Below are 56,329 nucleotides of genomic sequence, written 5' to 3'. Positions count from 1 at the left end.
TCGGCGCCCAGATAGGCCCAGTCGGAGTTCATCCAGAAGTAATAGTCGATCGTCTTCATGGCGTTCTCAGGTCCTTGCCGTCGAAGGCACGCGCAGCGCGGGATGCGCGGCGGCCTCGCCCTGCATGCGCCAGGCGCTGATAAAGGCGACCACGCCCAAGGCGCTCAGGTACCAGACCACGTACTTGGGATCGCCGCCGCCCTTGGCCAGCAGCCACGTCGCCACGATGGGCGCCAGGCCGCCCCCGATGGCGCCGGACACCTGCACCGCCAGCGAAATACCGGTGTACCGCACGTGCGCCGGGAACTGGCTGGAGAACAGCGTGCCTTCGGGCCCGTACAGGCAGGCGTACACCAGCCCCACCGCCAGGCAAACCGCCACGATGATCCCGCCTTTGTCACCCGATCCCAGCAAGTTGAAAAACAACGGCGCGCAGATCAGGATGCCCACCGTGCCCGCCATGAACACCCACTTGTGGCCGATCTTGTCGCCCAGCACGCCGAACAGCGGCATCGTGAACAACGCAAGCGCCGCTCCCCAGATCGTGGCGTCCAGCATGACCGAACGCGGGATGCCCAACGTGCCCGTGGCGTAGGCCAGCGAAAACGTCACGACGGTGTAGAACCACGTCACTTCGGCCAACCGCGCGCCCACCACCACCAGCAGCGCACGGCGATGGTGCTTCAGCACTTCGGCCACCGGCACCTCGACCTTGGCGCCCTTTTCACGCATCTGCTCGAAATCGGGCGACTCGGCCACTTTCACGCGGATGAACCATCCCACCAGCAGCAGCACCACACTGGCCAGGAATGGCAGGCGCCACCCCCAGGCCAGCATGTCCTCTTCCGGCAGCGCGGCCACCGCGCCCATCGCCAGCGACGACAAGATCAGGCCGGGCGCCACGCCGGCTTGCGGCAGGCTGCCGAAAAATCCCTTCTTGCCCTCGGGCGCATGCTCCACCGCCATCAGCACCGCACCGCCCCATTCGCCGCCCACCGCGATGCCTTGCAGGAAACGCATCAGCACCAGCAGCACGGCGGCCCAATAGCCGATCTGCTCATACGAAGGGATCAGCCCGATCAGGATGGTGGGCACGCCCATCAGCAGCAACGTGATCAGCAGCATGGACTTGCGGCCGATCTTGTCTCCGTAATGGCCAAAGATCACGCCGCCCAGCGGCCGCGCGAAAAAGCCCACCGAATACGTGGCAAAGGCCGCCAGCGTGCCCGTCAACGGGTCGAAAGCGGGAAAGAAGATCTTGTTGAAAATCAATGCGGCAGCCGTGCCGTACAGGAAGAAGTCATACCACTCGATCGTGGTGCCCATCATGCTGGCAAGGCCAGCCGTCACATAATCGCGGCGCGAGCGCGCAGCCGCAGGCTTGGTCGTCATCATCGTGACTCCCCTTGAAAAAGTCTTGATCGGATCGTCGGCGGAATCAGGCTTGGGGGTGCGGCAGCGGCGCGATGCCGTGCGTCTGCCTGGCCCAGTAGTTGAACGTGGCGCGCACGATCGACGGCTTGAGCAGGTAGTCGTGCGCCTCGCGGGCCAGGGCGTCATCCACTGGCGTCAACGGTCCGAAAGCCTGGGCGCGGATCTGCATGCGCGCCGCGCGCTCCAGGTACACCGACAGATACGTTGCTTCCTCGCAAGAACCGGCCGCCGTCAGATAACCATGGTGCGCCAGGATGATGGCGCGCTTGCGCCCCAGCGCCTCCGAGATGATCACGCCTTCCTGATCCGCGATCGGCACCCCGGGCCATTCACCCAGGAACGCGCAATCATCGTGCAGCGGCGTCATGTCCATCTGCGAGATCACCAGCGGCTGGCGCGCCGCGGCCAGCGCGGACGCCCAGGGCGAATGCGTGTGGATGATGGATTGCACGTCGGGCCGCGCTTCGTAGACCCACAGGTGGAAACGCGTGGCCGGGTTGGGCATGCCGTCGCCCGTCAGGGTGTGCAGGTCGCGGTCGACTTCGATGAAGTCGGCGGGCGTCGCCTCATCGAATCCCAGGCCGAAGCGCAGCGTCCAGTAGGCGCCCGGCCGATCCGAGCGCACGCTGATCTGCCCGGCCAGGCCCGCTTCCTGCTCGGTCATCGCCAGGATGCGGCAGGCGTAGGCCATGGTTTCCTGCGTGCTGCGGGGCACGGCCTGCAGATGGCGCGCCATTTCCTGCGTGGCACGGGTGTCGAAATACGATTTCTCTCGCAATGCGGTATTCATGGGTTCCCCTTGATGTCCTTTGCTTTCGGCGTCGATGGAGGCCGCGCAAGGTCAGGACAGTATGGAAACCACCGCGCCATATAGCCATGCAGCCAGGCTCATAGCTGCTATTCGGCCAGCGGCGCTGACGCCGGCCGCTAGGCTGCGGCGATGCGGTGCGCGCAGGCCAGCAGCTCGGCGACCAGCGGCAGCGGCTGGCGCTGGCCCGGGGTGATCGCCACCACCCGCCGGCGCAGGACCGGGCTGCGGATGCCCACCTTGCGCAAGCCGTAGTCGGTCAGCAGCTTATCGGGGATGCGCGACGGCAGAATACAGGCGCCCACGCCCGAGGACACCAGCTTGAGCATGGCGTCGATGGTTTCGGCCTCGGCCATGAATTCGGGCTGCAGGCCCGCGCTGTGGATCATCTTGCGCAGCGCGTAATGGGGCGGAAAGCCGACCAGCCGCAACGGCATGCCGCCCAGATCGACCGCGTCGGCCAGCGGCACGTCCTGGCGCACGATCAGGCACATCTCGTCGTCGAACAACGGCGTGGACGTCACCGTGTCCGAGGCCACCGCCGCGTCATAGACGAAGCCCACATCGGCCTTGCCGCTTTCCACCAGCGCCACCACATCCGGCGAGCTGCGGCCCATCACGGAAAGGTTCACGTGTTCGTGGCTGCTGACGAAGCGGGCGACGACCTCGGCCATGAAGTAGTAGCTGAGCGTGTGCACGGTGGCAAGGCGCACGGTGCCGTGGGTCACGCCTTCGCGCTGGCGCACCGTGTCGACGACGCGGTCGATGCTCTGGTAGGCGGGCTGGATGCCGTCCAGCAGGCGGCTGCCCGCCTCGGTCAGTTCCACGCCGCGGCCCGTCCGCGTGAACAGGGGCTTGCCGACATGCGCTTCCAGCGCAGCCAGTTGCCGGCTCAGGCCGGATTGCGTCTGGTCCAGGTCTTCGGCGGCGCGCGACAGGGATTTCAGTTCCGCGATCCGCACGAAATAACGTAACTGCCGGTCCGGCGTGTCCATGGCGCTGCCTCTATATTCTGATCCGACGCGCTCGTCTCAAGCGCGGCTACAGTGTGCCCAAGGAAGCCGTGCGGCACCACGGGGATTTGCGCTAAGTGACAGGAAGCGTACCCTTTCAAGCTATCCCCACGCCGGAACGCCGCATGCCCGCTCCCATTACCCCACCCATCGCCCGCCCCATTCCCGCCACCATCGCCGCCGTCGTTCGCGACGGCCACGTGCTGCTGGTGCGCCGCGCCAACCCGCCCGACGAGAATTGCTGGGCATTTCCCGGCGGCAAGATCGATGCCGGCGAAGCCATCGACGCCGCGACCGTGCGTGAATTGTTGGAAGAGACCGGCGTGGTCGCCGAACCGCTGCATGTGTTCGACGCGGTGGACGTCTTCGACCGCGACGAAACCGGCGCCTTGCGCCGCCACTTCATCCTGATCGCGGTCCTATGCCGCTGGCAGTCCGGCGAACCGGTCGCGGGCGACGACGCGCGCGACGCCCGCTGGGTACCGCTGGCGGAACTGGAAGGGCATGAGCTGGCCATGAGCTTCGGCGTGGCCAGACTGGCGCGCAAGGCGGCGGCGCTGATGGCCGCGATGTGACGCGGCGGCCCACGCCCCCGTGAACCCTCAACCGCCAACCGGCAGGGGCCTGGCCTTGATCCACAAGAACATCGGCAGCCGGGTCCATTGCCGCCACTGCGCCGTTGGCGCCTTGTCCGGCTGCGGTTCGCGCAGCGATACGATGGCCAGGCCCGCCGCTTCCAGCGCCGCCATGTAGTCCTGCAACGGCAGCGACCAGCCCGCGAAATGCATGCTCAGGCCGTCGCGCGTCTCCCTGCCATCGAAGTGTTCGCGCCCATAGTACGTGCCGTCCACCACGAACGGCGCGTCGGCCTCCGGCCCTGCGAAGCGGCCACGGTCGCGAAAGGGGTGGACGATGGATATGAACAGCGTGCCGCCCGGCTTGAGCACCCGGCGCGCTTCGCGCAAAGCGGCCGGCACGTCGTCCACGTCCATCAGCACGTTGTAGGCGATCACCAGGTCGAATTCGCCGTCCGCGTAGGGTAGCGCGTGCGCGGGCGCCACATCGTAATGGTCGGCGGAATCCGCGGCGCGCGCCGCGTCGACCATCGCGGCCACCGCATCGCTCGCGGTGACGTGATAGCCCAGCGCCCGGACCTCGCGGCTGATGCGGCCTTCGCCACAGCCGATTTCCAGGGCGCGGCCCTGGCCCGCACCCAGATAGGCCGCGAAGCCCTCGCGGTACGCCCAGAAGGCGTCATGCCCGGGGGTGCCTGCCCAAGCAATCCATTGATCGGCCACGGCGGTCCAATGCGCCTGGTCCGGTTGCGATTCGGTCATTCTTGATCCTCCATGATGTGGCCGCCGGACATGGCCCAGGCTTCGGACTCGAACCAGTGGCCCGGCGGCAGGCCCTACTATATACAGCCCGGCAACCTTCCCCCCACGGCCCCATGTTCGACGCCTACCTGACCCGTTGGAATCTCGTGCCCGACGGCGCGCCCATCGCGACCCCCGCCGCGCGCTTGCTGCCGGTCACGCAGGACGGCGCGCCGGCCATGCTGAAGGTGTCGATCGAAGAAGACGAACGGCAAGGCGGCGTGCTGATGACATGGTGGGACGGCCAGGGCGCGGCCCGCGTGCTGGCGCACGACGACCACGCCATTCTGCTGGAACGCGCCACCGGCACGCGCTCGCTGGCCGCTTACGCCCGCACCGGCCGCGACGACGAGGCCACGCGCATTCTGTGCGGCGTGCTGAAGGCCCTGCACGCCCCGCGCCCCAAACCGCTGCCCGCGTTGCGCAGCCTGGAAGAATGGTTCGTGGAACTGTGGCCCATGGCCCGATCGCAAGGCGGCATCCTGGCGCACAGCGCCCGCCACGCCCGCGCGCTGCTGGATGCCCCCCGCGACGTTGCGGTGCTGCATGGCGATGTCCACCACGACAACGTGCTGGACTTCGGCGAACGCGGCTGGCTGGTCATCGACCCCAAGCGGCTTTACGGCGAACGCGCGTTCGACTACGCCAACATCTTCTGCAACCCCGACCTTGCCGACCCCGTGCCGCCGGTGGCCATCGTGCCCGGCTGCTTCGAGCGCCGGCTGGAGCTGATCGTGGCCGAGTCGGGCCTGGAACGCCGCCGTCTGCTGCAATGGATCGTGGCGTGGTGCGGGCTGTCCGCCGCCTGGTACCTGGGCGACGGCGATGACGCCGCCATCGACCTGAACATCGCCCGCCAGGCCCAGGCATTGCTGGACGCCTGAGCCGACACGCGTCACGAAGGCGCCGGTTCGATGGGGTAAGGTGTAGCCCCTGCACCCCTTGTCTCTTCATTCCTGGAGTACCGAATGACCGGATTGTTCATCGTGGTGGCGGCACTGGCATTTCTGATGCTGGCGGCGTATCGGGGCTACAGCGTGATCCTGTGCGCACCCATCGCAGCCATGGGCGCGGTGCTGCTGACGGATCCTTCCGCGCTGGCCCCCGTGTTCTCAGGCATCTTCATGGAGCGCATGGCGGGTTTCGCCAAGCTCTACTTCCCCGTGTTCCTGCTGGGCGCCGTATTCGGCAAGCTGATCGAACTGTCGGGCTTTTCCCGCGCGATCGTGCAGGCGGTGCTGCGCATGATCGGCGCCGAACGCGCCATTGTCGCCATCGTGCTGGTGTGCGCGGTGCTTACCTACGGCGGCGTGTCGCTCTTTGTCGTGGTGTTTGCGGTGTATCCGTTCGCCGCCGAGATGTTCCGCCAGGGTGGCATCCCGAAGCGGCTGATGCCCGGCGCCATCGCGCTGGGCGCGTTCACGTTCACGATGACGGCGCTGCCCGGCACACCGCAGATCCAGAACATCATCCCCACCACCTTTTTCGAGACCACCACGTGGGCCGCGCCCTGGCTGGGCCTGATCGGCGCGGCGTTCACGCTGACGACGGGCGTCGCCTACCTGGAATGGCGGCGCAAGCGCGCGGCCGCCGCAGGCGAGACCTATGGCACCGAACTGCGCAACGAACCCACCACGCCGCCCACCGAACGCGACCATCATCCGCTGATCGCGCTGCTGCCGCTGGTGGTGGTGGGCGTGGTCAACTTCCTGCTTACACGCTGGATTCCCGGCTGGTATCCGGCCGGCGCCGAAGTGAACCTGCCCGGCCTGCCCAAGCCCATGCCCGTCAACGCCGCCGACCAGGTCGCGCTGTGGGCGGTGATGGGCGCGCTGATCGCCGGCATCTTCACCATCCTGCTGTTCTCGTTCCGCGGCATCAAGGCGCACTTTGCCGAAGGCAGCAAAAGCGCCGTATCGGGCGCGCTGCTGGCGTCGATGAACACGGCGGCCGAATACGGCTTTGGCGGCGTCATCGCCGCGCTGCCGGGCTTCCTGCTGGTGGCCGAGGCGCTGAAAACCATTCCCGACCCGCTGGTGGGCGAAGCCATCGCCGTGACCTCGTTGGCGGGCATCACCGGATCGGCCTCGGGCGGCATGAGCATCGCGCTGGCCGCGATGGCGCAAACCTTCATCGACGGCGCGGTCGCGGCGGGCATCCCCATGGACGTGCTGCATCGCGTCGCCGCCATGGCCAGCGGCGGCATGGACACGCTGCCGCACAACGGCGCGGTGATCACGCTGCTGGCGGTCACCGGCCTGACCCATCGGCAATCGTATGGAGACATCTTCGCCATTACGCTGATATCGACGATGTCGGTGTTCGTGGTGATCGCCGTGTACTACCTGACCGGCATCGTCTGATCGAAGGCGGTGGCGAACACGTCGGCCAGCCACTGCGTGAACACGCGCACCCGGGCCGACACCTGCCGGTTCTGCGGATACAGCACCGACACCGGCATGGGCGCGGGCGGGGTGTGGGGCAGCACGATGCGCAGATGCCCCGCCGCCAGTTCCCGCTCGACCCGATAGCGCGGCACCTGCGCCAGCCCCAGGCCGGCCAGCGCCGCGCCGGTGTAGAGTTCGGCGCCCGTCACGCTGATCACCGACGCGGGACGCACCAGCACGCGGCGTCCGTCCACCATGAAGTCCAGCGGCATGCTGCGCCCGGTTGCGCTGGACAGGTAATCCACCGCGCGGTGCCCCTGCAGTGCGTCCAGGCTGGCGGGAGTGCCGAAGCGCGCCAGATAGGCGGGGCTGGCCACCGTCACTTGCGGCATCAGCGCGATCTGCCGGCCCACCAGCGAGGAATCCTGCAAGGCGCCCGCGCGCAGCACGCAATCGACGCCCTCGCGCACCATATCCACCAGGCGGTCGTCTTCGCCCAAGTGCAGGACGATGTCGGGATAGCGCTCCAGAAAGCCCGGCAGGCCCGGCATCACGAAATATTTGGCCAGCGTGCCCTGGGCGTTGACCCGCAGCAGCCCCTTGGGCGCCGTGTTCAGGAACGCGCCGTCGGCCTCTTCCAGATCCGCCAGCAGACGCACGCAGCGCTGGTAATAGGCCTCGCCGTCGTGGGTCAGGCGCACCTGGCGGGTCGTGCGTTCCAACAGCCGGGCGCCCAGGCGCTTTTCCATGCGCTTGATCAGGTTGGTGACGGTCGCGCGGGGAATCTGCAGGTCTTCCGCCGCCAGGGAAAAGCTGCGCCGTTCGGCGATGCGCACAAACACCTGCATTTCCTGGAAACGATCCATGCCAACCCGCCGATTATTAATGCAAATGGAATTATGTTAGCGAATATAGGGTAATTATCTTCAGTTTGGAATAGTTCATGATGCGTCTCACCCCTTCCCCTCACGGAGATCCAACATGACATCCCAAGCCTCTCAATCGACCCCGCAACGCGTCGCCCTGGTTACCGGCGGATCGCGCGGCATCGGCGCCGCCATCGTGCGCCGCCTGGCCCGCGACGGCTACGCGGTGGGCATCAACTACGCATCCCGTGCGGATGAGGCCGACGCGCTGGCCAACGACATCCGCCAGGCGGGCGGCCGCGCCGTGGCGGTGCAAGCCGACGTGTCCAAAGCCGCCGACGTGCGCGCCCTGTTCGACAAGGTGGAATCCGAGTTGGGGCGCATCAACGCGCTGGTCAACAGCGCGGGCGTCCTGAAGGTGCAGCCGCTGGCCGACACCTCCGACGAGGACTATGCCCAGGCCTTCGACATCAATACGCGCGGCACCTTCAACACGCTGCGCGAAGCGGCCACGCGGCTGGCCGACGGCGGCAGCATCGTCAACGTGTCCAGCACCACCATTGCGCTGAACTTGCCCGGCTATGCGATCTACATCGCCAGCAAGGCCGCGGTCGAGAGCTTCACCCACGTGTTTTCCAAGGAACTGCGTGGCCGCCGGATCACCGTGAACGCGGTGGCGCCAGGCCCCGTCGCCACCGAGCTGTTCCTGAAAGGAAAAAGCCCCGAACTGATCGAACACTTCGCCAAGATGCCGCCGCTGGAACGCCTGGGTCAGCCCGACGACATCGCGGGCGTGGTGTCGTTCCTGACCGGGCCGGACAGCGGCTGGGTCAACGGCCAGATCCTGCGCGCCAACGGCGGGGTTGCCTGAAACCGGCGCAAAGCGGCGGCGCGCGCCGGCCTTGCCTGGCGCGCTCCCGTCATCCGAACGCATGAGTTCCGCCGTCCCAACGGCGTTTTGCGCACCGCCCGGATCCTCGCGAATTTGCGAGGATCCTCATCCGTTGCACCGATGCGAGCCTCGGCCGAGCGGCCGACCCAGCGCCTCAATTCGCAACAACTCTGCATGGTTCACTCGCGCTTTCGACTTACGGACAAGTCTGGCCAAGCGGACGAGGTTTGCATGAGACGGTAGCCGGAAGGTCTGTATTAGGCTGACCCGGCAGTACACCGACTCACCTTGACCGATTGGACGAAAGCAAATGAATCAACTCATTCATCCAGACTGCCACCCCTTTACCGCAGCGGGCAACATGAAGCAGATTTCAGCGTTTTATGAGGAGGGACGCCGTGTCATGTGGATGATGCTCCGTGCGCAGCCGCGGCCTTGCTTCAATCACGAACTCATCGATGAAATCATGACGCTGGCGCGCGCCGCCAAGGACTCGGGCCTGCCCATCGACTTCTGGGTCACGGGCTCGCTGGTGCCGCAGATCTACAACGTGGGCGGCGATCTGAACTTCTTCGCCGAGGCCATCCGGACGGGCAAGCGCGAGGCCCTGCGAGCCTATGCGCGAGCGTGCGTGGACTGCGTGCATGCCGCCTCGCGCGGGTTCGACACCGGCGCGATCTCGCTGGCCATGATCGAGGGCACGGCGCTGGGCGGCGGCTTCGAGGCCGCGCTGGCCCATCACTTCGTGCTGGCGCAGAACAATGCCCGCATGGGTTTCCCGGAAATGGCGTTCAACCTGTTCCCGGGCATGGGCGGCTACTCGCTTGTGGCGCGCCGGTCGGGCATGAAGCTGGCCGAAGAGCTGATCAGCACGGGGGAATCGCATACCGCCGAATGGTTCCACGGCAAAGGGCTGGTGGACACGCTGTTCGAACCGGGTGAAGCGTACCGCGCCACGCGCACCTTCATCGACGTGATGCGCCCCAAGCTCAACGGCATGCGCGCGATGCTGCGCGCGCGCCAGCGCGTGCTGAACCTGTCACGCTCTGAATTGATGGACATCACCGAGGACTGGGTCGAAGCCGCCTTCTCGATAGATCCGAAGGACCGCGCCTACATGGAACGCCTGGTGATGGCGCAGAACCGCCGCACCGCCGCCAGCCCCGACTCGGTGCAGGAAGCCACCATGCACTGATCCGCTGCACGAGGGCCCCGGCTGTATCAGGCGATCAGATGCAGCCGGCGGCGCTGGGCCAGCCACGTGACGAATTCGGCCGCGGGCATGGGCTTGGCGTACAGATAGCCTTGTTTGGCATCCACGCCCAGCGTGTCCAGGAACGAGGTTTCTTCCAGCGTCTCGACGCCTTCCGCGATCACCTTCAGTTCCAGCGTGCGCGCCACGGCGACGATGGCTCGCGCCAGCGCCTGCGACACCGGATTCTCGTTCACGCCGCGCACGAAGCTGGCGTCCAGCTTGATCGCGTCCAACGGAATGCGCGCCAATTGCGACAACGACGAATAGCCGGTGCCGAAGTCGTCCAGGTGGACGCGTGCCCCTAGTTGGCGGAACTGCTTGATCAGGTCGATCGCCGCGCCCTCGTCTTCGATCAGGCAGCTTTCCGTCAGTTCGATGTCCAGCAGGCACGGGTCCAGCTCGGCGTCGCCAAGGGCGCTCATGAAGTCGCTGACCACGCCCTTGTCGTCCAGTTGGCGCGCCGACATGTTGATCGCGATCCGGATGTTCAGGCCATCGCGCTTCCAGGCGGCCGCCTGGCGAGCGGCCTCGCGCATGACCCAGACACCCAGTGGCGAAATCAGGCCGGATTCCTCGGCGTACGGAATGAAGACGCTGGGGCAGACCATGCCACGCTCGGGCGAGCGCCAGCGCAACAGCGCTTCGACGCCGTCGACTTCGCCGGTGCGGCCGACAAGCTTGGGCTGGTAATACAGCATCAAGTGGTTTTCGGCCAACGCCTTGCGCAGGTTCGTGTCCAGCCAGACATAGTCCGCGTTGCGTCGGTCCATGTCGGGCTGGAAGACGCGGTAGGTATGGCGCCCCGCTTCCTTGGCCACGTACATGGCGATGTCGGCGCTGCGCACGACGCTGTCCAGGTCGGCGCCGTGGTCGGGGTACATCGCGATGCCGATCGAGCAACTGGTGTAGACCTCGATCAGTCCCTGGCGGAAAGGCTCGCGCAGCCGTTCGATGATGCGTTCCGCGGTGGCTTCCAGTTGCCACGCCTGCGCCTCTTCCTGCAGCACGATGAACTCGTCGCCGCCCAGCCGCGCCAGCGTCTGCCCGTCGGACAGGCAGGTCGAGATCGCCACCGACACCGCCTTGAGCAGGCGGTCGCCGAAGCCGTGTCCGTAGTGGTCGTTGATGCGCTTGAAGTTGTCCAGGTCCAGGAACAGCACGCCGCCCCGCCCTTCCTTGCCCGCCGCCAGCGCCGCCTTGAGCCGCGCGGTGATCGAATGGCGGTTGGGCAGATTGGTCAGGGTGTCGGTGTTGGCCAGCACGCGCAGGCGTTCTTGCGCCTGGCGCTCTTCGGTGATGTCGGTGCCCGAGCAGATCAGGTAGACGCGCTTTTCGCCGCTGCCGCTGGTGACGAACTTGTTCCGGAACAGGAACAGCCGGGGCCCCTTGACCGTGTTGATCAGCCGCTCGGCCTCGTAGGACTGACCGCGTTTGTAGAACTCGGCGATATTACGGCGCGAGGCCATGGCCTCTTCTCGCGTCATGAACATCTCGAACACGCTGCGCCCGACGATGTCCTGCTCGCGCTTGCCCGTGTATTCCTCGCTGAGCTTGTTGAAGCGCTGCACCCGACCGTTCTGGTCGACGATGACAATCACGGAGTTGGCTTCGGACACCACGGTCTCGGCAAAGGACAGGCCTTCGACCAGATCCTTTGCAACGGCCTCGGTGTCGGAATGCGCCGACGCCGTGCCGGCCCATTCGTTGGGGTTGATCTTGCGGCCCACCAGATGCAGCCGCAGCGCGTCGCCGTAGAGCGTGATGTCGATGCGCAGGCTGGAGGTGATGCCCGTCAGGGAACGGATGGCGTCGGCCTGATCCGGGCGCAGCGCCATCGCGATATTGGCCGCGCCCTTGACCGCGGCGAGCTCAAAGGCGTCGCTATCGGCCGACAAACGCCAATAGGGACTGTGCGTACCGAAATGCGTATGCAGGATCGACCTTTCGTCCTGATTCTCTGTCATCGTGGTATCCCCCCACTGTCCTACGGCTGGTTCACGCTAACAAGGCGTCCTTTAGGATGAACAGCCCTAGTCGGACCGAAAAGTACATTACGGCCTAGCCTGGACGGGGTCAATACCCCGTTGCGGCGCGATATTCCCAGTATTGCGGATTGTTGCAGCGCCTATCGCGGACAGGCCGGAAGTTCTCTCGTTCCCGGTCGTTTTAATGCGTCGCCACGCCCGCGCGCGATCACCTTGTTGCGTCCGCTCCGCACTGCAATGCAGAAACAAAATCGCCGAAGATTTCGTGAAGAAATCTTCGGCGTGTCGCGTCAATCGCGCAACCGGAGGATCAAGCCGACGGATCAAGCCGACGGATCAAACCGGCCGATCAGTCTCCTTTCACCCCGGCTTCGTCGATCACCTTGGTCCAACGCGCCACTTCCGCCGACACGCGGGCGCGGGCATCGGCCGGCGTCGTCCAGGTGGCGATGGCGCCTTGGTTCAGCAGCGACGCCTTCACTTCCGGCTTGGCCAGGATCTTCTTCAGTTCGCCGTTCAGGCGGTCGATCACCGGCGCCGGCGTATTGGCGGGCGCGACGATGCCGAACATCGAACTGACTTCAAAGTCCTTCAAACCCGCTTCCGCGGCGGTCGGCACATCCGGCAGCGTCTCGACGCGTGCCGGAGACGTCACCGCCAACGCACGCAGCTTGCCTGCCTTGATATTGCCCTGCGCCGCAGGCACGGTTTCGATCATGCTCAGCACCTGGCCGCCCATCAGGTCGGTCATGGCGGGGCCGCTGCCCTTATAGGGCACATGCAGGATGTCCACGCCGGCCGAACGCTTGAACATTTCGCCGGCCAGATGCTGGGGCGATCCGTTGCCGGCCGACGCCATGGTGATGTAGCCCGGCTTGGACTTGGCCAGCGCGATGAACTCGGACAGCGTCTTGGCCTGCACCGACGGGTTCACCACGAATACCAGCGGCACCGTGCCCACGATGGACACCGGGGAGAAGCTCTTTTCCACGTCATACGTGACGCGGCCGCGGTACAGGGCGGCGTTGATGGAATGGCTGGTCAGCGCGCCCATCAGCAGGGTGTAGCCGTCGGGCTGCGCCTTGGCGACCTGGTCCGCGCCAATGTTGCCGGCAGCGCCCGCGCGGTTTTCAACGATCACCGACTGGCCCAGCGCGCTCGTCAGCTCCTGCGCCAGCACGCGGCCGATCACGTCGGTCGCGCCTCCGGGCGGATACGGCACGATCATGCGGATGGGCTTGTCGGGGTAGGCGTCGGCCGACATCGCCGGGGCGGAAACGCCGGCACAGACGGCCAAAAGGGTAAGCAGGACGGCACGGCGCGGCCGCAGACGCAGGTCTGACATGGGGTCTCTCCAGCCGGGATGAGTATAGGAATGGACGGACGCCCGGCTCGTCAACGAGCGCCAGTGTAGGAGTCCGAACTTGATAGAAGAATCAGAATTTTTCTATCGACTGATCTAATAAACAGATCAATATATGGACGCGCACAAAGCGCTTGCCGGCGACTACAAAGGCTGGATATGATCTTGCCCCTGGATTATCAATAATATTATCGGGACTGAACATGACGGACGAGACCAAAGGCGGCAAGCCCGCAGCAGGACCTTTCGACAGCGACAGCGCAACCGCCCAGGGCGTGGCGCGCGGCCTGACCAACTATGGCGACAAGGGCTTCTCGCTGTTCCTGCGCAAGGCGTTCATCAAGGGCGCCGGTCTCTCCGACGACGCGCTGGCCCGGCCGATCATCGGCATCGTCAACACCGGCAGCAGCTACAACCCGTGTCATGGCAACGCGCCCCAGCTGATCGAAGCCGTCAAGCGCGGCGTGATGCTGGCGGGCGGCCTGCCGATGGACTTCCCGACCATCTCGGTGCACGAAAGCTTCTCGCAGCCGACCAGCATGTATCTGCGCAACCTCATGTCCATGGACACCGAGGAGATGATCCGCGCGCAGCCCATGGATGCCGTCGTGCTGATCGGCGGCTGCGACAAGACCGTGCCGGCCCAGTTGATGGGCGCCGCCTCGGCCGGCGTGCCCGCCATCCAGCTGGTCACCGGATCGATGCTGACCGGCTCGCACCGCGGTGAACGCGTGGGCGCGTGCACCGACTGCCGCCGCTACTGGGGCCGCTATCGCGCCGACGAGATCGACGCGCCGGAAATCGCCGACGTCAACAATCAACTGGTCGCCAGCGTGGGCACCTGTTCCGTCATGGGCACCGCCAGCACCATGGCGTGCATCACCGAAGCCCTGGGCATGATGGTGGCGGGCGGCGCATCCGCCCCGGCCGTCACCGCCGACCGCGTGCGCGTGGCCGAACGGACCGGCGCCACCGCCGTGGCCATGGCGGCGTCGCGGCTGACGCCCGACCAGATCATCAACGGCAAGTCCATTGAAAACGCCTTGCGCGTGCTGCTGTCCATTGGCGGGTCTACCAACGGCATCGTCCACCTGACCGCCATCGCGGGCCGCCTGGGCATCGACATCGACCTGGCGGGCCTGGACCGCATCAGCCGCGAAACCCCCGTCCTGGTCGACTTGAAACCGTCGGGCCAGCACTATATGGAAGACTTCCACGACGCGGGCGGCATGCTGGCGCTGCTGCGCGAACTGCGGCCTTACCTGCACCTGGACGTGATGACCGTATCGGGCCGCACCCTGGGCCAGGAACTGGATGACGCGCCCGCCGCCTTCGCGCAGGACGTGATCCGCACCGCCGAGGCTCCCATTTATCCGGTGGGCGGCCTGGCCGTGCTGCGCGGCAACCTGGCCCCGGGCGGCGCCATCATCAAGCAGTCGGCCGCCAACCCCAAGCTGATGGAGCACGAAGGCCGGGCGGTGGTATTCGAAGACGCCGAAGACATGGCGCGCCGCATCGACGACGACGCGCTGGACGTGACGGCGGACGACATCCTGGTGCTCAAGCGCATCGGCCCGACCGGCGCGCCCGGCATGCCGGAAGCCGGCTACATGCCGATCCCGAAAAAGCTGGCGCGCGCGGGCGTCAAGGACATGGTCCGCATTTCGGACGGCCGCATGAGCGGCACGGCGGCGGGCACCATCGTGCTGCATGTCACGCCCGAGGCCGCCATTGGCGGACCGCTGGCTTACGTGCAGAATGGCGACCGCATCCGCTTGTCGGTGGCGCAGCGTGAAATCGCGCTGCTGGTGGACGATGCCGAGCTGGCGCGCCGCGCCGCGGCACAGCCCATCACCCGGCCCACCGCCGACCGCGGCTATCGCAAGCTGTTCCTGCAAACCGTGACGCAGGCCGACCAGGGCGTCGATTTCGATTTCCTGCGCGCCGGCGTCACCCACGACACCGTGCCCAAGAAGTAAGCGCCTGCCATGAACGCCATCACGCCCGACGCCCTGCAAGCAGAGGCCCCCGACGCCACGCAGAGCGCGGTGGCCGCCCTGGAAGAAGACATCATCTTCGGCCGGCTGCACCCGCGCGAACGCCTGACCGAGGACGAGCTGATGGCGCGCTTCTCCATGAAGCGCCACGCCGTGCGGCAAGTGCTGGCCGAACTCGAGCTATTGGGCGTCGTGGAGAAAAAGCGCAACATCGGCGCCGTCGTGCGGGCGTTTTCCACCCGTGAGGTGATGGAACTGTATGCGCTGCGCGAAGTCCTGGAAGTGCATGCCGCCAGCCAGATGCCGCTGCCCGTGCCCGAAGCGCGGCTGGCGGCGCTGGTGTCGGTGCAGCGGGAACACGACGCGGCCGTCGCCGATGGCGACGCGCGGCGCGTGTTCCGCAGCAACCAGCGTTTCCACCACGAATTCTTCGGACTGCTGGACAACGCCGTGCTGGGCCAGGCCATCGAGGAATACGCCCGGCGCACCCACCCCATCCGCTTCGGCACGTTGGTGGCGGCCGGTTACCGCGAACGCGCCCGCCAGGAGCACTGGGCCATGATCCAGGCGCTGCGCGACGGCGACCGGGCCGCATTGATGACGGTGTGCCGCGACCACCTGCTGCCCTCGCGCGATGCCTACCTGGCGTCCGAGCTGGCGCGGCCGGGGCGCTAGCCCCGGGCTGCCGCCCGCCCCGCCCTGCCCCGGCTACTTGAACGGATCGGAATCGGCGCCATAGGCCCCGCCCCCATACGCCCCGCCCACTTCCAGCGACACCGAGCCGGGATCGACCACTGACGCGTCGCTCTTGTAGTGCATCACCATGCCCGGGAAGGCCATCACCGCTGCCACCATCAGCAGCTGGATCACGATGAACGGCACCGAACCCCAATAGATCTGCCCGGTGGTGACCGGCTCGATCATCTTCCCGGTGACCCGGTCCTTGTAGCGGTCCCGCGGGGCCACGGACCGCAGGTAGAACAGCGCGAAGCCAAAGGGCGGATGCATGAACGACGTCTGCATGTTGACGGCCAGGATCACGCCGAACCAGATCAGGTCGATGCCCAGCTTGTCGGCCACCGGCCCCAGCAACGGCACGATGATGAAGGCCAGTTCGAAGAAATCCAGGAAGAAGGCCAGCACGAAGGTCAGGACGCTGACGACGATCAGGAAACCCCATTGTCCGCCAGGCAGGCCGGTCAGCAGGTGTTCGACCCAGAGGTCGCCGTTGACGGCGCGGAACGTCAGGCCGAACACGGTCGACCCCACCAGAATGAACACCACGAAGCAGGACAGCTTGGTCGTCGTGTCCATCGCCTGCTTCATCAGGTCCAGCGTCAGACGGCGGCGGACCAGGGCCATCAGGATAGCGCCCACCGCCCCCATGGCGCCGCCTTCGGTCGGCGTCGCCACGCCAATGAAGATCGTGCCCAGCACCAGGAAGATCAGCGCCAGCGGCGGAATCATCACGAACGTGACCCGCTCGGCCAGCGCCGACAGCAGGCCCAGCCGCAATACCTTGTTGACCAGCGCGATGACGAAGGCCGTGGCGCCCCAGAACAGCAGCGCCACCACGATGCGCTCGTCGACCGGCGCGGTGTTGTTCTCGACCCAGCGCCCCAGGAAGTACGCCGACACCGCGGAAATGAGCATCAGCACCAGCAACGAACGCCCGCCGCGCGTGCCGTTCGGTTCCTGGAAGCGGCGCGCCTCTTCGGGCAGCGCGGGCGCCGAAGCCGGTTTCAGCAGGCTAATGGCGACCACATAGACGATGTACACGCCGGCCAGCACGAAGCCCGGCACCATCGCCGCCCGGTACATGTCGCCGATCGAACGGCCAAGCTGGTCGGCCAGGATGATCAGCACCAGCGACGGCGGGATGATCTGCGACAGCGTGCCCGACGCCGCGATCACGCCGCTGGCCAGTTTCCGGTCATAGCCGTTGCGCAGCATGATCGGCAGCGAAATCAGCCCCATCGAAATGACCGACGCCGACACCACGCCCGTGGTCGCGGCCAGCATCGCGCCCACGAACACCACCGCGATGGCCAGCCCGCCCCGGACCGAGCCGAACAGTTGCCCGATCGTCTCAAGCAGGTCCTCGGCCATGCCTGACCGCTCAAGCACCAGGCCCATCAGCGTGAAGAACGGCACCGCCAGCAGCGTGTCGTTGGAAATGATGCCGAACACCCGTTGCGGCAACGCCTGGAACAGCGAGGAATTGAGCAATCCCAGTTCCATCCCCACCAGGCCGAACAGGATGCCGTTGGCCGCCAGCGCGAACGCGACGGGAAAGCCCATCAGCAGGAAGATGATCAGCGTCGCGAACATGATCGGCGCCAGATTGGCAATGAAGAACTCCATGATCAGCCGCCCTTGTTGTTCAGTTCACGCAGTGCGGCCGCTTCGCGCGCTTGCGCTTCACGGGCGATTTCTTCGGCCAATTCCGCTTCCGCGCTCTTGGCGCCCTCGCGTTCACGCGGGTCGCGGCAACGCCCCATCAGGAAGCCGATGCACTTGATCAGGTGCGACAGGCCGGCCAGCACCAGCAACGCGAACCCCACGGGTATCAGCAGTTTGACGGGCCAGCGAATCAGGCCGCCCGAGTTGGAGGACTGCTCGTTGCTCAGGTAGGAATCCATGAACACCGGCCAGGACAGCATCATGATCAGCACGCACGCCGGCAGCAGGAAGCACAGCACGCCGAAGATCTCGATCCAGACCTGGGCGCGCCGCGACAGGCGCGAGGCGATGATGTCCACGCGCACATGGTCGTTCTTCAGCAGCGTGTAGCCCGCCGTCAGCAGGAACATGGCGCCGAACATGTACCACTGCAATTCCAGCCAGGCGTTGGAGCTGTAGTGAAAAACCTTGCGCACGATGGCGTTGCCGGCGCTGACCAGGACGACCAGCAGCGTCACCCAGGACACCACCCGGCCCATCCGCAGGTTGATCGCGTCTATGCCGCGCGACAAGGCGAGTAATGCTTGCATCTGTTTTCCCCAGAATTGTTTTTTGACCACACGTTTTTGATCACACGTTTGCCCGGACCCGGCGCGGCTTACCGCCCCGTGCCGGGAACCCGCCTCAGCCGTCTTCGCGGTGATGCGCCAGCCACGGCGTCGACCGGCGTTCCAGCCACGCCAACAGCGCGAACAGCAGCATGCCCATCAGCGCCAGCACGAAGATCGCGGCAAATACCCTTACGGTGTCGAAGGTGCCCTGCGCGCTCATGATCACGTAGCCCAGGCCGCGCTGCGACGACACGAACTCGCCGACGATGGCGCCCACCAGCGCCAGCGATATCGACACCTTCATACCCGCCAGGATCGAGGGCAGCGCGCTGGGCAGCCGCACCTTGAAGAAGAAATCGCGCCGCGAACCCTTCAGCACCCGTCCCAGGTCCAGCACGTCTTGCGGCACCGAACGCAGGCCATGGACGGTGTCCACGATGATCGCGAACACGGCGATCAGGAACGCGATGGCGATCTTCGGTTCGGCGCCCGTGCCCATCCAGATCACGAACAAGGGCGCGATGGCGACCTTCGGCACGCTGTTCAGCGCCACGATCAAGGGGTAGATGAAGCGTTCGAACCAGCGCGACCCGACCAGCATGATGGCGATCGCCACGCCGCCCGCCACCGCCAGCGCAAAGCCGGCAAGCGTCGTCATCAAGGTGTAGGCGGCGTGCCCGGCGTACCAGCGCCACTCGGACGCCAGTTCCAGCACCACCTGCCCGGGCAGCGGCAGCATGATGGGGCGCACCTGGAATACCCGCGCGGCGAACTCCCACAACAGCAGGAACACGGCCACCGACAGCAGGCCCGCCATCCGGCGAGCCGTTCCGCGCAATAGCCGGATCATCGGGCTGTCTCCACGCGCGCGTCGGCCCGGGCGCCCTCGTCGATCAGGCCCATTTGCTGGAACAGCCCCCGAATGTGCCGCACGTATTCGCCGAAAGCCGGCGTTTCGCGCAGCGCCAGCGGCCGGGGCCGCGGCAGGTCGATATCGATGGTCTCGAGGATGCGGCCGGGACGCGGCGAAAACACCATCACCACGTCACCCAGGAACACCGCCTCGGCGATGCCGTGGGTCACGAACAACACCGTGTTGCGCGTTTCCATCCAGATCCGCTGCAGCTCTACGTTCATCTGGTCGCGAGTCAGGGCGTCCAACGCGCCGAAAGGCTCGTCCATCAGAAGCAGTTGCGGGTCATCGACCAGGGCGCGGCAGATCGCGGCGCGCTGGCGCATGCCGCCGGACAGTTCGCGTGGATAGCTCTGGGCAAACGCTTCCAGGCCAGTCAGGGCCAGCAGCCCGCGCACCTTGTCCTCGTATGCCGCCACGGGCTTGTGCGCGAATTCAATCGGCAGCAGGATGTTGCGCCAGACATTGCGCCATTCCAGTAGCGCATCGCGCTGGAACACCATGCCCATGCCTTGTGGCGGCCCCTGCACCGGCACGCCCGCCACGCTCAGCTCGCCGCTGGAGATCGTTTCCAGGCCGGCCACGCAGCGCAGGAACGTGCTCTTGCCGCAACCGCTAGGCCCCAGGATGCTGACGAATCGGCCTGACGGCACCTCGACCGATACCGAGGCCAGCGCCTCCACGCCCGATGCCCCGGGATAACGTTTGCGCACATTCCGCGCGTCGACGGCCCACGGCATCATGGTTGCACCAGGTTGTCGTAGCGCTCCGGGTGCGCCAGGTCCGGCACGTAGAACGATGCGGGCGCGGCGCCCGCGCCGACCAGCCCCACGGAGGACAGCGTCTTGACGGCCTCCGTCCAATCCTGCGGCACGATGGCGCCCAGGCGCGCGCCGGGCGCGGGCTGCCCGAAGTACGGCTGCAAGGCGTCGATCTGGCCACGCAGCACCTTCTTGTCCAGCCGGGCCTGCGGCCGTTGCGCCAGAATGGCGGCCACCGCCTCGTCCTGATGCCCGGCGTAGATGTATTCCCAGGCGCGCGCCGTCACGCCGGCAAATCGCGCGATGGCCTCGCGCCGCTGCGCCAGCTTGGATTCGTTGGCAAACAGGCCGAAGCTGGGCATGTTCAGGCCGAAGTCGGCAAAACGCACCGCGCGGGACGGCCGGTTCTGCGAGACGACGGGCAGGAAGAACGGAATCGTGGAGAACGCCGCGTCGGCCCGCCCCACGGCATAGGTGGAGGCTTTGCCGGCGGCGTCCACGTTGATCAGTTCAAGGTCGCTCTTTTTGAGCTTGCCCGCGGCCAGGAAGGCATCGATGAACGGCGCTTCCAGCGAACCGGCGGTGTACGCCACCTTCTTGCCCTTCAGTTGGGCGGGCCCGGTAATGCCAGCGTCGGCGGGAACCAGCAACCCGATATCGCTCTGGCGCGCGAACACCGCCACCGCCTTGACGGGCATGCCCTTCTCGCGGGCGATCATCATCGAGGCCAACGCGGCGTGCCCCACGTCGAAACTGTCGCCCGCCCCGACGATCTGCACCGTCGTGACCGACCCATTGCCGTCTTCCAGCGATACGTCCAGCCCGGCCTGCTTGTACCAGCCCTTTTGCTGGGCCAGGTGAAACGCGCCGTGCACGCCCCACGGCGTCCAGTCCAACCGCACCTTCAGCGGCTCTGGCGCTTGCGCCCAGGCCGATGCGCTCAACCCGGCCGCCGCCAGGCCCAATACCGCTTTGCGCCACCCTCTTGCGAATACCGCGTGCATGGTTTTCCCCGTCATTCGTCGACACTGTGGGGCCGCCTTTGCGGCGGCCCTTCCCCGTCCGCGCTCAGCCGCCGCGGCCGAACCAACGCTTGATGCGCGCCCACAGCACGCCGAAGAACATGGCCGTGGGATTGAAACTGGCTTGAACCAGAGGTTCACCCTGGCCGGCGGGCTGACGCAGCCGGGCCGTCACGTTGTTGCCGAAGTCGGCGATCATGCGGCGCACGAAATCCTGCACCAGTCCCGACCGTGAAAACTGCGCCAGCGGCCCTTGCAGCGAATACAGCAGGTTCACGTTGACCCGCGTCTCGGTCGGCGACAGCGCTTCAAGCTGATAGGTGATATCGCCATTGGCGCGCGACTGGCTGAGCGAATCCTGCCCGGCGCCGCGGAACACCGCCCGCATGGCGGCGTCGTCCCGTTCCAGCCGGGCCGCGCCGTTGAAGGCCGCGGCCATCGGCCCGAACTTGATGGCGACGCGGCCTTTGACGCGGTCGCCCTCGTGCGATTCGATCGAGGCGCCCGGCAGGCAACTGGCCAGGGCGGGCAAGTCGACCATGAACGCCCAGACGTCCGCCGCCGGGAACGGCACCTGGAAGCCGCCGTCGATCTGGCTGCCACGGCCCTCTTTCTTGCCGGCCGGGGCGGCAGGCTTGGCGGAGTTGGCCGCGGGGTCGGTGGTGGGGTGGGTGGATTGGGTGGCGCTGTCCGCGGTCGGCGTGAAGCCGGCGAACGCCAAGGGTTTCTCTACCGCTGGCGCCGCGCCGCGCCCCTGCGCCTGGGCCGTGCGCAATGCCTCGACGGCGGCGTCGGGCTGCGCCCGCAAGTCCGCCAGCACCGACATCACGGCGGCGACGATGCCCATGTAGCCGGTGCAGCGGCAAAGGTTGCCGGACAGCTCCACCCGGACCCGGCTCTCATCGGCCTGCGGCAGCCGCAGCACGATATCGCGCGAGGTCGCCAGCATGCCCGGCGTGCAATAACCGCATTGCAATGCGTGGTGCTTCGTGAAGGCCGCGCGCAGCCGTTGCATCACCGGATCGGCGTCGTAGCCTTCGATGGTCGTCACCTGCCGGCCTTCGCAAGCCACCGCGAACGAAATACAGGACCGCACCGGCGCGCCGTCCACCAGCACCGTGCAAGCACCGCAGACGCCATGCTCGCAACCGAGGTGAGTGCCGGTCAGGCGCGCCTGATCCCGCAGGAAATCCCCCAGATGCATCCGCGCGGGCGCCTCGTGCGACACGCGCTTGCCATTCACTTCCAATGTCACCTGAACCATGGTTATTCCTGTCAACCCAATGCCTGAGCCAGGCAGCGCGCCACCGCCGTCCCGTGCAGCTTGCGGTGGTGTTCGTCCTTGTCCGGCATGACGCCGGCCAGTTCATCGGCCAGCAGCGTCTCGTCCAGGCCCGCCAGCCCCTGCTGCGCGATGCGCGCCGCCAACCGGGGCAGCAACTGGGGCGCGCCGTCCAGGGCGCCCACGACAATCCGCGCGGCGCCCGTCGCCGGATCAAACCAGGCGGCGCAACTGGCCTCGGCGAACTCGCCCGTCTTGCGGCAGAATTTGTAGTAGCCCCAGCGCGCCTGCGGGCTGGCGACCGGCACATGCACCGCGGCGATCAATTCGTCGTCGCGCAGTCCCGTCGTGTAAGCGCCTTGCATGTAGCCCTCTGCGGGCAGCATGCGCACACCGTCGGGGCCGGTGATTTCCAGCGTCGCCCCCAGCCCGACCACGGTCAGTACCCAGTCGGCCGCCGGATCGGCATGCGCCAGGCTGCCGCCCAGGGTCCCGCGGTTGCGGATGGCACGGTAGGCAATGCCCGGCGCCACCTGTTGCAACGGCGTCCCGCGCAAGAGTTCGTGCACGCCGTCTTCGATTTCAGCGTGCGTCACGGCCGCGCCCACGCGCAGCATGCCGCCTTGCCGGGTGACGGTCCGCAACTCGTCCAAGCCTGAAATGTCGATCACCACGGGCGGCCGTGCCAGACGCAGGTTCAGCATCGGTCCCAGCGATTGGCCACCGGCCATCAGCTTGGCGCGGCCATCGTGGCCGCGCAGCGCGCCCAGGGCTTCCTGCACCGTGCCGGGGCGCGCGTATTCGAATACGGCGGCCTTCATGCCATCACCTCGGCGGCGGCCTGAACGGGCTGCTTGCCCTGCGCAATGGCGGCCAGCACCCGCGTGGGCGACAAGGGCGTGCGCAACAGCTCCGCGGCGCCAAGCGGACGCAGCGCATCGTTGACCGCGTTGAACAGCACGGCAGGCGGCGCGATCGCGCCCCCCTCGCCCATGCCCTTGGCGCCGAATTCGGTATGCGGCGACGGGGTCTCGAAATGATGCAGGCGCATGTTGGGCACTTCCGTGGCGCCCGGCAGCATGTAGTCCGCCAGGGTCGACGCCAGGGGCTGGCCGTTCTCGTCGTAAGGCGTCTCTTCATAGAAGGCGGTGCCGATGCCCTGGGCCACGCCGCCGATGGTCTGGCCTTCGACCACCATGGGATTGATCATGGTCCCGCAATCCTCCACCACCACGTAGTCCAGAATCTCGACGCCGCCCGTGCCGGGATCGACCGCGACCACCGCCGCGTGGGTCGCATACGTGAAGCAACCCGTATCGACCTTGGGCTTGTAGCCCACCGTGACCTCCAGGCCGCTGGGGTCGACATCGGGCGGCAACAGTTGCGGCCGCAGATACCAGGCGTCGGCTACGTCCTTCACCGACACCGACTTGCCGTCCGCCTCCAGCCGGTCCTGGTTCCAGGACACGCTCGCGGGATCGGCCTGCAGCAAGTGCGCGCCGATGTGCGTCAACCGGGGCAGCAAGCGCTTACAGGCCTGCGACACCGCGCCCCCCGACATCACGAGCGAACGCGACGCGTAGGTGCCCGTGGAAAATGGCGTCTGCCCTGTGTCGCCGTGCAGCAGCTTGATGCTGCCCACATCCACGCCCAGGATTTCGTTGGCGATCTGGGCGAAAGTGGTCTCCATGCCCTGCCCGTGGGAATGCACGCCCACCCGCAGTTCCAGACCGCCGTCGGGAGTCACCCGCGCCGTCGCCTGGTCGAAGCCCGGGATCACGGGGGTGCCCCAGGCGGCGAACACGGACGTGCCATGCGCGGCCTGCTCGGTATAGGTCGCCAGGCCCACGCCGATCAAGCGGCCGTCGGCTTCGCCGCGCCGCTGGCGTTCGCGCACCGCGTCCACGCCAATCATGTCCATGGCCTGTTGCAGGCTGGCGGGATAGTCGCCGCTGTCCAGGTGCTTGCCGGTGACGTTGACGAACGGCATCTGGTCGCCCTGCACCAGGTTTTCCTCGCGAACTTCCCAAGGCTCGCGCCCGACTTCACGCGCAATCGCGTCCATCGTCAATTCCATGGCGAAGCACACGCCGGTGCGCGCCACACCGCGATAAGGCACGAATCCGGGCTTGTTGGTGGCCACCGCCCGCGTGACGCAGCGGTATCCCTTGAAGGCGTAAGGCCCGGGCAGGTTTCCGATGGCTTGGCCCGGTTCCAGGCCGATGGTGAACGGCCAGACCGAATAGGCGCCGCCGTCGATGGTGATCCTGGCGTCCAGCGCCAGCAGTTTGCCGCGGCGGTCGGCGTAGGCCACCATCTCGTAATGGTGCTCGCGCGAATTGGCGCCTGCGGTCAGGTGTTCACGACGGTCCTCGATGAAGCGGAACGGCCGCTTGAACGTCTTGGCCAGCCAGGCCACGCACAGTTCTTCCTGCTGCAAGACGCACTTGTACCCAAAGGCGCCGCCCACATCGGGCGACACCACCCGCACGCGGCCCTGCTCCAGGTCCAGGCATTGCGCCAGCACGCTGCGGATCATATGCGGCACTTGCGTGGCGCTGACCACCACCAGTTGGTCGGCCTGGTGGTCCCAGTACGCCAGCACCGCCTTGCCTTCCATGGGCACCATGCATTGGCGCGCCAGGTCGATCTTGCGCCGGACCACCACGTCGGCCTGCGCCGCGTAGTCGTCAAACTCCTTGTCGGCGTTGAGCGTGACGAAGACGTTGTCGCGCCACTGCTCGTGCAGCAGATCGCCGGTAGCGGCCTGCGCGCTGTCGACGTCGGCATACACCGGCAGGTCGTCGTAGTCGACCTCGATCAGTTCCGCATAGTCCTCGGCTTCGGCGCGGGTCGGCGCAAACACCATGGCGACGGGCTCTCCCACGAAACGCACCTTGCCCGACGCTAGTGGCGGCTGAGCCGACGCCTGATAGGTGGGCAGCGTGGAATCGGCCACGATATCGCGCGCATCGGGCATCGACTGGCGCAGGAACACATTGCCGGCGACCGCGTCGGCCACGCGCACCGCCGAAATGCGCGCATGCGCGAGCGGGCTGCGCAGGAACGCGACTTCGCTCAAACCCGGCATGGCCATGTCGGCCACGAAATTCCCCTTGCCGTGCAGGTGCCGCGCGTCTTCCTTGCGCGGCACGCGCGCGCCCACTCCCTGCGGCTTGCCCGGCCGGCCGTGCGCATTGGCGTGTTCTGTCGTCATGACTGCCTGTCGCCTCCCCGGGTCACTTGGCCTGCGCCTTCGCCACCGCGGCGAAGGTGTAGTTGTCCAGCGGGCTTTCGGCCACCCGGAACCAGCCGGCCTGATCCACCTGGAATTTTTTCCAATCCGGATAGATCGCGGCAAAGTCCGGGTTCTTGGCCGACAGTTCCACCCACAGTTCCTGCGACGCGTTATAGGCGGCGTCCATCACTTCCTTGGGGAAGAAACTGACTTTGGCGCCACCAGCGATCAGCTTGCGCAGCGCATTGGGGTTGCGCGCGTCGTAGTTGGCCAGCATGCGCATGGTCTGCTCGCCTGCGGCGGCTTCGAACGCGGCCTGGTAGGCCGGGGGCAGTGCATCCCAGGCCTTGTCGTGCACCATGCTGGTGATCGAGGCGCTGCCTTCGAACCACCCCGGTGAATAGTAGTAAGGCGCCACCTTGTTGAAGCCCAGCTTCTCGTCGTCGTACGGCCCGATCCACTCGGCCGCGTCGATGGTGCCCTTTTCCAGCGCCGGGTAGATATCGCCAGGCGGGATCTGCTGCGGCACCGCGCCCAGCTTGGACAGCACCATGCCGCCGATGCCGCCGATCCGCATGTTCAGGCCTTTCAGGTCGGCGACCGACTTGATTTCCTTGCGATACCAGCCGCCCATCTGCACGCCGACGTTGCCACAGACGTGGTTCACGATGTTGTACTTCTTATAGAGCGCCCGCAGCATCTTCAGGCCGCCGCCGGAATGGACCCACGCGTTGTGCTGGCGCGCGCTCAACCCGAACGACAGGCCGGTATCGAAAGTCAGCGCCGTGTTCTTGCCGATATAGGCCGTGCTAAGCACGTGGTTGCATTCGACCGTCCCGTTGCTGACGGCGTCCATGTTCTGCGCGGCCGGCACCAGTTCGCCACCCGGAAACGCGCGGATCTCGAACTTGCCTTCGGTCAACTGCGCCACGCGCTTGCAAAGCTCTTCGGCCGAACCATAGATGGTGTCCAGGCTCTTGGGCCAACTGGTCGACATGCGCCAGCGCACCGCCGGCGCGGACTGCGCGATGGCGGGCATGCCGACAGTGGCAAGTCCTGCGCCGGCGGCGCCAGCGGCTTGTGCGAGGAAACGGCGTCGTTGCATGTAGTGCTCCCGATCTGATTCGATTGAGTCCCCTTGGACCCGCCTCAACCCATGCCAACGCCGCATTTTCAAGACCCAAAAAAACGTTAGCACACTGAATTGTTAGTCAGCATACTGACAGTAATTTTGAGTGTCAACAAGGTTAATCCCCACTTCGAAACGCGCGAAAACCCTGCGTTTCCAGCCGCTTACGAGCGCGCCGCAAGCCGCTCGCTTTCATCGCGTCGGGGAAATCCCTAGCTCCTGAGTTGATTTTTTGGGCAGTACACTGACCACATTACTCAGCATACTGATTAGAGAGCCCATATGAACTGGATCCGCATTGCCTCCACCGACCAGCTCACCGATGACGACGAAGTCATTCCCGTCGCGGCCGGCGAGAAGCAGCTTGCGCTATATCGTAGCGAAGGGGAATTCTTCGCATCGGACAACGTCTGTACGCACGCGTACGCGCTGCTGTCCGACGGCTACCTGGAAGATGGCTGCATCGAATGCCCGTTGCACCAGGCCAGATTCGATATCCGTACCGGCGAAGCCAAGTGCGCCCCGGCCACCAGCGGCATCCGTGTTTACCCGGTCAAAGTGGAAGGCCAGGACATCTACGCGGATGTGCAGGGCTGACCATGGCTGACGCCGACTCGATCCTCATCATCGGCGCCGGGCAGTCCGGCGCGGTTGCGGCGGCGGCCCTGCGCGACCTGGGCCATGAAGGCCCCATCACGCTGGTCGGCCGCGAGACGCATGCTCCCTATGAACGCCCGCCTTTGTCCAAGGCCGTGCTGCAAGCGGCCGACGCGCATGCGCAGACGGCCGTTCACCCCGGCGGCTTTTATGAACAGCGGCGCATCGCGTTGCTGACCGGCGCCGAAGCCGTCCGGCTGGATCCCGCGGGCCATCTGGTTCACCTGGCCGACGGGCGTCGGCTGCACTATCGTCATTGCCTGCTTGCCACCGGCGGCCGGGCGCGCGAACTGCCCAACCTGCCCCGCGGCACACCCGGCGTGCATTACATCAGGACATTGGACGACGCGGCGGCGCTGCGCGCCAGCCTGACGCCGGACGCGCGCGTCGCCGTCATCGGCGGCGGCTTTCTTGGCCTGGAAGTGGCGTCCACCGCGCGCGGCCTGGGCGCGCGCGTGACCGTGCTGGAAAGCGCGGCGCGCCTGCTGGAACGCGTGCTGCCGCCGGCCTTGTCCGATTGGCTGGCCGAACGCGCCCGTCACGCCGGCGTGACGCTGCGCCTGGACGCGCGCATTGCACGCTGCGCCTGGCAGCCCCTTCCCGATGACACCGTCCCGCATCAGGCCCGCTTCACGATCGAACTGCACGACGCCACCGTGATCGACGCCGACGTGGTGGTCGTTGCCATCGGCTTGTCGCCCGAGGTATCGCTGGCCGCCGACGCCGGCCTGGCGCTGGACCCCGCCAACGGCGGCATTGCGATCGACGCCGACTGCCGCAGCAGTGACCCCGACGTCTACGCCGCGGGCGACTGCGCCAGCCAGCACCGGCGTCATCTGAACATGGCGCTGCGGCTGGAGTCGTGGCAGAACGCCAATGAACAGGCGCGCGCCGCTGCCGCCGCCATGCTGGGGCAACCGGCCCCCGGGGAACCCTATCCGTGGTTCTGGACGGACCAGTTCGGCTGCAACGTGCAGATGCTGGGCCTGCCGCAACCCGGGCTGGCCTATACCTGCCGCGGCACGCCCCAAAGCGAATCCGACGCGCCGAAGTTCATCTGGCTGGGCCACCGCGACGGCGTGCCGGTCCACGCCATCGCCATCAATGCGGGCGGCGACCTGCGCCAGTTGCGCGTGCTGTTCGAACAAGGCTTGCGTATCGATCCGCAGCGCTACGCCGACGAGACCGTGGCGCTCAAGCCGCTGGTGAAAGCCTGCCAGCAACTTGCCACCGCCACCCCCTGAATTCCATTGTTGCCCCGCCTCGACAGGAGCTTTTCATGTATCAATCACAAACCGTCATCGGCCGCACGGTAGCCTCGAAAGACGCCGCCCTGGCCGACTGTGTCTGGCCGGAGGACGCGCTGCACTACATCCCCGACTGGGTCTATACCAGCAGCGCCGTGTACGACCAGGAGGTCGAGAAGATCTTCCATGGCAAGACATGGAACTACGTGGCGCTTGAGGCCGAACTGCCGAACCCGGGCGACTACAAGCGCTCTTACGTCGGACCGACGCCAGTGGTGGTCTCGCGCGCCGAGGACGGTTCGGTCAACGTATTCGAGAACCGCTGCGCCCACCGTGGCGCGGAGTTCTGCCGCCATAGCCAGGGCAACGCGAAGGAATTCGTCTGCCCGTACCATCAGTGGTCATACGACCTGAAAGGCAACCTGCAAGGCATTCCCTTCAAGCGCGGCGTGAACCGCGAAGGCGGCATGCCCAAGGACTTCAAGAACGACGAGCACGGCCTGCGCAAGCTCCACGTGACCACGCGCCACGGCGTCGTGTTCGCGTCGTACAGTGCGGACGTCGAACCCATCGACGAGTATCTGACGCCCGAGATCCTGACCGATTTCGACACCGTCTTTCCCGGCAAGAAGCTGAAGATCCACGGCTACTACCGCAACGAACTGCCGTGCAACTGGAAGATGTACCACGAGAACCTGAAGGATCCCTACCACGCGACCCTGCTGCATTCGTTCCTGGTCGTGTTCGGGCTGCTGGTGGCCGGCAACAAATCGGCCATGCTCGTGGATTCCGTGCACGGCCGCCATGGCACCATGGCGTCGGCCAAGAGCGAAGACAAGTACGCCACCGTCAGCGAAGAGAACAAGAAGGAAATGCGCTCTTTCCATGACGGCTTGCACCTGCAGGACGACCGCTTCCTGGAATTCGTGAAAGAGTTCGACTCGCCCTGGTCGGTCACGATGCAGACCGTGTGGCCCAACCTGATTGTCCAGCGCGAGATGAACACGCTGGGCGTGCGCCAGATCGTGCCCAACGGACCCGACAGCATGATCATGCAATGGACCATGTTCGGGTACGAAGACGATACGCCCGACATGGAACGCCACCGCCTGCGCCAGGGCAACCTGATGGGCCCGGCCGGGTTCCTGGGGCTGGAAGACAATGAAGCCATGAAGTTCGTGCAGGAAGGCGTGCGGCGCGCCAGCACGGACGTCAACGTGCTGAAGCTGGAATCCGGCAAGCAAGGCACGTCGAACACGCTGATTTCGGAGGCCGCGATCCGCTCGATGTACAGCTACTACCGCGGCGTGATGGGCTTCTGAGGCAGGAACCAAGACACATGAGAACCCGATTCGAATTTTCCCCCCGCAAGATCGATCCGGCGCGCGCCATCGCGCTGCGCCAGGAAATCGATGAATTCCACGCCGACTACTGCGCGACGCTGGACGCCGGCCTGGTCGAAGCCTGGCCCGGCTTCTTCACCGAAGACGGCCTGTACCGCGTGACGGCGCGCGAGAACGCCGAGCTGGGCCTGCCGGTCGGGCTGGTCTACTCGGAAGGCCGCGCCATGATGCACGACCGCGCGGTTGCCATCTCCCGCACCCAGATGTTCGCCCCGCGATACATGCTGCACCTGGTCAGCAACACCCGCGTAACCTGCGAATCGCCTGAAGGCGAGATCGAAGCCCAGGCCGCCTTCATGCTGATGCAGACCCTGGTGGAAGGCCCCACGACCCTGCATCTGGCGGGCACCTACTATGACCGCTTTACCCGGGAAGACGGCGTGCTCAAGCTGAAAGAGCGCCAAGTGGTGTACGACACCACCATCCTGGCCAATGACCTGGTCTACCCGGTGTAGGCAAGCGCCCGTCTACATGAAAAAAGGGGTTGCGCCAGCAAGGCGCAACCCCTTTTCCGTTGGCGGGCCCTTTTTCGTTGGCGGGCCGTCCGCGTCTTCAGGCCAGCGTCGCGCGCATGGTTTCTTCGCACGTCAGAACGGTGGCGTACTTCTGGCGCATGTCGAACAGATTCGCCTCGTGCGGGCCGATGGCGCGGTCACCCACGCAGTCGGACACCACCAGCGGCCGAAAGCCGTACTGCATCGCGTCCACGACGCTTGCCCGCACGCAGCCGCTGGTGACCGCGCCCGCCACCAGCAGCGTCTGCACCCCGCGCTGCGTCAACCATGCCGCCAGGCCGGTGCCGAAGAACGCCGACGGCACCGTCTTGCGCACCACCAGTTCCCCCGCGGCGGGCGTCAACTGAGGGACGATCGCGCTGTGGGGGTGCGCTTCCTTCAGCGTCAGCATGCCCGGAACTTTCAGCGTGAAGATGTTGTGGTCGGCGTCGTCGTCGGCGAACACGATGCGGCTGTGCGCCACCGGCCAGCCCTGGCTGCGCGCATGCGCCAGCAGATGCGTCGTCTGGGCGATGGCCGGGGCGATGTTGCCCCCGCCGAACACGGCCGGGTCGGCAAAGCCGTTGACCAGGTCCACGATCAGCAGGCCATAGGGCGGCTTGGGGGTCATCGTGGCGCCAAAGCCTTGGCGCTCGTAGGCAGAGATGTCGTCATGCATGAAGCGGGTTCCTTGATCGATGGTTGTTGGGCGCCGTGGCCTATTGCTGCGGGGCGACGCCATCCAGCACCCTGCCCTGGCGCACCACGTCCTCGCCGTCCAGCCGCACGGTGCAGCCGCGCAACGGGATATCGATATGGCACGTGGTGGTGCGGCTGCCGCCCGCCTCGTTGTTCGGACCCAGCGAGAACAGGAAGTTGCCCTCGTACGCCCGCGCATCCATGCCGATGGTGGCCTCGCGGTCATACAGGCCCAGCGTGGTCCAGTGCGCGCGCGGCTGCAAGCCCCAGCCAATATGCGAAATCGCGTACGCCTCGGGGTCCTGGAACGACGCCACGTATTCGCGCAACAGCTCCGCGTCGATCCCGCCTTCGATGCGAGTGGCAAAACCGTCCTCGACCGTAAGCGTGATCGGCGAACGCACGTACAGCTTTTGCGGCAGCAGGATGTCGCCCGCATCGATCACGATCCTGCCGTTGGCGCCGCGTTCGTTCGGCCAGGTCAGCACAAAGCCGCTGGGCCAATGGTCCCATCGCCCGGGCTCGTCCACGAAGCCGTATTCGCTGATCGCCGGAAACTCGCCCAGCGGGCAGCGCAAGTCCGTGCCGGCCGCCGACACCACGCTCATCTCGCGTGCCGCACCGATGCGCGCGGCCGCGGCCTTCACGCGGGTCCGGTCCGCCTCGGAAGGCACCAGCCGCGCCAGCACCTCGGGCGGTTCGACCGCCAGCAGGATCTTGGTGCCGGTGGCCAGGATCTCGTGCTGTTCCGGCGAAAACAGCAGCGTCATCAGGTCCAGCACCAGGTCGCTTTCCTTCAGCGCGGCAATCGCGGGCTTGTTTCCGGTCAGCGGCGTGGTGCCCAGGTAGGCCAGCGAATCGCGGCTTAACGCCTTTTCGCCGTTGACGGGCGGCAAGTCCAGCCGGTTGACCACCGCCCCCATCGATTGCGCCGCGATCAGCGCCGTCGACAGCGTTTGGGGGTGAGTCGCGGCGCTGGTCAGCACCGTGACCGACTGACCGGCTTGCAGCTTCGACAAGGTCAGCACCTGCTGCCAGGCCTTCACCAGTTCATAGTCGCTTACAGGCATGATTTTCTCCTTGCTTGACGGCCCGGCGGTTCAGGCCCGCGCCAGCGGCGCGCCCAGGAAATCACCGAAGGCCGCGTAGAAGCCTTCCTCGTTGTCCCACGGAATCATGTGGCCGGCCGCCGGCACCCGGTGATGCCGCGTGCCCGGCGCCAAGCGCGCGATTTCCGCCGCGTCGTCGTCCAGCACCACGTCGCCCTTTTCGGCCGTCACCAGCAGAACCGGCACATTCAAAAGCGGCAGGTCGGCGTGGATATCGTCGGTCTGGAAGGCGTCGAAGCTTTGGACAATGGCGCGCTCGTCGCAGGTGTGCAGCCATTGCGCGCGCAGTTGGCGCTGCGCGTCCGTCCAGGTCGGGCAGAAGGCGCGCATGGCCTCGGCGTCCATCCCGTGGCGCGCCTGCGCCATGGAATCGACATACCAGGGCAGCTTGGCCGGATAAGGGCGGCGGCCGGGGCCGGACACCGGCGGATCGACCAGCACCAGGCGGCGCAACCCGGCAGGCCGGGTCCGGCCCGCGCGCACGCCGATTCGCCCGCCCATGGAATGACCGACCAGGCTGTAGCGCGCGAGTCCCAGCGCTTCTGCGAAAGCCAGCACGTCGGCGGCTTGCGCGTCCAGGCTGTAGTCCAGCGCCGCGCCGGCTTCCGACAGGCCGCGGCCGCGCACGTCAAGCAGGTAGGTGTCGAACGTCTTGCCGAACCGCTCGCCAACGAAGCCCCAGGTTGCCGCAGGGCTGGTGATGCCCGGCACGATCACGACCGCATCGCGGCCCGCCGTGTGCGCGCCACCGTAGCGCAGGTAGTGCTGGCGGATGCCGTTGGCATGGACGTTGCCGCCATAGAGATAGGTGCTCATGGCTGCGTTCCTCAGTAGGCGCCCGACAGCAGCGCGCCAGCGCCGGGGACCACCGGTTCCAGGTCCAGCGACTTCAGGATGGCGTAGGTCGTGGCCACGGCGGCGGTGATCACCGGCCTGCCCGTCTGCGCCTCGACCTTGGCGATGGCCGGCAGCGACGGCATCTGCACGCAGGCCGACAGCACAATGGCGTCGACATCACGGGTGTCCATCTGCGCAACGATCTCCGGCAAGCGTGCCGGGTCGTGCCGGCCCACGTCCAGATTGTCCGGAATCTCCAGCGCGCGGTAATCCACCACCTCGAAGCCTTCGTTGCGGATATAGTCCACCACCAGCTCGGTCAACGGTTTCATGTACGGGGCCACCACCACGATACGGCGCGCGCCGATCACCTTCAGCGCGTCCACCAGGGCCCCCGCGCTGGTGATCACGGGCGCATCCGCGCCGTTGGCGGCCGTGTGCGCCTGCAGGCGTTTTTCCGACACGCGGTGATAGCCGTGGCCCATCGCCATTATCGCCACCAGGCAGGCGTATCCCAGCACGTCCACCCGCGCGTCGCTCAGTTCCACCGCGCAGCGGTCGGACTCGCCGTCCATCGCCGCCAGCTCCTCCTTCACCACTTTCTTCATGCGCATCCGGCTGGAGTGGAATGTGAAACGCTCCGGCCGGATCTGCTGGCGCGCCAGCAGCATCGCGGGGATTTCGGTTTCCATCGTCGTGTTCGAGCTCGGCACGATCTGGCCGATACGGAAGGGTCTTTGCATGGTTGCTCCTTTTTCCGGAGGGATCAGAGTTTGAACAGCCGGCGCGCGTTGCCGTGGCAGACCAGATCGCGGGTGGCGTCATCCATCGGCGTCCGTTCGATGAATTCGGCGGCCAGCGCCGTCGATTCGTAGGGGTAGTCCACCGAGAACATCACGGCTTCGCGGCCCATTTCGGCGATGGCCGCCATCAACGTGGGCGGCGAACAGACGCCGGACGTCGTGATGACGATGTTGCTGCCCAGGTATTCCGACGGCGCGCGCGCCAGTTTGATGCCGTGCGAATACACGGCGAAGCGGCTGTCGAAGCGCCACCGTTGGAACGGCAGGCCCTCGCCCATGTGCCCCAGGATGAGCTTGACGCCGGGATAGCGGTCGAACACGCCGCCGAACAACAGTCGCAGCGCATGCGTGGCGGTCTCGACGCCCCAGCCCCACGACGCCCCCACCAGCTCGGGATGGCCGGAATAGGCTTGCGGAACCACATAGGGGTCGCTCGGATGCAGGTAAATCGGCACATCCAGTTCTTGCACCTGTTCCCAGAAGGGGTCATAGGCGCGGCCGTCGTAGTACACGCCGTTGGTGTGGCCGTTGATCAGCGCGCCCTTGAAGCCCAGTTGCTTCACGCAACGCGTGAGTTCCGCCGCCGCCACCAGGGGATCGTGCATCGGCAAGGTGGCGAAGCCGCCATACCGGGTGGGATGCCGGGCGATCTGGCTGACCAGGAAATCGTTGTTTTCCTTGGCCCGATTGAGCGCCACCGCGGCATCGGCTTCCGCCTGCACGCCGGGCCCGGTCTGCGACAGAATGACGTAGTCAATGCCGGCGCGGTCCATTTCGCCCAGCCGGACTTCATCGAAATCCACCAGCCGCGCCGCCAGGTCGGCCAGCACGGCGGGATCGATATGCTGCGCGAAGCTCTTTGAATAGTCCTTGAATCCGACCGCGGTGTAGTGCTCCTCGAACGCGATCTTGCGCACTTTGCTCATTCCCCTGCTCCCAATGTGATGGCGCGGCGCCTGCCCCGCCCCGGCATGCCAGCGTCTATTATCAGTACACTGACTATTTGATTGGAACAACCGGAACTACGCACGGCATCTCCGCAAGGGAGGATCCGCGCCGTCCGGCTTCCGAATTTACGTCAGTATACTGACTTTATAGTCAGCGTACTGACCAATTAGGGAAATCCCGGGGCGGGACATGGCCCGCGGATCAAGGTCGAAAAAAGGCGCGAAAATAGTAGGGATAGACACTAGAGACATCGCCCCGACTCATCAGTACAGTGAACATATGCCGTGCCCGCGGCCTTCTTCCGCGGGCCCCGCCTCAGTGAGAAGCCGATGAACGCCCTGGACCTTGACGTACTGCAACTTGCCCGCGACTGGGTCGCCGCCGGCAGCCGCGTGCACCTGATCACCGTCGTGCAGACCTGGGGCTCGGCGCCCCGGCAAGCGGGCGCCATGCTGGCCGTGCGCGACGACGGCCGGGTAGCCGGTTCGGTGTCCGGCGGGTGCATCGAAGACGATCTGATCGCAAGAGCCCGCGCCGGCGAGCTTGAAGACGCCCCTGCCCGCCTGACCTACGGCGTCACGCGGGACGAGGCCGCGCGCTTTGGCCTGCCTTGCGGCGGCACGCTGCGCCTGATCAGCGAACGGCTGCGCGACACGGTATGGCTGGACCGGGTGCTGGCGTCGATCCGCGAGCACCGCCTGATCCAGCGCACGGTGGACCTGCTGGACGGCCACACGTCAGTGTCGCCCGCCGGCCCCGCCGATGGGCCGGATTTCGACGGCCGCATCTTCCGCAGCGTGTATGGCCCGCGTTGGCGGCTGCTGATCATCGGCGCGAACCAGACGGCCCGCGTGTTGGCGGACATCGCCGCGACGCTGGAATTCCACGTCACGGTGTGCGACCCGCGCGAAGAGTTCTTCACCGATTGGAGCGCGTCCCAGGCCACGCTGCTGACCAGCATGCCGGACGACGCGGTACTGGAAATTGGCACCGACGAGCGCACCGCGATCGTCGCCGTCACCCACGACCCCAAGCTGGACGACATGGCGCTACTGGAAGCGTTGAAGTCCCGCGCGTTTTACGTCGGCGCGCTGGGTTCGCGCGCCAACCAGGAAAAGCGGCGCGAGCGGCTGCGGTTGTTCGACCTGGACGACAGCCAGATCGCCCGCCTGCACGGCCCGGTGGGCCTGGGCATCGCCAGCAAGACGCCGGCCGAGATCGCGGTGGCGATCGCCGCCGAACTGATCTGGGTGCGCAACACGCTGGGCGATGGGCAGGCCGCCCGCGGCGTGGCCCGGATGAACGCGCTGAAGAACTGAAAGCGAAAAGGCGCGCGCCGTGGGCGCGGCGCCTGCGCCTTACATCGGCTTCAGGGTCGTGCGGCTGTACTGGTTGTTGGCTTCCACCAGCGTGGAAAGCAGCTTCATGAAGATTTCCTGATTGCGCGTGGACAAGGGTTCCAGCAAGCGCTGCTGCGCCCGGGCCATGCCTTCCTGCAACAGTCCCATGATGCGCAAGCCTTCCGGGGTAATCACCGCCTGGCGCGAACGCTTGTCGGTAGGATTGACCCGGCGTTCCACCAAGCCGCGCTCCTGTAGCCGCTTGACGACATCGGCGGTGGTGGTGCGGTCCAGGCCCAGTTCCATGCCGATGGCGGTCTGGTCCAGCCACGGGCTGAGCGACAGCGCGGTCAGCACACCGTACTGCACAGGCGTCACGTTCTGCGTCTTGCATTCTTCGTAGAACATGGCGTAGTGGATCTGGTTCAAGCGCCGCACCAGATAGCCGGGCCGCGACCACAGCACCTGCTTTGCCGGATCGAAAATATTGTTGTCTGTCTTCTGAGTTGCGACGCGCTTCTGGGACGTCGTCTTTTTCTGTACATCCGGCACGTTGAGGCAGCTCCGATATTAGTTAGTGTACTGAGAATAATACCACCGGCTGCTCCGTGTCGACTGCCATTGCGCGGCCGCTTGCGGGAAATCAAAAGCGCCGTGACGCCCTTGGCGAAAGGCTACCGCGGATGCGCGGCCAAATACGTTTTTAGGGTCTGCACCAGCGCCGCCGCGGCCGGTGAAAGGCTGCGGTTGCGCGAGGTGACCAGGCCAATCGAACGCTCTGCCACCGGCCCGGTCAGCGGCCGCTGGACGATGGCGGTCTGCGATACCGCACCCGCCGCGATCTCGGGCAAGGCGGCCACGCCGAAGCCGCACTCGACCATGGCCACGATGGTCGTCAGATGCTCGGCTTCGAACGCCGGCGTGAAGCGGATGCGGTTTTGCAAGAAGGCCCATTCCGTGTACTGGCGCACGCTGCTGGGCTGCACCATCGACACGTGCGCGGCGGTCGCGGTGTCGGCCCAGCGTAGCGGGCCCCGCGTCTTGGCCAGCGGATGCGATTCGGGGATCAGCAGCAGGAAGCTGTCGGACAGCAGCGGCACGTAATGCAGGTCGGCGTGCTGGGGGTCGGCGGCGGTCAGCGCGAAGTCCACCTCGCCCGCGCGCACTAGGTCGAAGGCCGGGCCCGACAGCGTGTCGCGCACTTTCAGCGCGACGTGCGGGTGCGCCTGGCGGTAGGCCATCAGCACGCGCGGCAGCAGCCGGGCCGCCAGCGACGGCAGCGCGGCCACCGACACCTGGCCCCGCTCTGCGCTGGTGATGCCGCTGACCGCCGCGATCGCGTCGCGGAACGCCACCTGCAGGGTCGCGGCCTGCTGCATGAAGACTTCGCCCGCCGCCGTCAGCCGCACCGTGCGGGTGGTGCGGTCGAACAGCCGCACGCCCAGGGCCTCTTCGATGCGCTGGACCTGCGTCGACAGCGCCGATTGCGACAGGTGCAACTGCGCCGCCGCCTGCCGGAAATTCAGTGTGCGGCCCAGCACCAGCGTGGTGTCGATATCGCGCATCGAAAGATTGATCTGCATGATGCCTTGCGTGTCTCTATTGATCTGTTTTAACGATCATTCTATCCAAAAAATCTGATTCATCAATCAAAGCGGCTTCTCTACACTCGCCCCCAACGACGATGCAAGAAGGGAGCAAACCATGCAGACGGACGCAACAGCGCTGCCCAATCCGGGCGCGGCGCATGCAGTGGTAGTGGGCGGCGGCACGATGGGCGCGGACGTGGCGGTGGTGCTGACCCGCGCGGCCTGCCGGACGACCGTGATCGAATCCAACCCGGAACGCGCGGCCGGCCTGCCCGCCCGCGTGGCCGAAAACCTGAAGACCATCGGCCGCGAAGCCAATGCCGCGCTGCTGGCCACCGCGCCCAGCCTGGACGCCGTGGACTGGTCCACCGTGGACCTGGTCATCGAGTGCATTCCTGAACGCCTGGACATCAAGCAGGCGCTATTCGCGGACCTGGCCCGGCGCGCCCGTCCGGACGCCATCCTGGCCAGCAACAGTTCCAGCTTCCCCATCAGCGCCATCAGCCAGGGCCTGGACACGCGAGGCCGCATGCTGGGCCTGCACTTCTTCATGCCCGCGCACCTGGTGCCGCTGGTGGAAGTCGTGCTGGGCGAGGCCAGCGACAATGCCTGCGCGGATTCCCTCATCGCCTTCATGCGCCGCTGCGGCAGCGTGCCAGTGAAGGTCAAGCAGGACCTGCCCGGCTTCCTGGCCAACCGCTTGCAACACGCGCTGTCGCGCGAAGCGTTCGACCTGATCGACCGCGGCATCGCCTCGCCGGAAGACGTGGACGCGGCCGTGCGCTTCGGCTTTGGTTTCCGTTTCCTGGCGGCCGGCCCCGTCATGCAACGCGACCACGCGGGCATTGACGTGCACGCGGCCGCGGGCGCGACCATGTACCCGACCTTCTGCAATGCGGACCATCCCGCGCGCTGCCTGACCGAACGCGCGGCCGACGGCCGCTACGGCATGAAAGCGGGCGAAGGCTTCTACGCCTGGACGCCCGAGACCATTGCCGCCGAGCGCGCGCGCTACGACCGCCTGCTGCGCGCCGGCCTAGACCTGATCAGCGCCGAACTGCCGGAGATCCAGCCTTGAACGCCTCCGTCCTGCCGCGCGCCGCGCTGGCCCAGTCCCCCGTCATCATCACCGTGGCGCCCAACGGCGCCTACAAGAAAGCCGCCGACCACCCTGCCGTGCCGATGACGCCCGATGCGTTGGCGCTTGAAGCCCGGGCCTGCCTGGACGCAGGCGCCGGCATGATGCACATGCACGTGCGCAAGCCCGACGGCAGCCACCTGCTGGACGCGCATGCCTACCGCGAAGCGCTGGCGGCCGTCGACCGCGCCGTGGGCCGCGAGTTGCTGGTGCAGGTCACCAGCGAAGCCGCGGGGGTCTACAAGGCGGCCGAGCAGATCGCGCTGGTGCGCGAACTGCAACCCGAGGCCGTATCCATGGGCCTGCGCGAAATTGCCGTGCCGGAGATCCCTGAAACGGAACTGGCGGCGTTTTTCGCGTGGGTCGCCGAACGCCGCATCATGGCCCAGATCATTCTGTACGACGACGGCGATGTGCAGCGCTGGCAGTCGCTGCGCGCGCGCGGGCTGGTGCCCCCGGGCGCCTGGTCGGTGCTGTTCGTGCTGGGCCGCTATAGCGTGGGCCAGACGTCTTCGGCCTACGACCTGCTGCCCTTCCTGGCGGCATACGACCACACGCTGCCCTGGGCGATCTGCGCGTTCGGCGCCGAGGAAAACGCTTGCGTCACGACGGCGGCGGCATTCGGCGGCCACATGCGCGTGGGTTTCGAGAACAACTTGAAGCTGCGCGATGGCAGCATCGCGCCGGGCAATGCGGCGCTTGTCCGGCAGGCCGCCGAAGGCGCTCGCGCGCTGGGCCGGCCCTTGGCCACCGCGGAAGACGCGCGGCGCATCTACGGCGCCATCGCCTGATCATCAACGCGAATCAGTATCAAGTGCCTGACGCTTTTCGGAAAAGCGTCAGGCACTTTCGTATACAGCGCCACGGCGCGATTGTTTCGCCGTGATGCAACATTGACGGCATGTAAAAGCACTGCTAAAAAGTCCGACATCCGCACGTTCAATGCAATACCCCAACTGTCATAGTGAGGTGGTGTGTGCAAAACGAGTCTGATGGCTATACGAAGCCTCAGGAGCTACGAAGTTTCCTGTTCCTGACGGCTGTCATGGCCCCCGTCCTGACGGTGGTCATCGTGGCGGGCTACGGCTTCATCGTCTGGTTCTATCAGTTGATCGCCGGCCCCCCGGGCAGCTGATGCCACGCGCCGGAACCCCCATGTCCGCGCCTTCCTTCCCCGCGCCGTCCCCCACGCCGCCCGAGCTGCATATCGCCAGCCTGGTCGTGCATGCCTTGCCTAAACGCCTGCCCGACGTCCGCGCCGCCATCCTGGCCGTCGCGGGATCTGAAATCCATGGCGCGTCCGACACCGGGAAACTGGTGGTCACGCTGGAAGCGCCTTCCACCGACGACATGATGGCGCGGATCTCGCAGATCCAACGCCTGGATGGCGTGCTGGCCTCGGCGCTGGTCTACCAGCACGCCGACACGCTTGCCGCGATGAACGAGGAGATTGGCGATGTCCATGGCTCGTAGAGACTTCATCAAGCAATCCGCCGCCGCGGCCGCCGCCACGGTGGCGGGCATCCCCATCGTCGGATACACGCAGAACATCGTGACGGAATCCGAAGCGGCCAAGCTGAAATGGTCCAAGGCGCCCTGTAGATTCTGCGGGACCGGCTGCGGCGTGAACGTCGCGGTGAAGGACAACCAGGTCGTGGCCACGCACGGCGATTTCAACGCCGAGGTCAACAAGGGCCTGAACTGCGTCAAGGGCTACTTCCTGTCCAAGATCATGTACGGCAACGACCGGCTGACCACCCCGCTCTTGCGCATGAAAGACGGCAAGTACGCCAAGGACGGAGAGTTCGCGCCGGTGTCCTGGGACCAGGCGTTCGACGTGATGGCCGAACAGTTCAAGCGGGTGCTGAAGGACAAGGGGCCGACCGCCGTCGGCATGTTCGGGTCGGGACAATGGACCGTGTGGGAAGGCTATGCCGCGCTGAAGCTGATGAAGGCGGGCTTCCGGTCGAACAACCTGGATCCGAACGCGCGGCACTGCATGGCGTCGGCCGCCGTGGGGTTCATGCGGACCTTCGGCGCCGACGAGCCCATGGGCTGCTATGACGACATCGAGAACGCCGACGCCTTCGTGCTGTGGGGTTCGAACATGGCCGAAATGCACCCTATCCTGTGGACGCGCGTTACCGACCGCCGGCTGTCCGCGCCAAAAACCAAGGTCGCGGTGCTGTCGACCTTCGAGCATCGCTCTTACGAACTGGCCGACCTGACGCTGACCTTCACCCCGCAGACCGACCTGGCGATCTTGAACTACATCGCCAACTACATCATCCAGACCAAGCGCGTGAACCGCGACTTCGTCGACAAGCACACCGTGTTCCACGAAGGCAATACCGACATCGGCTATGGCTTGCGGCCCGACCATCCCTTGCAAAAGGCCGCCAAGAACGCCGACAAGGCCGGCGGTTCCAAGCCCATCACCTACGACGATTTCGCCAAGTTCGTCTCGAAGTACGACCTGGAATACACCTCCAAGCTGACCGGCGTGCCTCAGAAGCAGTTGCAGGACCTGGCCGAGCTCTACGCCGATCCGAAAATCCGCGTGACCTCGTTCTGGACCATGGGCTTTAACCAGCACACGCGCGGCGTGTGGGCCAACAACATGGTCTACAACATCCACCTGCTGACGGGCAAGATCTCGACGCCGGGCAACAGCCCGTTTTCGTTGACGGGGCAGCCCTCGGCCTGCGGCACGGCGCGCGAAGTGGGCACGTTTTCCCACCGCCTGCCCGCCGATCTGGTGGTAACCAACCCCAAGCACCGCGCGCACGCGGAAGACATCTGGCAACTGCCCGACGGCACCATCCCCGACAAGGTGGGCGCGCACGCCGTGCTGCAGAATCGCATGCTGAAGGACGGCAAGATCAACGCCTACTGGGTGATGGTCAACAACAACATGCAGGCCGCGGCCAACCTGATGAACGAAGGCCTGCCGGGCTACCGCAACCCCGACAACTTCATCGTGGTGTCGGACGCCTACCCCACCGTCACGACCATTTCGGCCGACCTGATCCTGCCCGCGGCCATGTGGGTGGAAAAAGAAGGCGCCTACGGCAATGCCGAACGGCGCACCCAGTTCTGGCATCAACTGGTGAATGCCCCGGGCGACGCGCGTTCCGACCTGTGGCAGCTGATGGAATTTTCCAAGCGCTTCAAGGTGGAAGAGGTCTGGCCCGCCGACCTGCTGGCCAAAAAGCCCGAGTACCGGGGCAAGACCCTGTTCGACGTCCTGTTTGCCAACGGAAAGGTCAACAAATACCCCAACAGCGAACTCAACGCGGAATACGAAAACCAGGAGGCGAAGGCCTTCGGCTTCTATGCGCAGAAGGGCCTGTTCGAGGAATATGCCGAATTCGGCCGCGGCCACGGCCACGACCTGGCCCCCTTCGATACGTACCACGAGGCGCGCGGCCTGCGCTGGCCCGTCGTCAACGGCAAGGAAACCCTGTGGCGCTACCGCGAAGGCAGCGATCCCTACGTGAAGGCGGGCGCCGGCTTCGAGTTCTACGGCAACCCGGATGGCCGCGCCGTCATCTACGCCCTGCCCTACGAACCGCCTCCGGAGTCGCCGGACAAGGAATATCCGTTCTGGCTATCCACCGGGCGCGTCCTGGAGCACTGGCATTCCGGATCCATGACGCGGCGGGTGCCCGAACTGTATCGGGCGTTTCCCAACGCGGTCTGTTTCATGCACCCCGACGACGCGCAGGCGATGGGCCTGCGGCGCGGCGTGGAAGTGGAGATCGAGTCGCGGCGCGGCAAGATGCGCACCCGGCTGGAGACCCGCGGACGCAACAAGCCACCGCGCGGCCTGGTGTTCGTGCCCTGGTTCGACGCCGGCCAGCTGATCAACAAGGTCACGCTGGACGCCACTGACCCGATCTCGTTCCAGACCGACTTCAAGAAGTGCGCGGTCAAGATCGTCAAGGTCTGAACGGCCCCCGGGAGACAGCCATGAAGCTACGCGCCGCCATCATCGCCATCGGCATCCTTCTGGGTTCGGCCGCCTGGGCCGCGCCGCCGCTAGAGGTCGAGGACCCCATGCGCGGGCCGACCCCGATCGCGGAAGAAGCTGATCCGCCCCTGATCAGCCCGATCGAGAACAAGGACATCAAGCGGATGCGCACCTATTCGATGCAGCCGCCGACGATTCCGCACAAGATCGACGGCTATCAGATCGACAAGAACTACAACCGCTGCCTGGCCTGCCACGCGCGGGTGAACACCGAGGAAACGCAGGCGCCGCCCCTGAGCGTGACGCACTACATGGACCGCGACAGCAACGTATTGGCCGAGGTTTCGCCGCGGCGCTACTTCTGTGTGCAGTGCCACGTGCCGCAGGCCGAGGCCAAGCCGCTGGTGTCCAACACGTATCAGGACATCGACGTGATCCTCAAGCGCCTGACGGCCCCGGCCACCGACAAGAAGTAAGGGATTGATGCCGCCATGTTCAAGCTCCTCAAGCGCTACTGGAACATCATCCGCCGCCCCAGCGTGCACTTCAGCCTGGGCTTTTTGACGATCGGCGGCTTCATCGGCGGCATCCTGTTCTGGGGCGCCTTCAACACCGCCATGGAACTGACCAACACGGAAAAATTCTGCACGGGCTGCCATGAAATGCGCGACAACGTGTATGCGGAATTGAAGGGCACCATCCATTTCACCAACCGTTCGGGCGTGCGCGCCCTGTGTTCGGACTGCCACGTTCCGCACAACTGGACGGACAAGATCGCCCGCAAGATGCAGGCGTCCAAGGAAGTGTGGGGCAAGATCTTCGGCACCATCGACACGCGCGAAAAGTTCGTGGACAAGCGGCTGGAACTTGCCCGGCACGAATGGGCGCGCTTCAAGGCCAACGACTCGCTGGAATGCCGCAATTGCCACAACTACGAATACATGGATTTCACGCGCCAGAGCGTGCGCGCGCAGAACATGCACTCCACCTACCTGGCGGACAAGACCAAGACCTGCATCGATTGCCACAAGGGCATCGCCCATACGCTGCCGCACATTCCGCCCGGCCAGACCTCTGACGCGACACCGCCGGCCGGAGGACCCAAAGAGGTGGCGAATGCGGCCCGCTGACGTACCGCTGCCGATGCTCGCCGCCAGCGGACTGCGTAGCCCGCGCGGCGGCCCGGAAGGCCAGCGTCCCGTTGACTTCGACCTGCATCGCGGCCAGCTCCTGCATGTACAAGGCGCCAACGGCAGCGGCAAGACAAGCCTGCTGCGCATGCTGGCGGGCCTGCTGCGCCCGCTGGCCGGCGCGCTGCATTCGGAAGGCCGGGACGTGCGCCGCGATCCCGCCGCGTACTTCGCCCGCGTGGCGTTCCTGGGCCATGCCAATGGCCTGTGCGGCGAATTGACCGCGCTGGAAAACGTGCGCTACGCCCTGCATGTGGCGGGCACGCCGCAAGATGATGAGGCCATTGCCGCCGCCCTGCACCGCTGGCGGCTGGAAGCCTGTCTGCACCTGCCTGCGTCCCGGCTGTCCCAAGGCCAGGGGCGCCGCCTGGCGATGGCCGCCGTGGCGCTGGGCGGCAAGCCCCTGTGGTTGCTGGACGAACCCGACGCCGGTCTGGACACGGCCAGCCTGGACCAATTGTGGCGGGCGCTGGACGCGCACCTGGACGCGGGTGGCGCGGCGGTGCTGGCGTCGCACCGGGCGCCGGGCACCGCTGCCTCCCGCACGCAAACCCTGAACATGGATGACTACGCGGATGCTGGCTACGCTGTCTCAGTTGGCGCTGCGTGACGTCCGGCTGGCCTGGAGGCGGCCGGCGGATACGCTGGGCGCCACGCTGTTCTTCATTGTCGCGGGCTCGCTCTTCCCGCTGGCGGTCGGCCCCGACCCCGCCTTGCTGCTGGCGATCGGGCCGGGCGTGCTGTGGGTCTGCGCGCTGCTGGGCATTCTGCTGAGTCTGCACCGCCCCTTTACGCAGGACCACGATAACGGCGCGCTGGAGCAGTTGCTGGTGTCGCCCCATCCGCTGCCGCTGTTGGTGGGCGTGAAGCTGGCCGCACACTGGTTCAGCGCTTGCCTGCCGCTGATTCTTGCGAGCCCCGTGCTGGCCCTGCAATTCGGCCTGCCGCCGCAGGCGATCGGCGTGCTCGTTCTGTCCTTGCTGCTGGGCACGCCCACGCTGGCGTTGGTAGGCGGCCTGGGCGCGGCGCTAACGCTGGGCCTGCGCGGCGGCGCGCTGCTGCCCTTGCTGGTGCTGCCGCTCTACGTGCCGGTACTGATCTTCGGCGCCGGCGCGGTATCCGCCACGCATGCGGGTCTGGGCGCTGGCCCGCAATTGTCATTGCTGGGCGCTTGCCTGTGCCTGGCGATCCTGTTGTGCCCCTGGAGCGCCTCCGCCGCGCTGCGCGTGGCGCTGGACTGAGAGGCCCCATGCATAAGCAACCCGCCTTCGATTCGCCTTACGCCGCCGGCCCGTCCGCGTCCGGCGGCGGCTGGATGCGTTACGCCTCGCCGGCCGTGTTCTATCCGCTGGCCGGCCGCCTGATCCCCGTGCTGGCGCTGGCCGCCGCGCTTTTCGCGTGCGCGGGCCTGTACGTGGGCCTGGCCGTGGCGCCCACCGACAGCCAGCAGGGCGAGGTCTACCGCATCCTGTTCATCCACGTGGCCGCGGCGTGGATGTCGATGTTCCTGTATCTGGTGATGGCGGGCTACGCCGCGCTGGGGCTGATCTACAACACGCGCCTGTCGTTCATGATGATGCGCGCGCTGGCGCCCACGGGCGCGCTCTTCACCTTCCTGACGTTGTGGACCGGCGCCCTGTGGGGCAAGCCCACCTGGGGCGCGTGGTGGGTCTGGGATGCGCGGCTGACGTCGGAACTGATCCTGCTCTTCCTGTATCTGGGTTTCATGGCCTTGCAGGCCGCCACCGACGATGTCCGCCGCGCCGATCGCGGCGGCGCCATCCTGCTGCTGGCCGGCGTGGTGAACGTGCCCATCATCTATTTCTCGGTGCGATGGTGGAGCACGCTGCATCAGGGCGCCTCCATCAACCTGACCTCGGCGCCCAGCATGGCCCGCATCATGGTCGCCGCCATGCTGCTGATGGTGGCCGCCTTCTGGCTGTACAGCGCGGCGGTGGCGTTGGCGCGCGTGCGCGGCCTTATCGCCGAACGCGAGCCCGCCGCGGCGCGCGCCGGCCGCTCCACCCCGGAGGCCCCATGAGCTGGGACGCGCTGTTCTCGCTGCACGGCCACGGCCCCTACATCCTGGGCGCCTACGGCGTCACGCTGGCGTTGATGGGGCTGGAAGCCTTCGTGTTGTGGCGGCGTGCCCGTGCCCGGCGCGCCACCACGCGCGGGCACGCTGGCAAGGGCGTCCAATGACGCCGCGCAAGCGCCGCATGTTCGCCATCGCGGGCGGACTGGGCCTGCTGGCGCTGGCCACCGCGCTGGTGCTCAACGCCCTGCAATCGAACCTGGTGTTCTTCTTCAGCCCGACACAGGTGGTGGCGAAAGAAGCGCCTCGCAACGGCAGCTTCCGCGTGGGCGGGCTGGTGGAACAAGGCTCGGTGCGCCGCGAAGCCGACGGGCTGACCCTGCGGTTCATCGTGACCGACACCGCGCACACCGTGCCGGTGACCTATCAAGGCCTGCTGCCGGACCTGTTCCGCGAAGGCAAGGGCGTGGTGGTCGCGGGCAAGCTGGACGCCAACGGCGTGTTCCGCGCCACCGAAGTGCTAGCCAAGCATGACGAGAACTACATGCCGCCGGAGGCCGCGGATGCGCTCAAACGCGCCGGCAAGACCACGGCCGCCAACACGATGCAGGCGGAGACGCGATGATTCCCGAGATCGGCCTGTTCAGCCTGATCCTGGCGCTGCTGACGGCGCTGGCGCAGACCATCCTGCCGCTGGTCGGCGCCGCCACCGGCTGGCAGGCCGGGCTACGCGTGGCGCGGCCCGCCGCCGTGGGCCAGTTCTGCCTGACCGTGCTGGCCTTCGGCTGTCTGGCGTGGTCCTTCGTGCACAACGATTTCTCGGTGCTGTATGTGGCCGGCAACTCCCACGCGGACCTGCCCGCGGCCTATCGCTTCGCGGCGGTCTGGGGCGGGCACGAAGGGTCGCTGCTGTTGTGGCTGCTGCTGCTGACTGCCTGGACCCTGGCCGTGGCCGTGTTCAGCCGCCGCCTGCCCCTGGCCTTCGCTGGCCGCGTGCTGGCGGTGATGGGAGGGATCAGCGTGGGCCTTCTGCTGTTCCTCTTGTTCCTGTCCAATCCGTTTGAACGGCTGATGCCGCCCGCCATGGCCGGCCGCGACCTGAACCCGTTGCTGCAAGACCCCGGCATGATCGTGCATCCCCCCATGCTCTACATGGGCTATGTCGGGTTTTCCGTGGCATTCGCCTTCGCGATCGCGGCCCTGTTGTCGGGCGAACTGGATGCGCTGTGGGCGCGCTGGGTCCGGCCCTGGACGCTGGCCGCCTGGACCTTCCTGACCGTCGGCATTCTGCTGGGCAGCGCCTGGGCCTACTACGTGCTGGGCTGGGGCGGCTGGTGGTTCTGGGACCCGGTGGAGAACGCGTCGTTCATACCGTGGCTGGCGGGCACGGCACTGATCCATTCGCTGATCGTGACCGAGCGCCGCGGCGCTTTCCGCAGCTGGACCGTGCTGCTGGCGATTTGCACGTTTTCGCTCAGCATCCTGGGCACGTTCCTGGTCCGCTCCGGCGTGCTGACCTCCGTGCACGCCTTTGCGGTAGACCCCGGCCGCGGCTTGTACATCCTGGCGTTCATGACCGTGATCGTCGGCGGATCCCTCGCCCTGTACGCCTGGCGCGCGCCGACGGTCGGCCTGGGCGGCGGATTTTCGCTGTTGTCGCGGGAATCCCTGCTGCTATCGAACAACGTCGTCTTGACCGTGGCCGCCGGCTCGGTGCTGCTGGGCACGCTCTATCCGGTGGTGCTGGACGTGCTGGACTGGGGCAAGATATCCATCGGGCCACCCTACTTCGAAGCCGTGTTCGTACCGCTGATGACGCCGGCCATCTTCCTGATGGGCGTGGGTCCCATGGCCCGTTGGAAACAGGCCGACATGCCCGATCTGGGCCGGCGGCTGCGCGTCGCGTTCGCGGTCAGCGTGGCGACGGCCGTGTTGTTGCCGCTGGCCATGCCGGGCGCGCCGCGGCTGGGCTCGCCCATGATCGTGCTGGGCCTGTGGCTGGCGGCATGGTCGGTCGCAAGCACCGCCGCGCACGCCGCGCAGCGGCTGACGGACGGCGGCGGCCAATGGCTGCGCCGCCTGGGCCGCCAGCCGCGCGCCTGGTACGGCATGCTGCTGGCGCATGCCGGCATAGGCATATTCATCGCCGGCGTCACGCTGGCCAATGGCTACGAGGTCAAACATGAACTGCGGATGGAACTGGGCGCCACGCAGGAAGCCGGCGGCTACCAGTTCACGTTCGCCAGCCTGGCGCCCGCGGCGGGCCCGAACTACACCGCGCAGCGCGCCGTGTTCCCTGTCACGCGCGACGGCAAACCCGTGGTGACGCTGTATCCCGAGAAACGCCTGTACACCGTGCAGGACATGGCGCTCAGCCAGGCCGACATCGACAGCGGCTTCACCCGCGACCTGTTCGTGGCGCTGGGCGAGCCCGTGGGCGACACGGCGTGGACCGTGCGCATCCAGGTCAAACCCTTCATGACCTGGATCTGGACCGGCTGCCTGCTGATGGCCCTGGGCGGCCTGCTGGCGGCAGGCGACAAGCGCTACCGACGCGCGCAGGATGCCGCGGCCCGCCTGCCCAAGGCCGACGCCGCCCCGTCCGCGCATGCCGCGCGAGGGGGGGCCTGATGCTGCGCTACCTGCTGCCGCTTGGCGCCTTCATGGCGATGGCCGTGTTCCTGGCCATGGGCCTGTCGCGCGACCCGCGCGCGGTGCCGTCGGCCATGATCGACAAGCCCGCCCCGCCCATCGACTTGCCGCTGCTGCAGGCGCCCGCCCAGCGGCTGGACTTGCAATCGCTGCAGGGGCAGGTCTGGCTGCTGAACGTATGGGCGTCGTGGTGCGGCCCCTGCCGCGATGAACTGCCGGTGCTGCGCGACGTCGCCCAGCGCCACGGCATTCCGCTGTATGGCTTGAACTACAAGGACAAGCCAGAAGACGCGCGGGACTGGCTGGCACGCAACGGCAATCCCTACGTCGCGTCCGCCAGCGACACCGACGGCCGGGTCGGCATCGAATACGGGGTCTACGGCGTACCCGAGACCTTTGTCATCGATGGCGCCGGGCGCATCCGCTACAAGCAACTGGGCCTGATCACGCCGGACATCTGGCGCACCCGGATCCAACCCGTGATCGAGGCGTTGCAATGAACGCGGCCCGGCTTCTTGCCACGTGGCTGCTGGCGCTGGCGTGCAGCGTGGGGACGATCCTGGCCGCGGCCCCGGCATCCGCCGCGCCAACGCCGGCCGCCCTGCCCCCGCTGTCGGCCGCCGACCAGCAACGCGCCGACAAGCTGGCGCACGGTTTGCGCTGCCTGGTCTGCCAGAACCAGACGCTGGCGGATTCCAATGCGCCATTGGCGCACGATATGCGCAACCTGATCCATGCCCAGTTGGCCGAGGGCCGCAGCGACGCCCAGATCATGCGTTTCTTCGAAGACCGCTACGGGGATTTCGTCCGTTACGATCCGCCATTCAAGCCGGCCACCTGGCTGCTGTGGCTGGGACCGTTCGCGCTGCTGGCGCTGGGGTTCTGGGTGCTGCTGCGCACACTGAAACGCCGCTCGGGCGCACGCCCTCCGCTGACCGCCGACGAACGCGCCCGCGCCGCCCGCTTTCTGGATACCGGTTCATGACCACGCTCTGGCTTGTCGTCCTGTTGCTGCTGCTGGCCACGCTGCTGTGCCTGATCCCGCCGCTGGTGCGGCGCGCGCCGCCCGCAGGGCCGGCATCCGATGCCAGCGTGCGCGCGTTCTACCTGGCCCAACGCGACCAGCTGCGGCGCGACAGGCAGAACGGCAGCCTGAGCGCCGATGGCCTGGCGCGAGCGGAAGACGAGCTGCAGCGCGACCTGCTGCAAGACCTGGCATTGCGCCAGCAACAGGCCGCGCCAGTCCGCGGCCAGCGCGCGGGCGTGGCGGCCGCTTGCCTGCTGAGCGTGCTGATCCCCGTTGCCGCCGTGGTGCTGTACGGCAAGCTGGGCAATCCCCGCGCGGCGGCCGATGTTTCCGTCATGGCGGGCGCCGCCGAGCCGCATGCGGCCGAGACCGGCGACGACATGGCGGTGGCCATCAACGCGCTGGCCCAACGGCTACGCCAATCGCCCGACGACGCGGACGGCTGGTACACGCTGGCGCGCTCATATGAAACGCTGGGCCGTTACGCCGACGCCGTGGCCGCCTATCAACAGGTGCTGCGTCTGTTCCCCGGCCAACCCGCCGTGCTGGCCGACATGGCCGATGCGCTGTTGTCGGCCAACCGCGGCGAGCCGGACGCCAATGCCGTCGAGGCAGTGGCGCAGGCGTTGGCCACGCAGCCGGACCAGCCCAAGGCCTTGGCGCTGGCGGGCATGATGGCCCTGCGGCGCGGCGATGCGGCCGAGGCGCTGGCCCACTGGGAACGTTTGCAAGCCCTGCTGCCGCCGGATTCCGAAGCCGCGCGGCAGATCCAATCCAACATCGCCCAGGCGCGCGCCATGGCAGCCGGCACGACGGCCGGATCGAATCGCGCATTGCCTGCGTCGGCCGGGACGAAAGCTGAAGCGAAGCCTGCCGGGGACGCGTCCGCCTCCGCCGCCCGCATCAGCGGGCAAGCCCGCATCGCCGACGCCTTGCGGGGCCAGGTCCAGCCCGGCGATACCGTGTTCATCCTGGCGCGTCCCGTCGAGGGGTCGCGCATGCCGCTGGCGATCTTGCAGTGGCGGGTGTCGGACCTGCCGCGAGCGTTCGTGCTGGATGACAGCAGCGCCATGTCGCCCGACGCCACCCTGTCGCGGGCCAGCAAAGTCCGCGTGGAAATCCGCATCAGCCGGTCTGGCACGGCCGCCGCGCGTGCTGGCGACCTGAGCGGCGTGTTGCCCGATGTGGCCGTCGGCGCGGACGGCCTGGAACTGGTGGCCGACACCCTCGTGCGCTAATGCGCACCGGCATCGGCCGCCGCGTCCGCCTACGCGCGCTCGATGCGCGCGGGCAGCCCCTGGCGCACCGCGGCGCCAGACACCCAGTCGATCCAGACGTTGGCGTGCTCGCCCCGCGTGGCGTCGCCAAAACCCAGGTCGTTCAGGTTGACGCCTGCCGCCAGCGCGGGATCGTGCGGCATGGGTTTGCCATCGACCACGTGGGCGCGCGCGCCCAGCTCCGTGTGGCCGTAGCCGTGCTCGATGCCCACCGCGCCCGGCTGGATGCCGTCGCGCAACAGCGCCAGCCCCGTCACGGCGCCGCCCGGTGTCACGATGCGCACGGGGTCGCCGTTGCGCAGCCCCAGGCGTTCGCCATCCTGCCGGTTGATCGACACCGGGTTGTGCGGATGCACCTGACGCAATCGGTTCACACCGATGGACATGGAGCTCATCAGGTTCGACTTGAACGAGCTGAGCAGGAAGGGCCATTGCTGCGCCGGGTACTCGGCGCGCATGTCGCGGCCGTCGGCCAGACGCGCCGGATACCAGGTGGGACAGCCGCTGTAGCGTTCGCCCGTCATGGCGTGACGGAACCCCGCAAGTTCCTCGCTCCATATCTGCAAGGGCTTGGCGTAAGCCTGGCGCGTGTGCCGGTTCGGCCCCTTGTCCACCCAGGCGTCGTCCATCTTTTCGAAGCGCCCGCCCCGGCTCATCAACATGGCGACCTGCCGCCATTCGCCCGGTTTCAGCTTCTGTTGAAGCAGGCTGCGGTAGCGGTCGACGCCGGTCAGCGCCATGTCGTCATCGCTGGCCTCGGGCACCGCTCGGCCGGCCGCGAACGCGATGTTGGCCATGCCGCGCAAGAAGAAGTCCTCGGGGGTGTCCAGGGCGTACTTGGCGCCCTCCTTGTCCGAGATCGCGTTTTCGCCAAAGCCCGGCATGCCCAGGCGCTTGGCGCAGGCGATCAGGAACGTCTCGAGGCAGACCGGCTCGTTGGTGGCCGTGCGCGCCACGCGCGGTTGCACGGCGGGCCAACGCACGGTGGAGGCCTTGGCCACCACGTCGGCCCAGGGCGCGGACACGCCCCAGCTTTCGTAGGTAACGGTGTCCGGCACGATGTAGTCGGCCAGCGCATTGGTTTCATTGATGAAGGCGTTGATCGACACCGATAGCGGCAGGATGCGCGGGTCTTTCATCTTGTCGATGATCACGCCCTTCAAGCCCGCGATGCCGTAGATCGGGTTGCTCATGTGGTTGAACCAGACCTTGGCGCGGTACGGGTAACCCGCCAGGGCGGACGCCAGCATTTCGGAACTGAGCCCGCCCGTGGCCGGATACCACGGCGCGGACGCCGGATACGCCGGCTGGCCCGCCGCTTTCTTGCGCTTGAATTCGCTGGATTTCTCGTAGGGAAAGCGGTTGCGCGACAAGGCGACGCCCTTCGGCGTGGCGCGGTTGGCGAACCCTGCGATGTTGTAGCGCGGGCCGGGGCCATAAGGCGGGAACGGGCCGGCATCCAGTACCAGGCCGCCATCCACGTTCAGGTTGCCCACCAGCGTGTTCAGCATGGCGATGGCGTAGGCCGTGTAGAACCCCGCACCGCTCATCGTGCCGCCATGCGCGTCGGCCACGGCGCGCTTGCCGTAGCTGGTGAAGCGCTTGGCCAGCGATGCGATCTTGTCGGTCGGCACGCCGCACAGGCCGGCGTAGTCGTCCAGCGTCTTGCGGTGCGACTCTTCGCGCAGCAAGGCCAGGGACGAGCAGACGCGCACGGTTTCCGCGCCGCCTGCCATGCCGGGCACGGCGATGCGCTCGTCGACGAACAACGTGGCGGCCGTCGCGGCCGTATGCGGCGCCAGCGTGCCGTCTTCCAGGCGCACCGCGTAGACGTCTTCCCATTTTTCGTCCGCGTCGGCCGGCCGCGGCCAGCCCAGGTCCGCGCCGCGCACGAACGTGCCCAGGCGCGGGTGGCCGGGTTCCGCCACCACCAGATGCGTGGCGTTGGTCCAGGCCGCTTCCCCTGCCGCCTTCATGGCGTTGGGGCCGGGCTGCGCCAACATGCGGGCGTCGAAGCGCTCGTTGTCAAGGATCCAACGGATCAGGCCCATCGCCAATGCCAGGTCGCTGGCGGGATTCACGGGCACCCATTCGTTGCCCGAACCGGCCGACAGGCTGGAGGACGCGGGCAGCACGGGCGAAACCACCACGTACGTGAAGCTGTCTGCTTCCGGCCGCACCCGCGCTTCGGCCAGTTGCCGGGCCTGGCGTTGGAACGGGTTGCCCGCTTGCGCCGGCGCCGCGCCGATGAACAGGCCGAAGCGCGCATTATCCCAATCGGGTTTGCCGTGCGGCATGCTCTTCAAGTCGCCCAACGCGGCGCCCGCGCCCACACGGAAGCTCTGCCCGCAGTACGAACCGTGGTTGCTGAAGTTGACCGTGCCGAACGACTGCCCGGCAAAGCGCTGGATCAGCGGCGTGCGGCCTTCGTTGGAAGCATCGGTGAACAGGAACTGGTTGACCTTGGCGCCGTATTCGGGATTGTCGGGGTCCAGCAGCGTGTCGCGGTCGAAGATGGCGCGCAAGCCTTCCACGTGGCCTTCGCCGAACAGGTCGCCGCCTTCGCACACTTCCTGCACCAGCTGTTCAAACGAGATGCTTTGCCACTTGCCCTCGCCCCGCCCACCGACCCGTTTCATGGGTTGCAGCACGCGGAACGGGCTGTTCATCTGTTCCAGCATGGCCGAGCCGCGCGCGCATGACGTGGCGCGGCCTTCCAGGCCGTTTTCGCCCCCTAGCTGCGCATAGACCTCGCGCACCGGGGTTTCCATCGCTGCGGGGCGCGTGGTTGCCAGCGGATGGTAGGGGTTGCCCGCCACGCGCAGGATGCGGTTCTCTTTGGTATCCACGCGCAGGCGCACGCCGCATTGGGTCCAGCAGCCCAGGCAGCTGGATGGGCTGACCGTCTGGCCCGGCTGGGCGGCCAACGCGCCAGTCAACGGGTCGATGCGGAATTCCGCAGTCAGCGAATTGCCGCGCACGGCATGCGCGGTGGCGACGCCGGCGGTGCCGTGCGTCAGGCCTTTCACGGCGCGGGTGACGGTCTCGCCGTAGCCGGCCGCGAAGGCCGCCATGCCGCCGGCGACCAGGCCGCCTCGCACCATCAGCTTGCGCCGTGCCGCGTCGGCCACGGCATCGCCGGGCGTGCCGGCCGCATCAGGCGCATCAGGCATGCTGGCGGCGCCAGGCTTGTCGTCTTCGTGTTGCTTGTCCATTGCTTTGTCTTCCATGTGCATTCGTCTTGCGGCGGGTCAGGCCGCCATGCCGCGCGCGCGCGCCGGGAACCGTTCCAGGGCCCAGGCCGTGGCGGTGACCAGCGCCACGCACAGGCCCAGTACGCCGGTCATGCCCAGCAGGCCATCGCTGCCCCAAGGCATGTCGTACAGGTACAGGCCGGCGCCGTACTTGGGCACGCCCTGCACGCTCATGAACACGACCCAGCGGAAGATCCACGCGGCGGCCAGCATGGTCAGCGCCAGCGCGGCGGACGGCAGCGGCGCGGCCAGCGCGCGTGCCGGACGCTGCAGCAGCGCGATCATGCAGAAGGCCGTGATGACCGCGCCCGCCAGGCTGATGCGCCAGATGGGGAAGTCGGCGAATAGCCGCAAGGCGGCGTCGAACGACGGGTCAATGCCCAGGGTGCCCAGCAGGCCCCATGCGCCGGCACCCAGCGCCATCAGCACGACCGCGGCAAGACTCAGTTGGCGCAGCATGCCCACCGGCAAGGCCTTCATGCCGCCGGGCAGCCACCGGCCCACCAGGAACATGGCGCCCAGCGCGCCCAACCAGGCGGTCAACGCGAAGTTCACGGGTAAAAACACCGTGTGCCACAGGGGCCGCGAACGCAGCACCATGACTTCGGCGCCGGTATAGACCAGGATCGAGATGGCGGACAACGCCAGGGCCACGCCCACCAGGCGAGCCCAGCCGATGCGGCCCCACCACCAGGCGGCGCAGAACAGTACGGCCAGCCCCACGAACACGGGCAGCAGCAAGGCGCCCAGCCACATCCATGACCACGGCGTGGCTTGCGTGTAGAAGTGCCAGAACCTGCCGGGCTGGTGCAGGTCGGCCAGCAGCGACACGGGCGCGGCGATGGCGGTGACCAGCAGCACCGTCGCTGCCGCAGGCAGTAATCGGCGCGCCGGCGAGCCTTGGGAGCCGAAGGCGGCAAAGGCGGCGGTCAGCGCGGTGGTGGCGCTGATGCCGATAAGGAAGAAGTACTGCACGGCCCAAGGCAGCCAGGCGGCGTCATAGACCGGTGTGAGCAATTCCGAGATCTGCATGAAAGTCCCCTGTGTTGGCTCAATGTCCGCCAGCCAGGCGTACGCCGGCCTGGCCGTCTACCTGGTGCACGAACGCGTCGGGCAGGCCGATGTAATAGACGTGGGGGTCGGCCTTCATTTCTGGCTTCAGGACTTTGATGTCGGCTTTGTGTTCGACCAGCAGGCGGGAAATGGCGCTGTCGGGGTCGTTCATGTCGCCGATGACGCGCGCGCCGCCGACGCAGCTTTCCACGCAGGCGGGCAGCAGGCCGGCTTCCAGGCGGTGTTCGCAGAACGTGCACTTGTCGGCCGTTTGCGTGTCGTGGTTGATGAAGCGGGCGTCATAGGGGCAGGCTTGCACGCAGTAGGCGCAGCCGACGCAGCGTTCGTTGTCGACCAGCACGATGCCGTCTTCACGCTGGAAGGTGGCTTGCACGGGACAGACGGGGACGCAGGGGGGGTTGTCGCAGTGGTTGCACAGGCGCGGCAGCATGACCATGGCGGCGGCGCTGCCATCGTCGGGGGTGACTTCGTATTGCAGGACGGTGGTGCGGAATTGCCCGATGGGGGGCAGGTTTTCCATGGAACAGCTGACCGTACAGGATTGGCAGCCGATGCATTTGCGCATGTCGACGACCATGCCGTAGCGCTTGCCGGGGATGCCGGGGCGGCGCGGGGGTTGGCCGTTCAGGCCGGTGGCTTCGGCGTGGATCGGGATGATGGTGGCGGCGGCGCTCAGGCCAAGGAGTCCTTTCAGGAAGCCACGTTTACTGGGTAGAGGGGGTTCTGGAGAGGCGGGTGAAGGGGGCATTGCGGAGGGCTCCGGGACGGTTACTTTTTGTTGTTATTAACTTATCACTTCTGGTTATATAGGGGGTTGATTTGGGTCAAATGGGGGACGGATATGGGGG

At 66.8% G+C, this 56,329-nt stretch carries 55 protein-coding genes (1 of these 55 cut by a window edge); 28 read left to right on the top strand and 27 right to left on the bottom strand.

Annotated elements, in window-relative coordinates; translation table 11 throughout:
- The 4 genes from CQ050_RS28795 to CQ050_RS28780 all read right to left on the bottom strand — a co-directional run.
- A protein-coding gene (locus CQ050_RS28795) for a 2-hydroxychromene-2-carboxylate isomerase (RefSeq protein ID WP_105560249.1) crosses the window boundary here: on the bottom strand, window positions 1-59 show its 5' end (the start). The gene continues 583 nt to the left of window position 1, outside the view; the window shows 59 of its 642 coding nt (coding positions 1-59); its start codon is at window positions 57-59; the stop codon falls past the left edge of the window.
- A 7-nt stretch (window positions 60-66) separates the two neighbouring features.
- A complete protein-coding gene (locus CQ050_RS28790; protein ID WP_105560248.1) occupies window positions 67-1,395 on the bottom strand; it encodes an MFS transporter in 1,329 nt (442 codons plus the stop codon).
- Between the two features lie 43 nt (window positions 1,396-1,438).
- A complete protein-coding gene (locus CQ050_RS28785; protein ID WP_105560247.1) occupies window positions 1,439-2,224 on the bottom strand; it encodes an aldolase in 786 nt (261 codons plus the stop codon).
- A 137-nt stretch (window positions 2,225-2,361) separates the two neighbouring features.
- Complete coding sequence (locus CQ050_RS28780; protein WP_105560246.1) at window positions 2,362-3,237, bottom strand: LysR family transcriptional regulator; 876 nt, start codon at window positions 3,235-3,237, stop codon at window positions 2,362-2,364.
- Between the two features lie 143 nt (window positions 3,238-3,380).
- On the opposite strand from CQ050_RS28780, the gene CQ050_RS28775 reads away from it, so the two are divergent.
- Window positions 3,381-3,830 (top strand): NUDIX hydrolase, encoded by a 450-nt coding sequence (locus CQ050_RS28775; protein WP_105560245.1) that lies wholly within the window; start codon window positions 3,381-3,383, stop codon window positions 3,828-3,830.
- Between the two features lie 27 nt (window positions 3,831-3,857).
- Here CQ050_RS28775 and CQ050_RS28770 read toward each other — a convergent pair whose 3' ends face one another.
- The gene (locus CQ050_RS28770; protein ID WP_105560244.1) at window positions 3,858-4,592 is read right to left on the bottom strand and encodes a class I SAM-dependent methyltransferase; all 735 of its coding nucleotides are present in this window, start codon (window positions 4,590-4,592) and stop codon (window positions 3,858-3,860) included.
- Between the two features lie 113 nt (window positions 4,593-4,705).
- Here CQ050_RS28770 and CQ050_RS28765 point away from each other — a divergent pair, with 113 nt between their 5' ends.
- Entirely contained in the window at window positions 4,706-5,515 is an 810-nt protein-coding gene (locus tag CQ050_RS28765; protein ID WP_105560243.1) for an aminoglycoside phosphotransferase family protein, read from the top strand.
- 84 nt (window positions 5,516-5,599) lie between these two features.
- Window positions 5,600-6,994: a GntP family permease gene (locus CQ050_RS28760; RefSeq protein ID WP_105560242.1), complete on the top strand. Its 1,395-nt coding sequence runs from the start codon at window positions 5,600-5,602 to the stop codon at window positions 6,992-6,994.
- Here CQ050_RS28760 and CQ050_RS28755 read toward each other — a convergent pair.
- Window positions 6,973-7,884, bottom strand: a complete 912-nt coding sequence (locus CQ050_RS28755) for a LysR family transcriptional regulator (protein WP_105560241.1) — start codon at window positions 7,882-7,884, stop codon at window positions 6,973-6,975. The two genes, CQ050_RS28760 and CQ050_RS28755, sit on opposite strands and share 22 nt — an antisense overlap.
- A gap of 115 nt (window positions 7,885-7,999) precedes the next feature.
- Between CQ050_RS28755 and CQ050_RS28750 the strand changes: the two genes are divergently transcribed.
- Both CQ050_RS28750 and CQ050_RS28745 read left to right on the top strand, forming a co-directional pair.
- Complete coding sequence (locus CQ050_RS28750) at window positions 8,000-8,755, top strand: SDR family oxidoreductase (RefSeq protein ID WP_105560240.1); 756 nt, start codon at window positions 8,000-8,002, stop codon at window positions 8,753-8,755.
- Between the two features lie 331 nt (window positions 8,756-9,086).
- Window positions 9,087-9,971, top strand: coding sequence for a crotonase/enoyl-CoA hydratase family protein (locus CQ050_RS28745; protein ID WP_105560239.1), 885 nt, complete (start codon window positions 9,087-9,089; stop codon window positions 9,969-9,971).
- A gap of 26 nt (window positions 9,972-9,997) precedes the next feature.
- On the opposite strand, the gene pdeR is transcribed toward CQ050_RS28745, so the two are convergent.
- Entirely contained in the window at window positions 9,998-11,995 is a 1,998-nt protein-coding gene (pdeR, locus tag CQ050_RS28740; protein ID WP_105560238.1) for a cyclic di-GMP phosphodiesterase, read from the bottom strand.
- A gap of 370 nt (window positions 11,996-12,365) precedes the next feature.
- On the bottom strand, window positions 12,366-13,361 hold the full coding sequence (locus tag CQ050_RS28735; protein ID WP_105560237.1) for a tripartite tricarboxylate transporter substrate binding protein: 996 nt from the start codon (window positions 13,359-13,361) through the stop codon (window positions 12,366-12,368).
- 221 nt (window positions 13,362-13,582) lie between these two features.
- On the opposite strand from CQ050_RS28735, the gene CQ050_RS28730 reads away from it, so the two are divergent.
- Complete coding sequence (locus tag CQ050_RS28730; RefSeq protein ID WP_199196957.1) at window positions 13,583-15,358, top strand: IlvD/Edd family dehydratase; 1,776 nt, start codon at window positions 13,583-13,585, stop codon at window positions 15,356-15,358.
- Between the two features lie 9 nt (window positions 15,359-15,367).
- A complete protein-coding gene (locus tag CQ050_RS28725) occupies window positions 15,368-16,051 on the top strand; it encodes a GntR family transcriptional regulator (RefSeq protein WP_199196956.1) in 684 nt (227 codons plus the stop codon).
- A gap of 33 nt (window positions 16,052-16,084) precedes the next feature.
- Here CQ050_RS28725 and CQ050_RS28720 read toward each other — a convergent pair whose 3' ends face one another.
- From CQ050_RS28720 to CQ050_RS28680, 9 genes are all read right to left on the bottom strand, one after another.
- Window positions 16,085-17,740, bottom strand: coding sequence for a TRAP transporter large permease subunit (locus CQ050_RS28720; protein ID WP_105560236.1), 1,656 nt, complete (start codon window positions 17,738-17,740; stop codon window positions 16,085-16,087).
- 2 nt (window positions 17,741-17,742) lie between these two features.
- Window positions 17,743-18,369, bottom strand: coding sequence for a TRAP transporter small permease subunit (locus CQ050_RS28715; RefSeq protein WP_105560235.1), 627 nt, complete (start codon window positions 18,367-18,369; stop codon window positions 17,743-17,745).
- A 94-nt stretch (window positions 18,370-18,463) separates the two neighbouring features.
- Entirely contained in the window at window positions 18,464-19,240 is a 777-nt protein-coding gene (locus CQ050_RS28710; protein WP_105560234.1) for an ABC transporter permease, read from the bottom strand.
- Window positions 19,237-20,046, bottom strand: coding sequence for an ABC transporter ATP-binding protein (locus CQ050_RS28705; protein WP_105560233.1), 810 nt, complete (start codon window positions 20,044-20,046; stop codon window positions 19,237-19,239). Before CQ050_RS28705 ends, CQ050_RS28710 begins: the two co-directional genes overlap by 4 nt.
- Window positions 20,043-21,068, bottom strand: coding sequence for an ABC transporter substrate-binding protein (locus tag CQ050_RS28700; RefSeq protein ID WP_105560232.1), 1,026 nt, complete (start codon window positions 21,066-21,068; stop codon window positions 20,043-20,045). Before CQ050_RS28700 ends, CQ050_RS28705 begins: the two co-directional genes overlap by 4 nt.
- Window positions 21,069-21,132: 64 nt before the next feature.
- Window positions 21,133-22,356 (bottom strand): 2Fe-2S iron-sulfur cluster-binding protein, encoded by a 1,224-nt coding sequence (locus tag CQ050_RS28695; protein WP_105560253.1) that lies wholly within the window; start codon window positions 22,354-22,356, stop codon window positions 21,133-21,135.
- Window positions 22,357-22,361: 5 nt separating this feature from the next.
- On the bottom strand, window positions 22,362-23,189 hold the full coding sequence (locus CQ050_RS28690) for a xanthine dehydrogenase family protein subunit M (RefSeq protein WP_105560231.1): 828 nt from the start codon (window positions 23,187-23,189) through the stop codon (window positions 22,362-22,364).
- Window positions 23,186-25,585: a xanthine dehydrogenase family protein molybdopterin-binding subunit gene (locus CQ050_RS28685; RefSeq protein WP_105560230.1), complete on the bottom strand. Its 2,400-nt coding sequence runs from the start codon at window positions 25,583-25,585 to the stop codon at window positions 23,186-23,188. The genes CQ050_RS28690 and CQ050_RS28685 overlap by 4 nt, the downstream gene beginning before the upstream one ends.
- Before the next feature lie 22 nt (window positions 25,586-25,607).
- Entirely contained in the window at window positions 25,608-26,711 is a 1,104-nt protein-coding gene (locus tag CQ050_RS28680) for a TRAP transporter substrate-binding protein (RefSeq protein WP_105560229.1), read from the bottom strand.
- 306 nt (window positions 26,712-27,017) lie between these two features.
- Here CQ050_RS28680 and CQ050_RS28675 point away from each other — a divergent pair, with 306 nt between their 5' ends.
- Genes CQ050_RS28675 through CQ050_RS28660 form a run of 4 tightly spaced genes read left to right on the top strand, consistent with a single transcriptional unit; the run spans window position 27,018 to window position 30,497 of the window.
- Entirely contained in the window at window positions 27,018-27,332 is a 315-nt protein-coding gene (locus tag CQ050_RS28675; RefSeq protein ID WP_105560228.1) for a non-heme iron oxygenase ferredoxin subunit, read from the top strand.
- Between the two features lie 2 nt (window positions 27,333-27,334).
- The gene (locus CQ050_RS28670; RefSeq protein ID WP_105560227.1) at window positions 27,335-28,636 is read left to right on the top strand and encodes an NAD(P)/FAD-dependent oxidoreductase; all 1,302 of its coding nucleotides are present in this window, start codon (window positions 27,335-27,337) and stop codon (window positions 28,634-28,636) included.
- A gap of 35 nt (window positions 28,637-28,671) precedes the next feature.
- Window positions 28,672-29,961: an aromatic ring-hydroxylating dioxygenase subunit alpha gene (locus CQ050_RS28665; RefSeq protein WP_105560226.1), complete on the top strand. Its 1,290-nt coding sequence runs from the start codon at window positions 28,672-28,674 to the stop codon at window positions 29,959-29,961.
- 17 nt (window positions 29,962-29,978) lie between these two features.
- Window positions 29,979-30,497: a nuclear transport factor 2 family protein gene (locus CQ050_RS28660; protein ID WP_105560225.1), complete on the top strand. Its 519-nt coding sequence runs from the start codon at window positions 29,979-29,981 to the stop codon at window positions 30,495-30,497.
- A gap of 97 nt (window positions 30,498-30,594) precedes the next feature.
- On the opposite strand, the gene CQ050_RS28655 is transcribed toward CQ050_RS28660, so the two are convergent.
- Genes CQ050_RS28655 through CQ050_RS28635 form a run of 5 tightly spaced genes read right to left on the bottom strand, consistent with a single transcriptional unit; the run spans window position 30,595 to window position 34,910 of the window.
- Complete coding sequence (locus CQ050_RS28655; RefSeq protein WP_105560224.1) at window positions 30,595-31,215, bottom strand: N-carbamoylsarcosine amidohydrolase; 621 nt, start codon at window positions 31,213-31,215, stop codon at window positions 30,595-30,597.
- A 40-nt stretch (window positions 31,216-31,255) separates the two neighbouring features.
- Entirely contained in the window at window positions 31,256-32,305 is a 1,050-nt protein-coding gene (locus CQ050_RS28650; protein ID WP_105560223.1) for a 2,5-dihydroxypyridine 5,6-dioxygenase, read from the bottom strand.
- A gap of 30 nt (window positions 32,306-32,335) precedes the next feature.
- Window positions 32,336-33,160, bottom strand: a complete 825-nt coding sequence (locus tag CQ050_RS28645; RefSeq protein WP_105560222.1) for an alpha/beta fold hydrolase — start codon at window positions 33,158-33,160, stop codon at window positions 32,336-32,338.
- Window positions 33,161-33,171: 11 nt separating this feature from the next.
- A complete protein-coding gene (locus CQ050_RS28640) occupies window positions 33,172-33,924 on the bottom strand; it encodes an Asp/Glu racemase (RefSeq protein ID WP_105560221.1) in 753 nt (250 codons plus the stop codon).
- Between the two features lie 23 nt (window positions 33,925-33,947).
- Window positions 33,948-34,910 (bottom strand): amidohydrolase family protein, encoded by a 963-nt coding sequence (locus CQ050_RS28635; protein WP_105560220.1) that lies wholly within the window; start codon window positions 34,908-34,910, stop codon window positions 33,948-33,950.
- A 351-nt stretch (window positions 34,911-35,261) separates the two neighbouring features.
- On the opposite strand from CQ050_RS28635, the gene CQ050_RS28630 reads away from it, so the two are divergent.
- Window positions 35,262-36,251 (top strand): XdhC family protein, encoded by a 990-nt coding sequence (locus tag CQ050_RS28630; RefSeq protein WP_105560219.1) that lies wholly within the window; start codon window positions 35,262-35,264, stop codon window positions 36,249-36,251.
- Between the two features lie 39 nt (window positions 36,252-36,290).
- Here the strand turns inward: CQ050_RS28630 and CQ050_RS28625 are convergent, their stop codons facing one another.
- Window positions 36,291-36,758: a MarR family winged helix-turn-helix transcriptional regulator gene (locus CQ050_RS28625; RefSeq protein WP_369868999.1), complete on the bottom strand. Its 468-nt coding sequence runs from the start codon at window positions 36,756-36,758 to the stop codon at window positions 36,291-36,293.
- Window positions 36,759-36,946: 188 nt separating this feature from the next.
- Window positions 36,947-37,855 carry a LysR family transcriptional regulator gene (locus tag CQ050_RS28620; protein ID WP_105560217.1) on the bottom strand — a complete coding sequence of 303 codons (909 nt, stop codon included), beginning with the start codon at window positions 37,853-37,855 and terminating at the stop codon, window positions 36,947-36,949.
- A gap of 121 nt (window positions 37,856-37,976) precedes the next feature.
- Between CQ050_RS28620 and CQ050_RS28615 the strand changes: the two genes are divergently transcribed.
- From CQ050_RS28615 to ccmI, 16 genes are all read left to right on the top strand, one after another.
- Window positions 37,977-38,939: a 3-hydroxyacyl-CoA dehydrogenase family protein gene (locus CQ050_RS28615; RefSeq protein ID WP_105560216.1), complete on the top strand. Its 963-nt coding sequence runs from the start codon at window positions 37,977-37,979 to the stop codon at window positions 38,937-38,939.
- Window positions 38,936-39,790, top strand: a complete 855-nt coding sequence (locus CQ050_RS28610) for a 3-keto-5-aminohexanoate cleavage protein (protein WP_105560215.1) — start codon at window positions 38,936-38,938, stop codon at window positions 39,788-39,790. The genes CQ050_RS28615 and CQ050_RS28610 overlap by 4 nt, the downstream gene beginning before the upstream one ends.
- Window positions 39,791-39,975: 185 nt before the next feature.
- Window positions 39,976-40,134: a periplasmic nitrate reductase, NapE protein gene (gene napE / locus CQ050_RS28605; RefSeq protein WP_105560214.1), complete on the top strand. Its 159-nt coding sequence runs from the start codon at window positions 39,976-39,978 to the stop codon at window positions 40,132-40,134.
- A 20-nt stretch (window positions 40,135-40,154) separates the two neighbouring features.
- On the top strand, window positions 40,155-40,472 hold the full coding sequence (locus tag CQ050_RS28600; RefSeq protein WP_105560213.1) for a chaperone NapD: 318 nt from the start codon (window positions 40,155-40,157) through the stop codon (window positions 40,470-40,472).
- Window positions 40,456-42,951: a periplasmic nitrate reductase subunit alpha gene (napA, locus tag CQ050_RS28595; protein ID WP_105560212.1), complete on the top strand. Its 2,496-nt coding sequence runs from the start codon at window positions 40,456-40,458 to the stop codon at window positions 42,949-42,951. Before CQ050_RS28600 ends, napA begins: the two co-directional genes overlap by 17 nt.
- Before the next feature lie 20 nt (window positions 42,952-42,971).
- Entirely contained in the window at window positions 42,972-43,448 is a 477-nt protein-coding gene (locus CQ050_RS28590) for a nitrate reductase cytochrome c-type subunit (RefSeq protein WP_105560211.1), read from the top strand.
- Between the two features lie 15 nt (window positions 43,449-43,463).
- Complete coding sequence (locus tag CQ050_RS28585; protein WP_105560210.1) at window positions 43,464-44,102, top strand: cytochrome c3 family protein; 639 nt, start codon at window positions 43,464-43,466, stop codon at window positions 44,100-44,102.
- Window positions 44,089-44,772 carry a heme ABC exporter ATP-binding protein CcmA gene (gene ccmA / locus CQ050_RS28580; protein WP_105560209.1) on the top strand — a complete coding sequence of 228 codons (684 nt, stop codon included), beginning with the start codon at window positions 44,089-44,091 and terminating at the stop codon, window positions 44,770-44,772. Before CQ050_RS28585 ends, ccmA begins: the two co-directional genes overlap by 14 nt.
- Window positions 44,738-45,403, top strand: a complete 666-nt coding sequence (ccmB, locus tag CQ050_RS28575) for a heme exporter protein CcmB (protein ID WP_105560208.1) — start codon at window positions 44,738-44,740, stop codon at window positions 45,401-45,403. The genes ccmA and ccmB overlap by 35 nt, the downstream gene beginning before the upstream one ends.
- Window positions 45,404-45,411: 8 nt before the next feature.
- Window positions 45,412-46,203 (top strand): heme ABC transporter permease CcmC, encoded by a 792-nt coding sequence (gene ccmC / locus CQ050_RS28570; RefSeq protein ID WP_105560207.1) that lies wholly within the window; start codon window positions 45,412-45,414, stop codon window positions 46,201-46,203.
- Complete coding sequence (gene ccmD, locus CQ050_RS28565) at window positions 46,200-46,364, top strand: heme exporter protein CcmD (protein ID WP_105560206.1); 165 nt, start codon at window positions 46,200-46,202, stop codon at window positions 46,362-46,364. Before ccmC ends, ccmD begins: the two co-directional genes overlap by 4 nt.
- Window positions 46,361-46,822 (top strand): cytochrome c maturation protein CcmE, encoded by a 462-nt coding sequence (gene ccmE, locus CQ050_RS28560; protein ID WP_105560205.1) that lies wholly within the window; start codon window positions 46,361-46,363, stop codon window positions 46,820-46,822. Before ccmD ends, ccmE begins: the two co-directional genes overlap by 4 nt.
- Entirely contained in the window at window positions 46,819-48,828 is a 2,010-nt protein-coding gene (locus CQ050_RS28555) for a heme lyase CcmF/NrfE family subunit (RefSeq protein WP_105560204.1), read from the top strand. The genes ccmE and CQ050_RS28555 overlap by 4 nt, the downstream gene beginning before the upstream one ends.
- A complete protein-coding gene (locus CQ050_RS28550) occupies window positions 48,828-49,349 on the top strand; it encodes a DsbE family thiol:disulfide interchange protein (protein ID WP_105560203.1) in 522 nt (173 codons plus the stop codon). Before CQ050_RS28555 ends, CQ050_RS28550 begins: the two co-directional genes overlap by 1 nt.
- Window positions 49,346-49,834, top strand: coding sequence for a cytochrome c-type biogenesis protein (locus CQ050_RS28545; protein ID WP_233214352.1), 489 nt, complete (start codon window positions 49,346-49,348; stop codon window positions 49,832-49,834). Before CQ050_RS28550 ends, CQ050_RS28545 begins: the two co-directional genes overlap by 4 nt.
- Window positions 49,831-51,114 carry a c-type cytochrome biogenesis protein CcmI gene (ccmI, locus tag CQ050_RS28540; protein WP_105560202.1) on the top strand — a complete coding sequence of 428 codons (1,284 nt, stop codon included), beginning with the start codon at window positions 49,831-49,833 and terminating at the stop codon, window positions 51,112-51,114. Before CQ050_RS28545 ends, ccmI begins: the two co-directional genes overlap by 4 nt.
- 29 nt (window positions 51,115-51,143) lie before the next feature.
- Here the strand turns inward: ccmI and CQ050_RS28535 are convergent, their stop codons facing one another.
- The 3 genes from CQ050_RS28535 to dsrO all read right to left on the bottom strand — a co-directional run bounded on the left by CQ050_RS28535 (window position 51,144) and on the right by dsrO (window position 56,229).
- Window positions 51,144-54,326, bottom strand: a complete 3,183-nt coding sequence (locus CQ050_RS28535) for a tetrathionate reductase subunit A (RefSeq protein WP_105560251.1) — start codon at window positions 54,324-54,326, stop codon at window positions 51,144-51,146.
- Window positions 54,327-54,404: 78 nt separating this feature from the next.
- Entirely contained in the window at window positions 54,405-55,439 is a 1,035-nt protein-coding gene (nrfD, locus tag CQ050_RS28530; protein ID WP_105560201.1) for an NrfD/PsrC family molybdoenzyme membrane anchor subunit, read from the bottom strand.
- 19 nt (window positions 55,440-55,458) lie between these two features.
- Window positions 55,459-56,229, bottom strand: a complete 771-nt coding sequence (gene dsrO, locus CQ050_RS28525; protein WP_105560200.1) for a sulfate reduction electron transfer complex DsrMKJOP subunit DsrO — start codon at window positions 56,227-56,229, stop codon at window positions 55,459-55,461.
- Between the last annotated feature and the right edge of the window lie 100 nt (window positions 56,230-56,329).

The organism is Achromobacter sp. MYb9, assembly GCF_002975275.1.
Lineage (GTDB): Bacteria > Pseudomonadota > Gammaproteobacteria > Burkholderiales > Burkholderiaceae_B > Achromobacter.
Note: the sequence above shows the minus strand (reverse complement) of the source record. Positions and strands in the feature narration are given on the sequence as shown.

Coding starts and splice junctions, on each gene's coding strand:
- CQ050_RS28790 (WP_105560248.1), bottom strand. CDS start 1,395: ATGATGACGACCAAGCCTGCGGCTGCGCGCTCGCGCCGCGATTATGTG.
- CQ050_RS28785 (WP_105560247.1), bottom strand. CDS start 2,224: ATGAATACCGCATTGCGAGAGAAATCGTATTTCGACACCCGTGCCACG.
- CQ050_RS28780 (WP_105560246.1), bottom strand. CDS start 3,237: ATGGACACGCCGGACCGGCAGTTACGTTATTTCGTGCGGATCGCGGAA.
- CQ050_RS28775 (WP_105560245.1), top strand. CDS start 3,381: ATGCCCGCTCCCATTACCCCACCCATCGCCCGCCCCATTCCCGCCACC.
- CQ050_RS28770 (WP_105560244.1), bottom strand. CDS start 4,592: ATGACCGAATCGCAACCGGACCAGGCGCATTGGACCGCCGTGGCCGAT.
- CQ050_RS28765 (WP_105560243.1), top strand. CDS start 4,706: ATGTTCGACGCCTACCTGACCCGTTGGAATCTCGTGCCCGACGGCGCG.
- CQ050_RS28760 (WP_105560242.1), top strand. CDS start 5,600: ATGACCGGATTGTTCATCGTGGTGGCGGCACTGGCATTTCTGATGCTG.
- CQ050_RS28755 (WP_105560241.1), bottom strand. CDS start 7,884: ATGGATCGTTTCCAGGAAATGCAGGTGTTTGTGCGCATCGCCGAACGG.
- CQ050_RS28750 (WP_105560240.1), top strand. CDS start 8,000: ATGACATCCCAAGCCTCTCAATCGACCCCGCAACGCGTCGCCCTGGTT.
- CQ050_RS28745 (WP_105560239.1), top strand. CDS start 9,087: ATGAATCAACTCATTCATCCAGACTGCCACCCCTTTACCGCAGCGGGC.
- pdeR (WP_105560238.1), bottom strand. CDS start 11,995: ATGACAGAGAATCAGGACGAAAGGTCGATCCTGCATACGCATTTCGGT.
- CQ050_RS28735 (WP_105560237.1), bottom strand. CDS start 13,361: ATGTCAGACCTGCGTCTGCGGCCGCGCCGTGCCGTCCTGCTTACCCTT.
- CQ050_RS28730 (WP_199196957.1), top strand. CDS start 13,583: ATGACGGACGAGACCAAAGGCGGCAAGCCCGCAGCAGGACCTTTCGAC.
- CQ050_RS28725 (WP_199196956.1), top strand. CDS start 15,368: ATGAACGCCATCACGCCCGACGCCCTGCAAGCAGAGGCCCCCGACGCC.
- CQ050_RS28720 (WP_105560236.1), bottom strand. CDS start 17,740: ATGGAGTTCTTCATTGCCAATCTGGCGCCGATCATGTTCGCGACGCTG.
- CQ050_RS28715 (WP_105560235.1), bottom strand. CDS start 18,369: ATGCAAGCATTACTCGCCTTGTCGCGCGGCATAGACGCGATCAACCTG.
- CQ050_RS28710 (WP_105560234.1), bottom strand. CDS start 19,240: ATGATCCGGCTATTGCGCGGAACGGCTCGCCGGATGGCGGGCCTGCTG.
- CQ050_RS28705 (WP_105560233.1), bottom strand. CDS start 20,046: ATGATGCCGTGGGCCGTCGACGCGCGGAATGTGCGCAAACGTTATCCC.
- CQ050_RS28700 (WP_105560232.1), bottom strand. CDS start 21,068: ATGCACGCGGTATTCGCAAGAGGGTGGCGCAAAGCGGTATTGGGCCTG.
- CQ050_RS28690 (WP_105560231.1), bottom strand. CDS start 23,189: ATGAAGGCCGCCGTATTCGAATACGCGCGCCCCGGCACGGTGCAGGAA.
- CQ050_RS28685 (WP_105560230.1), bottom strand. CDS start 25,585: ATGACGACAGAACACGCCAATGCGCACGGCCGGCCGGGCAAGCCGCAG.
- CQ050_RS28680 (WP_105560229.1), bottom strand. CDS start 26,711: ATGCAACGACGCCGTTTCCTCGCACAAGCCGCTGGCGCCGCCGGCGCA.
- CQ050_RS28675 (WP_105560228.1), top strand. CDS start 27,018: ATGAACTGGATCCGCATTGCCTCCACCGACCAGCTCACCGATGACGAC.
- CQ050_RS28670 (WP_105560227.1), top strand. CDS start 27,335: ATGGCTGACGCCGACTCGATCCTCATCATCGGCGCCGGGCAGTCCGGC.
- CQ050_RS28665 (WP_105560226.1), top strand. CDS start 28,672: ATGTATCAATCACAAACCGTCATCGGCCGCACGGTAGCCTCGAAAGAC.
- CQ050_RS28660 (WP_105560225.1), top strand. CDS start 29,979: ATGAGAACCCGATTCGAATTTTCCCCCCGCAAGATCGATCCGGCGCGC.
- CQ050_RS28655 (WP_105560224.1), bottom strand. CDS start 31,215: ATGCATGACGACATCTCTGCCTACGAGCGCCAAGGCTTTGGCGCCACG.
- CQ050_RS28650 (WP_105560223.1), bottom strand. CDS start 32,305: ATGCCTGTAAGCGACTATGAACTGGTGAAGGCCTGGCAGCAGGTGCTG.
- CQ050_RS28645 (WP_105560222.1), bottom strand. CDS start 33,160: ATGAGCACCTATCTCTATGGCGGCAACGTCCATGCCAACGGCATCCGC.
- CQ050_RS28640 (WP_105560221.1), bottom strand. CDS start 33,924: ATGCAAAGACCCTTCCGTATCGGCCAGATCGTGCCGAGCTCGAACACG.
- CQ050_RS28635 (WP_105560220.1), bottom strand. CDS start 34,910: ATGAGCAAAGTGCGCAAGATCGCGTTCGAGGAGCACTACACCGCGGTC.
- CQ050_RS28630 (WP_105560219.1), top strand. CDS start 35,262: ATGAACGCCCTGGACCTTGACGTACTGCAACTTGCCCGCGACTGGGTC.
- CQ050_RS28620 (WP_105560217.1), bottom strand. CDS start 37,855: ATGCAGATCAATCTTTCGATGCGCGATATCGACACCACGCTGGTGCTG.
- CQ050_RS28615 (WP_105560216.1), top strand. CDS start 37,977: ATGCAGACGGACGCAACAGCGCTGCCCAATCCGGGCGCGGCGCATGCA.
- CQ050_RS28600 (WP_105560213.1), top strand. CDS start 40,155: ATGTCCGCGCCTTCCTTCCCCGCGCCGTCCCCCACGCCGCCCGAGCTG.
- napA (WP_105560212.1), top strand. CDS start 40,456: ATGTCCATGGCTCGTAGAGACTTCATCAAGCAATCCGCCGCCGCGGCC.
- CQ050_RS28590 (WP_105560211.1), top strand. CDS start 42,972: ATGAAGCTACGCGCCGCCATCATCGCCATCGGCATCCTTCTGGGTTCG.
- CQ050_RS28585 (WP_105560210.1), top strand. CDS start 43,464: ATGTTCAAGCTCCTCAAGCGCTACTGGAACATCATCCGCCGCCCCAGC.
- ccmA (WP_105560209.1), top strand. CDS start 44,089: ATGCGGCCCGCTGACGTACCGCTGCCGATGCTCGCCGCCAGCGGACTG.
- ccmB (WP_105560208.1), top strand. CDS start 44,738: ATGCTGGCTACGCTGTCTCAGTTGGCGCTGCGTGACGTCCGGCTGGCC.
- ccmC (WP_105560207.1), top strand. CDS start 45,412: ATGCATAAGCAACCCGCCTTCGATTCGCCTTACGCCGCCGGCCCGTCC.
- ccmD (WP_105560206.1), top strand. CDS start 46,200: ATGAGCTGGGACGCGCTGTTCTCGCTGCACGGCCACGGCCCCTACATC.
- ccmE (WP_105560205.1), top strand. CDS start 46,361: ATGACGCCGCGCAAGCGCCGCATGTTCGCCATCGCGGGCGGACTGGGC.
- CQ050_RS28555 (WP_105560204.1), top strand. CDS start 46,819: ATGATTCCCGAGATCGGCCTGTTCAGCCTGATCCTGGCGCTGCTGACG.
- CQ050_RS28550 (WP_105560203.1), top strand. CDS start 48,828: ATGCTGCGCTACCTGCTGCCGCTTGGCGCCTTCATGGCGATGGCCGTG.
- CQ050_RS28545 (WP_233214352.1), top strand. CDS start 49,346: ATGAACGCGGCCCGGCTTCTTGCCACGTGGCTGCTGGCGCTGGCGTGC.
- ccmI (WP_105560202.1), top strand. CDS start 49,831: ATGACCACGCTCTGGCTTGTCGTCCTGTTGCTGCTGCTGGCCACGCTG.
- CQ050_RS28535 (WP_105560251.1), bottom strand. CDS start 54,326: ATGCCTGATGCGCCTGATGCGGCCGGCACGCCCGGCGATGCCGTGGCC.
- nrfD (WP_105560201.1), bottom strand. CDS start 55,439: ATGCAGATCTCGGAATTGCTCACACCGGTCTATGACGCCGCCTGGCTG.
- dsrO (WP_105560200.1), bottom strand. CDS start 56,229: ATGCCCCCTTCACCCGCCTCTCCAGAACCCCCTCTACCCAGTAAACGT.